Origin of the sequence: Imhoffiella purpurea (genome assembly GCF_000585215.1) — a bacterium.
GTDB classification, from domain to species: domain Bacteria; phylum Pseudomonadota; class Gammaproteobacteria; order Chromatiales; family Chromatiaceae; genus Imhoffiella; species Imhoffiella purpurea.
Genome location: NZ_AONC01000014.1, coordinates 1 through 57,671, shown reverse-complemented (window position 1 = coordinate 57,671; position 57,671 = coordinate 1). Strand labels below are relative to the sequence as shown.

Annotated in this window: 37 protein-coding genes (1 of these 37 running past the window's edge); 16 read left to right on the top strand and 21 right to left on the bottom strand. The window is 65.0% G+C overall.

Annotated elements, in window-relative coordinates; all coding sequences use genetic code 11:
• From D779_RS05225 to D779_RS05205, 5 genes are all read right to left on the bottom strand, one after another.
• On the bottom strand, nucleotides 1-723 hold the 5' portion of the coding sequence (locus D779_RS05225) for a thioesterase II family protein (protein ID WP_043750499.1). It extends 9 nt beyond the left edge of the window; the window shows 723 of its 732 coding nt (coding positions 1-723); the start codon lies at nucleotides 721-723; its stop codon lies beyond the left edge, outside the window.
• Nucleotides 720-1,859: a prohibitin family protein gene (locus tag D779_RS05220; RefSeq protein WP_081763338.1), complete on the bottom strand. Its 1,140-nt coding sequence runs from the start codon at nucleotides 1,857-1,859 to the stop codon at nucleotides 720-722. The genes D779_RS05225 and D779_RS05220 overlap by 4 nt, the downstream gene beginning before the upstream one ends.
• A complete protein-coding gene (locus D779_RS05215) occupies nucleotides 1,847-3,571 on the bottom strand; it encodes an ATP-binding cassette domain-containing protein (RefSeq protein ID WP_043750497.1) in 1,725 nt (574 codons plus the stop codon). Before D779_RS05215 ends, D779_RS05220 begins: the two co-directional genes overlap by 13 nt.
• A gap of 137 nt (nucleotides 3,572-3,708) precedes the next feature.
• The gene (locus D779_RS05210) at nucleotides 3,709-3,921 is read right to left on the bottom strand and encodes a hypothetical protein (RefSeq protein ID WP_043750496.1); all 213 of its coding nucleotides are present in this window, start codon (nucleotides 3,919-3,921) and stop codon (nucleotides 3,709-3,711) included.
• Nucleotides 3,922-3,932: 11 nt separating this feature from the next.
• Nucleotides 3,933-4,427 carry a DUF697 domain-containing protein gene (locus tag D779_RS05205; RefSeq protein WP_269747369.1) on the bottom strand — a complete coding sequence of 165 codons (495 nt, stop codon included), beginning with the start codon at nucleotides 4,425-4,427 and terminating at the stop codon, nucleotides 3,933-3,935.
• Between the two features lie 388 nt (nucleotides 4,428-4,815).
• On the opposite strand from D779_RS05205, the gene D779_RS22095 reads away from it, so the two are divergent.
• Together D779_RS22095 and D779_RS05195 are read left to right on the top strand one after the other, a co-directional pair.
• The gene (locus D779_RS22095) at nucleotides 4,816-5,880 is read left to right on the top strand and encodes a hypothetical protein (RefSeq protein WP_043750494.1); all 1,065 of its coding nucleotides are present in this window, start codon (nucleotides 4,816-4,818) and stop codon (nucleotides 5,878-5,880) included.
• 187 nt (nucleotides 5,881-6,067) lie between these two features.
• A complete protein-coding gene (locus D779_RS05195) occupies nucleotides 6,068-9,166 on the top strand; it encodes a serine hydrolase (protein ID WP_043750491.1) in 3,099 nt (1,032 codons plus the stop codon).
• Here D779_RS05195 and D779_RS05190 read toward each other — a convergent pair.
• Nucleotides 9,121-10,230, bottom strand: coding sequence for a DNA-binding protein (locus D779_RS05190; RefSeq protein ID WP_043750488.1), 1,110 nt, complete (start codon nucleotides 10,228-10,230; stop codon nucleotides 9,121-9,123). The two genes, D779_RS05195 and D779_RS05190, sit on opposite strands and share 46 nt — an antisense overlap.
• A gap of 180 nt (nucleotides 10,231-10,410) precedes the next feature.
• On the opposite strand from D779_RS05190, the gene D779_RS05185 reads away from it, so the two are divergent.
• Nucleotides 10,411-11,424 carry a site-specific integrase gene (locus D779_RS05185; protein WP_052347852.1) on the top strand — a complete coding sequence of 338 codons (1,014 nt, stop codon included), beginning with the start codon at nucleotides 10,411-10,413 and terminating at the stop codon, nucleotides 11,422-11,424.
• Between the two features lie 53 nt (nucleotides 11,425-11,477).
• Here the strand turns inward: D779_RS05185 and D779_RS05180 are convergent, their stop codons facing one another.
• Nucleotides 11,478-11,696, bottom strand: a complete 219-nt coding sequence (locus D779_RS05180) for an AbrB/MazE/SpoVT family DNA-binding domain-containing protein (protein ID WP_043750485.1) — start codon at nucleotides 11,694-11,696, stop codon at nucleotides 11,478-11,480.
• Between the two features lie 94 nt (nucleotides 11,697-11,790).
• On the opposite strand from D779_RS05180, the gene D779_RS21530 reads away from it, so the two are divergent.
• Nucleotides 11,791-12,075 (top strand): type II toxin-antitoxin system TacA family antitoxin, encoded by a 285-nt coding sequence (locus D779_RS21530; protein ID WP_081763335.1) that lies wholly within the window; start codon nucleotides 11,791-11,793, stop codon nucleotides 12,073-12,075.
• Between the two features lie 164 nt (nucleotides 12,076-12,239).
• Here the strand turns inward: D779_RS21530 and D779_RS05170 are convergent, their stop codons facing one another.
• From D779_RS05170 to D779_RS05150, 5 genes are all read right to left on the bottom strand, one after another.
• On the bottom strand, nucleotides 12,240-13,487 hold the full coding sequence (locus D779_RS05170; RefSeq protein ID WP_198295669.1) for a phenylacetate--CoA ligase family protein: 1,248 nt from the start codon (nucleotides 13,485-13,487) through the stop codon (nucleotides 12,240-12,242).
• 40 nt (nucleotides 13,488-13,527) lie between these two features.
• Nucleotides 13,528-14,124 carry an indolepyruvate oxidoreductase subunit beta gene (locus tag D779_RS05165; RefSeq protein ID WP_198295668.1) on the bottom strand — a complete coding sequence of 199 codons (597 nt, stop codon included), beginning with the start codon at nucleotides 14,122-14,124 and terminating at the stop codon, nucleotides 13,528-13,530.
• Nucleotides 14,121-15,953, bottom strand: coding sequence for an indolepyruvate ferredoxin oxidoreductase subunit alpha (gene iorA / locus D779_RS05160; protein WP_043750474.1), 1,833 nt, complete (start codon nucleotides 15,951-15,953; stop codon nucleotides 14,121-14,123). Before iorA ends, D779_RS05165 begins: the two co-directional genes overlap by 4 nt.
• 321 nt (nucleotides 15,954-16,274) lie before the next feature.
• Nucleotides 16,275-17,447, bottom strand: coding sequence for an ATP-binding response regulator (locus D779_RS05155; protein WP_232424070.1), 1,173 nt, complete (start codon nucleotides 17,445-17,447; stop codon nucleotides 16,275-16,277).
• A gap of 87 nt (nucleotides 17,448-17,534) precedes the next feature.
• The gene (locus D779_RS05150) at nucleotides 17,535-20,885 is read right to left on the bottom strand and encodes a hybrid sensor histidine kinase/response regulator (protein ID WP_081763334.1); all 3,351 of its coding nucleotides are present in this window, start codon (nucleotides 20,883-20,885) and stop codon (nucleotides 17,535-17,537) included.
• Nucleotides 20,886-21,101: 216 nt separating this feature from the next.
• Between D779_RS05150 and D779_RS05145 the strand changes: the two genes are divergently transcribed.
• Entirely contained in the window at nucleotides 21,102-22,535 is a 1,434-nt protein-coding gene (locus tag D779_RS05145) for an NfeD family protein (protein ID WP_043750468.1), read from the top strand.
• A 13-nt stretch (nucleotides 22,536-22,548) separates the two neighbouring features.
• The gene (locus D779_RS05140; protein ID WP_043750465.1) at nucleotides 22,549-23,307 is read left to right on the top strand and encodes a slipin family protein; all 759 of its coding nucleotides are present in this window, start codon (nucleotides 22,549-22,551) and stop codon (nucleotides 23,305-23,307) included.
• A gap of 15 nt (nucleotides 23,308-23,322) precedes the next feature.
• Here D779_RS05140 and D779_RS05135 read toward each other — a convergent pair whose 3' ends face one another.
• Nucleotides 23,323-24,165, bottom strand: coding sequence for an MBL fold metallo-hydrolase (locus D779_RS05135; RefSeq protein ID WP_043750462.1), 843 nt, complete (start codon nucleotides 24,163-24,165; stop codon nucleotides 23,323-23,325).
• 671 nt (nucleotides 24,166-24,836) lie between these two features.
• Between D779_RS05135 and D779_RS20945 the strand changes: the two genes are divergently transcribed.
• A complete protein-coding gene (locus D779_RS20945; RefSeq protein WP_052347851.1) occupies nucleotides 24,837-25,937 on the top strand; it encodes a histidine kinase in 1,101 nt (366 codons plus the stop codon).
• Nucleotides 25,938-25,953: 16 nt separating this feature from the next.
• On the opposite strand, the gene D779_RS20940 is transcribed toward D779_RS20945, so the two are convergent.
• Both D779_RS20940 and D779_RS05120 read right to left on the bottom strand, forming a co-directional pair.
• Complete coding sequence (locus D779_RS20940) at nucleotides 25,954-29,964, bottom strand: PAS domain S-box protein (protein WP_198295667.1); 4,011 nt, start codon at nucleotides 29,962-29,964, stop codon at nucleotides 25,954-25,956.
• Between the two features lie 110 nt (nucleotides 29,965-30,074).
• Complete coding sequence (locus D779_RS05120) at nucleotides 30,075-30,614, bottom strand: chemotaxis protein CheD (protein WP_232424069.1); 540 nt, start codon at nucleotides 30,612-30,614, stop codon at nucleotides 30,075-30,077.
• Between the two features lie 438 nt (nucleotides 30,615-31,052).
• On the opposite strand from D779_RS05120, the gene D779_RS22090 reads away from it, so the two are divergent.
• Genes D779_RS22090 through D779_RS05105 form a run of 3 tightly spaced genes read left to right on the top strand, consistent with a single transcriptional unit; the run spans nucleotide 31,053 to nucleotide 36,542 of the window.
• On the top strand, nucleotides 31,053-31,910 hold the full coding sequence (locus D779_RS22090) for a transporter substrate-binding domain-containing protein (RefSeq protein ID WP_043750460.1): 858 nt from the start codon (nucleotides 31,053-31,055) through the stop codon (nucleotides 31,908-31,910).
• Nucleotides 31,903-35,046, top strand: coding sequence for a PAS domain S-box protein (locus D779_RS20935; protein WP_052347848.1), 3,144 nt, complete (start codon nucleotides 31,903-31,905; stop codon nucleotides 35,044-35,046). The genes D779_RS22090 and D779_RS20935 overlap by 8 nt, the downstream gene beginning before the upstream one ends.
• Entirely contained in the window at nucleotides 35,043-36,542 is a 1,500-nt protein-coding gene (locus tag D779_RS05105) for a sensor histidine kinase (protein ID WP_198295666.1), read from the top strand. Before D779_RS20935 ends, D779_RS05105 begins: the two co-directional genes overlap by 4 nt.
• Nucleotides 36,543-36,581: 39 nt before the next feature.
• On the opposite strand, the gene D779_RS20930 is transcribed toward D779_RS05105, so the two are convergent.
• Nucleotides 36,582-40,214: a response regulator gene (locus D779_RS20930; protein WP_081763330.1), complete on the bottom strand. Its 3,633-nt coding sequence runs from the start codon at nucleotides 40,212-40,214 to the stop codon at nucleotides 36,582-36,584.
• A 22-nt stretch (nucleotides 40,215-40,236) separates the two neighbouring features.
• Nucleotides 40,237-41,364 carry a response regulator gene (locus D779_RS05095; RefSeq protein ID WP_081763329.1) on the bottom strand — a complete coding sequence of 376 codons (1,128 nt, stop codon included), beginning with the start codon at nucleotides 41,362-41,364 and terminating at the stop codon, nucleotides 40,237-40,239.
• 686 nt (nucleotides 41,365-42,050) lie between these two features.
• Between D779_RS05095 and D779_RS05085 the strand changes: the two genes are divergently transcribed.
• From D779_RS05085 to D779_RS05075, 3 genes are read left to right on the top strand one after another with little or no spacing between them, the layout of a single operon-like run.
• Nucleotides 42,051-43,337: an efflux RND transporter periplasmic adaptor subunit gene (locus D779_RS05085; RefSeq protein WP_043750566.1), complete on the top strand. Its 1,287-nt coding sequence runs from the start codon at nucleotides 42,051-42,053 to the stop codon at nucleotides 43,335-43,337.
• 4 nt (nucleotides 43,338-43,341) lie between these two features.
• Nucleotides 43,342-46,701: an efflux RND transporter permease subunit gene (locus tag D779_RS05080; protein WP_043750452.1), complete on the top strand. Its 3,360-nt coding sequence runs from the start codon at nucleotides 43,342-43,344 to the stop codon at nucleotides 46,699-46,701.
• On the top strand, nucleotides 46,698-47,054 hold the full coding sequence (locus D779_RS05075) for a copper-binding protein (protein ID WP_043750449.1): 357 nt from the start codon (nucleotides 46,698-46,700) through the stop codon (nucleotides 47,052-47,054). The genes D779_RS05080 and D779_RS05075 overlap by 4 nt, the downstream gene beginning before the upstream one ends.
• 60 nt (nucleotides 47,055-47,114) lie before the next feature.
• Here D779_RS05075 and D779_RS05070 read toward each other — a convergent pair whose 3' ends face one another.
• From D779_RS05070 to D779_RS05055, 4 genes are all read right to left on the bottom strand, one after another.
• Nucleotides 47,115-47,795 carry a hypothetical protein gene (locus D779_RS05070; protein ID WP_043750563.1) on the bottom strand — a complete coding sequence of 227 codons (681 nt, stop codon included), beginning with the start codon at nucleotides 47,793-47,795 and terminating at the stop codon, nucleotides 47,115-47,117.
• Between the two features lie 176 nt (nucleotides 47,796-47,971).
• Nucleotides 47,972-49,462 carry a substrate-binding domain-containing protein gene (locus D779_RS05065; RefSeq protein ID WP_232424068.1) on the bottom strand — a complete coding sequence of 497 codons (1,491 nt, stop codon included), beginning with the start codon at nucleotides 49,460-49,462 and terminating at the stop codon, nucleotides 47,972-47,974.
• Between the two features lie 26 nt (nucleotides 49,463-49,488).
• Nucleotides 49,489-51,270, bottom strand: a complete 1,782-nt coding sequence (locus tag D779_RS05060; RefSeq protein ID WP_043750444.1) for a substrate-binding and VWA domain-containing protein — start codon at nucleotides 51,268-51,270, stop codon at nucleotides 49,489-49,491.
• A gap of 100 nt (nucleotides 51,271-51,370) precedes the next feature.
• Entirely contained in the window at nucleotides 51,371-53,086 is a 1,716-nt protein-coding gene (locus tag D779_RS05055) for a methyl-accepting chemotaxis protein (protein ID WP_052347846.1), read from the bottom strand.
• Between the two features lie 497 nt (nucleotides 53,087-53,583).
• Between D779_RS05055 and D779_RS05050 the strand changes: the two genes are divergently transcribed.
• From D779_RS05050 to D779_RS05040, 3 genes are all read left to right on the top strand, one after another.
• Nucleotides 53,584-54,537: an acetylxylan esterase gene (locus D779_RS05050; RefSeq protein ID WP_043750441.1), complete on the top strand. Its 954-nt coding sequence runs from the start codon at nucleotides 53,584-53,586 to the stop codon at nucleotides 54,535-54,537.
• Nucleotides 54,538-54,658: 121 nt separating this feature from the next.
• Complete coding sequence (locus tag D779_RS05045) at nucleotides 54,659-55,387, top strand: esterase family protein (protein ID WP_043750438.1); 729 nt, start codon at nucleotides 54,659-54,661, stop codon at nucleotides 55,385-55,387.
• A gap of 192 nt (nucleotides 55,388-55,579) precedes the next feature.
• Complete coding sequence (locus D779_RS05040) at nucleotides 55,580-57,103, top strand: carboxypeptidase-like regulatory domain-containing protein (protein ID WP_157726320.1); 1,524 nt, start codon at nucleotides 55,580-55,582, stop codon at nucleotides 57,101-57,103.
• The last annotated feature ends 568 nt before the right edge of the window (nucleotides 57,104-57,671 follow it).

Below are 57,671 nucleotides of genomic sequence, written 5' to 3'. Positions count from 1 at the left end.
TTTCGCGACGACCGCCGATCCATCCAGCACCTTGCGCATACCTTTCTCGACGGCGTTAAGCACGGCCAGCGGCTTGTCGCGTATGAAGAAATGCCCATCGTCGATCAGGATCTGATCGAAGCTCGCATCCGTAGCCTGCCGCCATTCGCTCATCGCCGAGGGGCTCGCGATCGGATCCTGGCAGCCGGACAGGACCACCAGTGGCACGGGCAGGGTTCTGCCCTCCTCGGGAGGCGAATAGGTTTCGACCAAACGGAAATCCGCCCTCAGCACCGGCAGGAAGGTCTCCCAGAGTTCGGGATGCTGGTCGAAGGGGAATCGGTGCGGATCGTAGGTCCGCAGTTGCTCGCGCATGCCGGCCTCGTCGAGGCGGTGCAATGGATGGGGGCGTTCGCGCCACGCGGGCAAGGTGGCCGAGACGAAGAGACAGACCGGCAGGGATCGGCCCTCCAGGAAACGGCGCCGCGCGAGCGCGTAGGCGACGCATCCGCCGAGCGAATGTCCGAACAGGGCGTAGGGGCGTCGCAGCGCGTCCGGCAGGGTCGCCTCGAGCCAGTCGAGCATGGGATCCATCTCACGAAACGGTGTCTCGTTGAATCGCGTCTCGCGTCCCGGGGGACAGACGGCATGCATACGGACACCCATCCGGGAGGCCTCCTTCTCCCAGGGCCGGAACACATTGGCGCCCCCTCCGGCATAGGGCAGACAAATCAAGTCGATCATGGCTGCTCGATCGGTACACCTCGGGATTGAGTCGGCGGGCTCTTCTGGGACGGAATATCACCGGTCCGATCCGCCGGCTCCGTGGGAGTGGCCGGAGGATTCCCGGTCTCGAGATCGGAACCATCGGGATTCGAGACCGGCTGGCTGGGATCTGGGGTCTCTCGCGTCTCCGGCAGGGACGGATCCGGGATCTTCCCATCGAAGACATCGGGAACCGCCGCCGGAACTGACGCCATCTCCGCTGGGAGTTCGGTCCTGGTGTCGAGAATCAGGGGCAGACCGTTCGCCGAGTTGCCGATGACCACCACCTTGGTGTTCTTGGACTCGGCCAGCTTGAGCGTCGCCTCGATCCCCCTCCAGCGCAGATAGCTCTCGGAGATGGCCGGCGTGACGATCTCCTGGAAGCGACGGATACCCTGGGCCTCGATGGCCTTGCGGTCGCTCTCGTACTTTTCGCGCTTGGCGCGAAAGGCATATTCCTGGACCTTCTGTGCCTGTTCGAGCTTCTGCTCGATCGCGGCACGCAACTGAGGCGGCAGCTTGACGCGCTTGATCAGGACATCCTCGAGATTGATGAGGTTGTCGTCGTCGGCCTCGGTCGCCCGGTGCGATCCGATCCCGTTCGGATGGTTCTGAGACACGATATCCCGGTAGATCTCGTCCTGAACCGAGCCGCGCTCGACGCTGAACAGCTTGTCCGCGTCGTGCCGCGCGATGACCTCCCGGGCCACCGATCCGACGACGGGAATCAGGAGCGTGTTCAGATAGTTCGGTCCGATGTTCTCGTTGAGCTCGACGATCCCGGCCCGTTGCGCGCGCCAGCGGAAGGTCAGGGTGATCTCCAGATGCAGGCCGTCGCGCGACACCACCTCGTAGGCCTGGTCGCTCGACTGCAGCCTGACGTCATAGGTGTAGAACTTGTCCCAAGGCAGGATGATGTGCAGACCTTCGGACATGGGGCCGAGCGATCGGCGCTCGCCCCCCCAGAACAGACGGTGCCAGACGATGCTCGCGTGTCCGACCGGCGTCGTGAAGACCATCCGATTCCAGAGGATGATGACGGCGAAGACCATGACCAGGACGGCAAAGGCCATCCCGTTGGTCAGACGTCGTCTTCGCTTGCTCACTGTCGCCATGCTTCGCCGTCCTCGGTGATGCGTCCTTCGGCCATGTGCAGTCGGCGGTCGCAGCAGTCGAAATAGCTGTCGTCGTGCGTGACCGCCAGTATCGTCAGACCTTCCGCCTTCAGACGTGGCAGGATCTCATGATAGAAGCGTCGGCGTGTCGCGGGATCCTGATCCGCCGCCCATTCGTCGAGCACCAGGATCTGGCGCTGCTCGGCGAGCGCCAGGGCCAGCCCCACGCGTTTCTTCTGGCCGGTCGAGAGCGCATTGGCGTCGATGAAGCCGAGATCGTCGCCGAGCTTGTGCCGAATGTCGAACTCGACCAGCCACTGCTCCAGGCGTTCGAGACCGGCATCGTCCAGGCCATAGGGATGCTGGAAGACATGGAAATCGGAGAAGACGCTCGCGAAGAGATTGCGGTAGGACTGCGGGGGATAGTGCGCCAGACGTTCGCCATTGAGCCGCATGGCGCCCTCGTGACGCGGATAGAGACCCGTGATGATCCGCAGCAGCGTCGTCTTTCCGGAGCCGTTGCCGCCGGTCACGAAGAGGATCTCGCCCTTTTGCAATTGCAGATCGATGTCGCGGATCGAAAAACCGTTCTCGCCGGCATGCGAATAGGACAGGGATTCGAGCCTCAGCTCCTGGAAGGCGGGAACGCGGCCATTGGAGCGATCGGAGTCGTGCCGATCGGCGAGCGCCTCGACCCGGTCCTGGAAGGCACCGATCTCGGCGAGCGCGAAGCGCGCCGTGGTGACCTGCTGAAAGGTCTGGACGACGCTGCTGATCGGCCCCAGCAGGAAGATGACCGCGACGACGATGCGAGAGATATCGGTCTGCTCCACCCCGGTGATGAGTGGCAGGACGAAGACGACGGCGCCGGCCATCAGATAGGAGGCCGAGTTGCCGGTCGCCAGCATGGATGCGAAATGGGCCGCCGCGTTGCTGCGGCATATGGCCAGTTCCTCGGAGCGCTCGATCATGTCGTTCTGGAACGCCGAGCGCTTGTCGGGATTGAGGCGGAGTTCCTTCTTGCCCCGCACCAGCCCTTCGGCCAGGTCGCGAAAGGCCTCCTCGGAGCGGACGGCCAGCGACAGATCCTCGTCGAGACGGCTCCGGCTCGCCAGAAAGCCCATCACCGTCACGGCGACCACGACGGTGGTCAGGGCCGCGGCCATCGGCGAGAGGATCACCAGGTATCCAAACATGAACACCAGGAGGACGACGCCCTCGACGCCGGCGACGATGGGGACGAGCGTCTGGGACAGGGTTCCGTAGTGGGCGCCGATCCCATCAATGACGCTCCGCAGACCGAGCGCCTGGACGTCTTCGAGCGAGAGGCGCAGGACGTTTCGGGTCGTCGACAGACGACGCTCGTGCAGGGCGAGTTCGATCGCCTGGGTCGCCTCGCGGATCAGGTAGTTCTGGGACCAGCGATAGATGACGAGCAGGGCCAGGAAGCCAAAGGCGATCAGGTCCGAATAGCCGTGGTATTCGACCTCGCGCGCCTCGGCATTGAGCAGCAGCAGAACGGCGGTCCCGCAGACCGCAGACAGCAGCGCGACCAGGGAGAGATTGAGGATACCGCCATCGTCCAGTCCGCCGATCAGACCCCGCCAGACCCCGGGACGCCGCCTCTTGGCGCGCGTCCCCACCTCGCCGAAGAGTGCGAGCAGGCGGTCACCGAGTGAGGCCGAGCCTTCGGCCCTATCTTCCCGGCGCATGCCGCGGACCAGCCGTTGCGCTGAATTCGATCATGGGGACGGATCCCGAAGGGTTCGTCGGCCGATCGGCCGTCGACCATGGGCTGGAGAGATGGACGCTCGGCGATCGCGTGGTCACCACCGAGGCGATCCGGCGCCTATCGCTTGCGGGCTTGACGAGGGGGCATCGGCGACTTGGCACTTCCCTGCATATCCTTCGGGCTCGTGAGCAATACCACCAATGCCATCACGATCGGGGAGATCATCAGCGACAGCAGAAAGGTTCCGGAGAAGCCAATGATCCGATCCCGGCCCAAGACACCGACATAGACGCAGAAGGCGACATAGAGGATGACCAGGATCAGATACATGGGCCGGACGGCTACTTGGACTTAGCGGAGTCGAACTCCTTCTTGAGATCGTCCTTGACGGCATCGACGCTGAAATCGCCGATCGAGCCACCGCCCTCGAAGTGGCGGACGAAGATCTTGCCGATCGCATAGGTCGCGGCGGCGGCGAAGGCGGCCAGACCGGCGCTGCCGAGCAGGGTGCCCGACATGGGGATCACCTTCAGCGAAGAGCCCAGCAGGCTGGCGCTGATCGCGGCCGGGGCCAGGGTGCCGAGCAAGGCCGAGATCAGGCCCTTCAGGGTCTCCTTGTCCGCGTCCTCGCCGTAGGCGGCGGCCAGGCGGCGCACCATCTCGACCTGGACCGCACCGATGGCGAGCAGATCGAGATAGGGAACGGGCACGACAGCCGCCGCGGCAGACCAGCTCACCGAGGACGAAATGATCTTGGATACGCGGTCTTGATGACTGACATTCTCTGGCGTTTCAGCCTGGACATCTTCTTGTGTCGGATTCGCGGCGGCAACCATGGGAGGAACCTCCATGCGGAATGACGTGGGATGAGTGAGTCGAGACGTGTGCAGCCCGAGTATAGCATGGGATTTTTCATGGCCATGTTCGCCCTCGCGGATAGCCTCGCGACCCGACCGAAGGCATTCGCCGCATCCTGCGGCTGGCACCCCTGGCCTTCATGATCTACAGTCAGCCTGAACGCAATCTCATTCGAGACGCGATTCGATCGGCCTACCCGCCGCGATCGGCGGATAACGCCTTCACATATCGACCAGCCCCCTGTCATAAGAGGCAGGTATGAGGGACTCTCCCAAAAGAAGGAGAGCAGGTCGTACCCCTGCCAATACCACCAGACGGCAAGTCGACGCCTGTCGATCGGCCTCTGGCCGTACCCTGAACAGGCGCATGATCAAGCCCGTCGGCAGGAAGCTTCTCGGTCATCTCCAGCGTGTGGCAAGGCCCGCGGTTCTCGCGTTGGTCGCGCTCCCCTCGCCCTCTGGAATCTTCGCCAAGGAGACCAAGGAACCGCATGGCTTCGACTGGGCCGTCTCCGTCGAGACCGACCTGGATCTGGCCCTCAACCAGGCGGCCACGAACGACGGCGATATCGAGCTGTTCGTCCTGGGGCAGTGGTATTTTCCCAATCGCACGAAGCTCTACGCCCTCTACGGCAACGAGGTCGACTACAACGAGACCCCCGACGGATCCCAGTTCAGTCCCCCGAGCCATGTCCTCTACGAGCTCTACGCCGAATACGATTCGGCCAGCATCGCGCTGCGCATGGGCAAGATCGAACCGTCCTTCGGCAACAGCTGGACCCAGGCGAAGGGGGTGGCGGCATCCTATCTCTCCGAGGACTTCGAACTCACGGAGTGCCTTGGCGCGGCCCTGACCCGCAAGACCGGGCGATCCTCATTGAGTCTGTCGCTGTTCCTGGCCGCCGACAACGTCTTTCCCGCCGATGCCGTCTGCAAATTGGGCAAGAACGTCTCCTTCGACGCGGTCGGATCCTATCCAACCGGCAATCTGAGCAATCTTTCACTGCAATGGAATCGCACGATTCCGAAAGGCAGCCTGCATCTAGGGGCAAGATATCTGCCCGGCGTGGATGCATCGGAGGAGGATGAAGCCGGAGGCGTTGCCGGTCTATTGCGGCGGTTCGGCGATGCCTGGTCATTCTATGCCGAAATCGCCGCCTTCGACGGCTATCAAGGCACGAGCCAGCGCGCCCAATACGGTGTCCTCAATACCGCCTATCGGCAAGGGAATCTCACCTATTCACTGACCTATGCCTATCGCCGTCTGTCACAGAGCGGCAATACGTCGCTGGTATCGCTCGGCCTCGACCTCGATTGGCACCGCGGAATCAAGCTGCAGACCGGGATATCCATGGTCGCGACCTCCGGGAGGCCCGAAGGCTACCTCTCATTCGACCTCATCATTCCATTGCGCCTGCCAAAGTATGGCTAACGCAGGCGCCGATCATAAGTCCGACAAAGCGCCGATGGTCCGCACAGCGGACCCTACCGCTGCGGGCTCTTGTAGGGTCCGCTATGCGGACCGTCTGCGGAATGATCGGGGTTGTGATCAAAGCCCGGCCCGCATATCCAAGGCATTCGACGGTCAATCTCCACCACCGCGAGAGAGCAGATTCACTATGAACGGACATCATGACAGACGCGACGCGCTCGGAACGGCCTTGGCATTGGCGATGTGCAGCGGTGCCGCCGGGGCTCAGGACGCCGACACCTTCTCCAGCTACCTGGACATCGCGCAGGACGCGCTCGTCGGACAGCACGGGTTCTACGGCGTGACCTCGGCGATCGAGTTCGGGGACGGGACCCGCTGGAGCCATGCGACCGGGACGACGGGGCCGGCCAGCGCATCCCAGGGCGGGCGGGCGCTGACGGTAAACGACCGCTTCCACATCGGCAGTCAGACCAAGACCTATACCGGAACCGTGGTGCTCCAATACGTCGGCGAGGGCGTCGTCGGTCTCGACGACACGCTGCAGGAATGGTACGAGCGCCAGCCCGAGGCCACGAGCGCGCTCGGCGTGATGACGCAGCAGCAGCGCGAGACCTTCACCGTTCGCGACCTCATCTCCATGCGTAGCGGCATCCCGGAATATCTGTCGGGCGAGGATCCGAACCATCCGGGCACGACCATCCTGACGACCTGGAACGATCGGAATGGCGACTACGACCTGACCCGCGCGCAACTGGTCGCCGCGGCGCTCGCCGAGGGATCGACCATGACGCCAGGGGATCAGAGCACCTTCGAGTACTCCAACACCAACTTCACCCTGGCTGGAATCATCGCCGAGGCCGCCAGCTGCGAGGCGGGAGACTGCAAGAGCATCGAGGAACTCATCACCGAGCGCGTGATCGAGCCACTTGGCCTGACCGACACCCTCTACCCCACGGGCACCGAATGGGGATCGGACCAGCACACGAACGGGACCTGGAACGATTACGGCGACCTGACCGATTTCACCTTCACGACGCCCTCGGTGCCCAACTCGGCCGGCGCCATGATCTCGAACGTCCAGGATCAGCTGGATTGGCTGATCGAGCTGACGACGAACCGTGACGGCATCCTGGACCCGGAGGTCTTCGCCGAGCGTCTGCGCAACACCCACATCATGAACGGCGACGTCGGCATCATCGAGGCCGGCTACGGCTTCGCCATCTATGGTCAGCACAGCACCGAGACCGGCGTCTTCATGCTGGGCCACGGCGGCGAGCTGAGCGGCTACCAGACCCTGATGTTCCACTTCCCCGGCGACCCGAGCACCACGGAGGACGACCTCTTCATCGTCTCCGACGTCAACACCTTCCTGAGCTTTCCCGCCGATCGCCAGTTCACGCCCGCCGACATCAACGACTACTACTACGACCTGCAGGAGACGGTCGCCATCCTCGACGCCTTTCTGAGCGACCCGAACGGCTGCACCACCTCGGACGCAGGCACCAGCTGCCGAGGCACCACGGTCTCCGATCAGCTGCGCGACATGACGCGGTCCTTCACCGTCGAACCCTCGGGATACCGCTGGGTGAACGCGGACATCGGCTTCGACGCGCCCGTGCCCACCTATGTCTTCTACGGGCACGACACGACGGCCACCCGCATGACCGACGGCAGGATCCTGATCGAGGACCAGGGCATACTCAAGGGCTATGGCAACGACCTGACCCTGATCCGGCTCGAAGGAAGCGCAAACACCGTCCGCGTCAACGGCGAGATCGAAACCATCGGGGCCAATGCGGTCGCGATCGACGCCAGCAGCCCGTCCAACGATCGCATCAGCATCGGCACCGGCGGCACGCTGAGCGGCGATATCCTCATCACCCGGGGATCCGATCGGCTCCAGGTCGAGGGCGTGGTCACGGGCGATGTCTCCACGGGCGTCGATTCGCGCGTCTTGGGCAACGGACGAATCAACGGCCTCGTCTCGGGCTCCGGCACCATCACCCCCGGCGACCGCACCCAGGTCGGAACCCTGACCGTCACCCGCTACGAGGCCGCCGACGGGACCCTGGAGATCGATGTCGACGGCGCCGCGAGCCGCGCGGACAGACTCGCGGTCGTCGAGCAAACCGCGACCACGGAGGACTACGCGGTCGCGGACACGGGCGTTGCGATCCTCGACGCGGGAACGCTGCGCTTGCGGGGGACCGCGCCCGAGGGAGACGTCCAGCTCCCCATCCTCACGGCCGCCAACGGCATCAGCGGCCGCTTCGCCAGCATCGAAGGCCCCGGCGGCATGCTCGTGGTACCGGGCCGTACCGCCGTGGACGTCCTCAATTCCGCCAGCGGAGTGACCCTGGCGAGCACCAGCCCGGCCGTCTTCGACGGATCCGCCGAAACGGCCTATCGAGGCTCGCTCGCCGTCATGGACGGCGTGTTCGGCTTCGCGAGGACCCGTCTCGCGGACCATTCCGACCAGATATCCGGATTCGTCACCGCGCTCGGAGACGACTACGCGTTCGACGACACGGATAGCGTGTCCGGCTATGACGTCTGGATCGGCGGGATGCAGGCGGGCCTCGGCGGTCCGCTCGGCGACCGGGGCATCTGGGCGCTGTCGCTGGCCAAGACCTCCGAGCGCGCCAAGATCGACGACACGCGTCTGGAACAGCGGCTCGACACCTCCATGATCGGCATCGCGGCCGGGCTCGATCTGGGTGTCGTGGACCTGACGCTGGGCGCGAACTATGGCTTCGGCGACATCGACTATCTGCGCGATCTCGGGGCTGCGACGGCGAAGGGCGAGACCGACCACGAGCGCTGGAGCCTGGGACTGGAGGTGTCGCGCGACCAGGTCATCCGGGGCTGGAACTGGACCTGGCTCGCCAATCTCACCTACATGCGGGGCAGCGAGGCGTCGTTCACCGAGACCAGCGGACAAGGCGGGATCCCGGCGCGGTTCGGCGGACGCGATTACGAACGCCTGCGCCTCGGCATCGGCGCTATGGCCTATGTCGAACCCAGCCTCCAGCGACTGGCGCCCAGCGTCAGCCTCGACCTGTTCCAGCATCTGGATCTGGACGACTCGGATATCGCCTACTGGTACGACGCCAGCGGGCACGGAACATTGCGGGGACGTTCGGCGGACAGCCCCGAGGCCAGATTGACGGCCGGCCTCTCCTACCGACTGAGCAAGAACGCGATGATCCAGGCCAAGGTCTACGTGAGCGGCGGCGACGACTACTCCAATGTCGGCTTCACGTCCGGGGTCGACTTCGTCTTCTGAGTCGCATCCGGTCCATCGTTGGCATCCTTGTCCTGGGTCTTCACAGCCTCTCGCTCGCCCAGGCGCGCCATGGCCTGCTGGAAGAAGCGTTCGATCTCGGACCGATCCGATCTGAGCGCCGAGACCTGGTCCCGCAGGATCCGGTTCTCGGCGTCCAGCCGCTCGGACTGGAGACGCAGCCCATGCGAGGTCTCCGCCAACTCGGCCAATTCGCGCTCCTTGGCTCCGAGCGTCTCGCGCCATGCCGCGATCTCTTCCCGATCGCGGGCACTCTCGGCCTCCAGACGCTCGATTCGACGCGACAGATCGGCCGACTGGGCTAGAGCATGCTCGCGGGACTCGGTCTCCGTCCTCAGCCGTGATTCGAGTTCCGACCGCTCCCGCTCGGCCCGTTCGAGCAGCAGATCCTGGCGGACCTTCGCATCCCGCGTCTCGGCGAGCGTCCTGGTCAGCGTCTCCTTCTCGGCGTTCGCCGCCTTGAGCGCCTGACGCGCGGCGTCGATCTCCTTCAGCCAGGCGGCCTGGTCGCGCTCCCTCCCCTCGCGCTCGACCTCCAGTAGTTCGCCGAGCTGATCCCTTCGAGCCACCAGCCGGGCGGATTCCTCTTCGAGGGACTGGATACGCTGCGACCGCTCCTCCAGAGTCAGCTCCTGCTCGGCAATCCGCGCCACCTGTCGCGCCGCCAGCGCCCGCTGCTCATCGGCCAGCCGCTCGCGGCGCTCCAGTTCCTCGCGCAGCTCATTCAATTCCCGGCGCAAGCCTTCCTTCTCCGTTTCCAGAGTGCCGATCCGCTCCTCGAAACCGGCCCGCTCCGACTGCCATTGCCGCCCCGCCTCGACGACCGCCTGCGACCAGATCGCATTCACCGGCTCGACCAGGGACTCGGGCAGGCGCGGCTCGCACAGCCGCGCGCCGACCTCGCCCCAGAAGTCGTCCAGCGCAGCCAGTATCGTCTGCTGCGCCCCCTGGCCGATCGCGGCACGGACGCGATCGGCGGTCGGTCGCTCGCCCTTCTGCAACAGCTTGAACGCCGCTTCTTTCGTCAGGATTCGCGTGGTGCTCATGGTCGATGATCCCGAAATAGATAAAAACACTAAAATATGGTGATTAATATATCAGTGTTTTTCGCTGATATGGGAATATTTAGTTTCGATAACACCCATTCTCGTAACTTATCTGTATATTGAGTCCCTGTTTCGGCACAATCTCCTTGGCGGCGGGCGAATCACAGGAACGGGGGCAGGATGAGATCGAAAGAAGGTGGCGTCAGCGAAACCCAAGGCGCACTGCTCGGATTGGAGGACGAAACATCCGAGCTGGAGCATCACCAAGGGACGCTGAACGCGGATGACAGGGAGATGCTGGGGCGCTATTTCGCCGCCCGTCACGCGGACTCGACCGTGCGCGCCTATCGCTCGGATTGGGCGATCTTCACCGCCTGGTGCGCGACCCGGGATCTCGCATCACTGCCGGCCAGCGCGGAGACCATCTCGGCCTTTCTGGCTAGCGAAGCGGAATCGGGCCGCCGAATCAGCACCTTGCACCGGCGCGTGGCGGCCATCCGGCTGGCGCACCGGCTGTGCGGACATGAGCCCAAGACGGATTCGGAGCTGGTTCGCGGAACCCTGAAAGGCATCGCACGCACCCACGGATCGGCACCGAGACAGAAGGCCCCCGCCCTCTCCGATCAGCTGCGTACCATGGTCGACAGCCTGGATTGCACTCGGCTACAAGGACTCCGAGATAGGGCGATCCTGACGCTCGGCTTCGCCGGGGCCTTTCGGCGCTCGGAACTGGCGGCACTGAGGATCGAGGACCTGGAAGAGGTCGCGGGAGGATTCCGGGTGCATGTGCGCCGCTCGAAGACGGACGCGGAGGGATTGGGACAGGTGGTGCCCGTGATTCGCGGCCGGGACTATTGCCCGGTGCGCGCCGTTCAGGACTGGCTAAGGACCGCCGGGATCCGGGAGGGCCATGTCTATCGGCGGCTCTATCGGGGAGACCGAGTCGGTGAGGCGCCCCTGAGCGCCCACAGCATCGCCGCCGTGGTCAAACGCTGCGCCGAGGCCGTCGGACTGGATCCGGCCGAGTATGCGGGACACAGCCTGAGATCGGGATTCATGACCTCGGCGGCGCTCTCCAAGGCCAGTCTGTTCAAGATGATGGAGGTCTCGCGGCACAAGGATCCCAAGACCGTGATGATCTATGTCCGCCGCAGCGCCGAGTTCGAGGATCACGCAGGGGATGGGCTATTGTAGGAGGTACCGCAGCGCTAACAGCACGATGTTGGTGTCGAGAACGACCCTGCGCATCACCGCCGTGCCCAGGCGACCGCATCCTTGACATCCTGCTCGGTAATTCCGAGCTTCTCCAGCTTCTCACGCACGGCGTGGACCTTCTGGACCCGTACTGGCGTCAGGACGATTCGGCCAGCCTCGACGGTCACGTCGAAATACTCCGCGGCATCCACGCCGGATACGGCCGCCTTGGGCAGCGTGATCTGGTTCTTTGACGTGAGCTTGGCGAGCATGGGAGTCTCCTGGAAATACCAAGGAAAACATATTTCCTTACATCATTCCGGACAAGCATGCTAGCCCAAAAACCATGTGGCAGAGAAAGCGAGGATGCCAAGAGAATCGACTCGAACGGCCCGCCTCGAGGCGCGAGTGTCTCCCGAGGTCCTGGCCGTGCTCCGCCACGCGGCGGAGCTTCAAGGACGCAGCCTCAGTGACTTTGTCGTGTCCGTGGCCCAAGACGCCGCCCATCGTGCCATCAAGGAGGCCAGCGTTATCCATCTGTCCGACCAGGATCAGCGCCAATTTGCGGAGTTGCTGCTGAATCCCCCGGAACCGACGGATGCCCTGAAACGCGCGGTGGAGGCCCATCAACGTCTGATTGGGCCTGTATGAAGAAGCCGGAGTTTGAGATCGCCCCCCTTGAGAAATCAGTTCAAGGCCTTTGAGTCCAATCCCCTTCAGCTCATCGCCCCTGTCGATACCTTCCGGAAACTGCTTACCGGATACTAGACTGCCGAGGCGACGGAGGCACGCGCCTCCGCCGGACTCGACCCGAATCAGTAGCGATTGTCGAACACCCTGGGCGTCTTCTTCTCGCTGCGCGGCAGATCGCCGATGGCGACCGCCTTGGGGACCACGCTGAGGCCGATCTTCTCGCGGCAGAGACGGCGCACCTCGGCCTCGACGCCTTCGAGATGCGCGCCCGGTAGGGTCTCGAAGAAGACGGTCATGACGTCCTTGCCCTCGAGATGGTCGATCATGATCTGGAACTCGCTGCTCGCCCCCTCGACCTTGTGCAGGATCTCGTCGATCAGGGCCGGGAAGACGATGACGCCCTTGACCTTCACCATGTCGTCGGTGCGCCCGAGGATGTCGCCGATGCGCGGGAAGGGCGAGCCGCAGGAGCACTCGCCCGGGATGAGGCGGGTCAGGTCGTGGGTGCGGTAGCGGATGAGGGGCGCGCCCTGCTTGCGCAATGTGGTGATGACCAGCTCGCCGACCTCGCCCTCGGGGACCGGCTTGCCGGTGTGCTGGTCGATGACCTCGAAATAGAGGAAGTCGTCCCAGTAGTGCATGCCGCACTCGTGGTCGCAGGAGATGCCGATGCCAGGGCCGTAGATCTCGGTCAGGCCGTAGATGTCGTAGAGCTGCACCCCGAGCTCGCTGGCGATGCGCTGACGCATCTTGTCGCTCCAGCGCTCCGAGCCGATGATGCCCTTGCGCAGATGGATGCGGTCGCCGATGCCGCGCCGGTCGATCTCCTCGGCCAGCAGCAGCGCATAGGACGAGGTCGCGCAGAGCACCGTGCTCTTGAGATCCGTCATCATCTTGAACTGGCGGTCGGTGTTGCCCGGACCGATGGGGATGACCATGGCACCAACCCGCTCGGCGCCGGCCTGGAAGCCGACCCCGGCCGTCCAGAGCCCGTATCCCGGGGTCACATGCACGCGGTCGGTGTTGGTGACGCCGGCCATGGTAAAGCAGCGGGCGAACATCTCGGCCCAGTCCGTCACGTCCTGCTGGGTGTAGGGGATGATGACCGGGGTGCCCGTGGTGCCCGACGAGGAATGGATGCGCACCACCTCCTCGTCCGGGACCGCCTGCAGACCGAGCGGATAGGCGTCGCGCAGATCGGCCTTCTCGCTGAAGGGCAGCTGCTCGAAGTCCTCCCAGCTGCGGATCCCGGCGAGATCGATGCCGGCGAATTTGTCGCGGTAGAAGGGGCTGCGCTCGGTGATGGAATGGAGCAGGCCCTGGATGGCGTCGAGCTGGGCCGGTTTCTTGAAAGTGGATTCTTCGCTCACGTGGATGTTCTCGGTCTCGCGTGGATGTCTGTGCCGGATCTCAGGCCGAGGCGCTGCGGGCGCCGGCGTGCAGGGCACGGATGTTCATGTCGACGAAGCGCTCGCGCACCGATTCGCGGATGGCGGTCTCGAACTGATCGAGACTGAAACCGAGGGCGCCGAGCCCCGCCGCCGCGCCGAGCAGCGCCACGTTGAGCACCTTCAGCGAGCCGATCTCGGCACAGATGGAGGCGCCGTCGATCACGGCCAGACGCGCGCCGCAGCCATCGAGCCGCTCCAGCATCGCCTGTCCGCTGTAGGCCGCGCTGGCCGGAGAGATAGCGACCGGCGCGACCGGCTGCGCATTGGTGACAACGGTGCCCCCCGGGCGCAGGAAGGCCAGGCTGCGCACCGCCTCTCCGGGCTCGAAACCGATCAGCACGTCCGCCATGCCCGGCGCCATCAGCGGCGAGGCGATGGGGGCGTCCGAGACCCGCACGTGGCTGACCACGGATCCGCCGCGCTGGGCCATGCCGATGGTCTCGGAGGTGCGGACCCGCAGCCCCGCGTCCATGGCCGCGCGCGCCACCAGCTTGGAGGCCAGCACGGTGCCCTGTCCGCCGACGCCGGCGATGATGATGTTGGTCTGCATGCTCATGCCCTCCCCTCCGTCGGTTCGACCCGCTCGATGGCATCGAAGGGGCACATCTGGGCGCAGAGATCGCAGCCGTAGCAGAGGTCGTCGTCGATCCGCATCTTGCCGTCCACCCGGCTGATGGCCGGACAGCCCAGACGGGTGATGCAGAGCTGACACTTGCAGGCGTCCTCGTTGACGACGTAGCGGGGACCGGACGAGGCGACATGGATGCAGGGCGCCTCGAAGATGAGCGCCGAGACGCCCTCGGCCGTGGCCTCGACCGCGCGCAGCACGGCGGCCTTGGCCGCGTCGTGGTTGAGCGGATCGCAGGACTCGACGTGCTTGACGCCGAGGCCGCGCAGCACGGTCGCGATGTCGATCTGCTGGGCGACCGCCCCCATCATGGTCTCGCCCGTCCCTGGATGCGGCTGCAGCCCGGTCATGGCGGTGGTGGAGTTGTCCAGCACCACCAGCACGATGGGAGTCTGGTTGTAGACGGCGTTGATGACGCCCGGGATGCCGGTATGGAAGAAGGTCGAGTCGCCGATGAAGGCGAAATGCACCGCGTCCGGTTCGACCACATGGAGCCCCTGGGCGACCGTGACGCTCGCGCCCATGCACAGACAGGTGTCCACCATGTCGAGCGGCTTGGCGTTGCCCAGGGTGTAGCAGCCGATGTCGCCGCCGAAGACCGCCTTGCGTTTGCGCATCGCCTCCTTGACCGCCAGGAAGGAGGCGCGGTGCGGACAGCCGGCGCAGAGCACGGGCGGACGCACGGGCGGCTCGGCGCCCTCGCCTGCGCTCGCCGAACAGTCGGCGGCCGGCGCGACCTCCAGCCCGAGGAATCCGGCCAGCGCCCGGGTCACCGAATCGACGCCGTTCTCGCCGGCCTGCTGGACGTGACCGGTGCCCTTGCCCAGCACGGTCACCGGGAGATGGCACTCGCCAGCCAGACGCAGCAGCTCGCGCTCGATGACCGGATCCAGTTCCTCGACCACCAGCACCTGGTCGAGCCCCTCCAGGAACTCGAGCGCGAGCCGGCGCGGGAATGGATGCGGCGTCGCGACCCGCAGCAGCCGGTGCTCGGGGACCGCGTCGCCCAGCGCGGCGAGCGCCTCGGCCACGTAGGCGCTGCTGATCCCCTGGGTGGCGATGCCGATCCGGCCCGACCCACTCACCGCGTTGAAGCGATAGTCCGAGAACTCCTCGGCGATCTGCGGCAGGCGCTGTTCGATCCGCAGATGGCTCTGATAGGCGAGCCGGGGGAAGATGACCCATTTGGGATCCTTGACGAAGCCGTCCGGCGCGGGCGGCGCGCTCAGATCGCCGACCTCGACCGGGGCGTTGCCGTGACAGACGCGGGTGGTCGGACGGAACAGCACCGGGGTTCCGTAGCGCTCGGAGAGCGCGAAGGCGTCGCCGATCATGGCGTAGGCCTCCTCGGGCGAGGCCGGATCGAAGACCGGCAGCTTGGAGAAGAGCCCGAAGGTCCGGGTGTCCTGCTCGGTCTGGGACGAGATGGGACCCGGGTCGTCGGCGACGACGATCACCATGCCGCCTTTGACGCCGACATAGGCCAGGCTCATCAAGGGGTCGGAGGCGACGTTCAGCCCGACCTGCTTCATGGTGACCAGGGTGCGCGCGCCGGCATAGGCCGCGCCGGCCGCCACCTCCAGGGCCACCTTCTCGTTGGTGGACCACTCGACATGGACGCGGCCCGGATTGCGCTGGGCCACGGTTGGAAGGATCTCGCTCGAGGGCGTGCCCGGATAGCCGGTGACCACGCCCACACCCGCGGCGATGGCACCCAGTGCGATCGCCTCGTTACCCATCAGAAACTCTGTTGCCACGCAGCATGCCCCCCAGGGGCTCGAAACGGTAGAACCAAGACCCCAGGAAACGCCGATCGTCGAGCTTCTCCCCCGGGCCACGACTGGCCCGCCATCGTCGCCGTACCTGAACGCATGACGATGGAGCGCCTCGACAATCGCCTTGTCGACGCGCGAGCCGGCCGAATGCCATGGATGCATCCGCCCGGCGCCTCCCGAGTGGAGCCGAGGCCAAAGCGAGCTAGTATATACCCCAGGATCGTCCCGGCGTGGAGTGGTGAAACCGGTCGGCCATATATTCACCAATCGTGCTCGACCGCCAGCCCTATCTCGTTTCCCAGGCTATTGCTGGCGTATCAACCGAACCCTGAACCAGAACTCGCTGCCGATACCCGGCACGCTCTCGCAGCCGACATCGCCGCCGAGCAGTTCGGCGATCTTCTTGACCGTGACCAGACCGAGACCGGATCCGTCGAAGCGCCGAGTCGAGGAGTTGTCGGCCTGCTCGAAGAGGCAGAAGAGACGCGGCTTGACCTCGGGGTCGAACCCGATCCCCGTGTCCTTGACCGTGAAGCGGACCAGGGCACCCTCCTCGTCCGTCTCGTCCACGTGGACGGAAACCTCGACCCGGCCCTCTTCGGTGAACTTGATGGCATTGTCCAGATAGCAGCGCAAGGCCGAGCTGACGAGCGAGGCATCCCCATACAGCTCCTCTGGCATGGGGGGGATCCGGGCCTCGATCCGAAGCCCCTTGAGCCTGGAGGACTCCGAGAAGCCTTCGACGCACTCCAGCGCCAGGGCGCCGATATCGACGGGATGGCGATGCACCGGCATCCGCTCCGAATCCAGCTGGGTCACCTTGAGCACCGCGTCGATCATGGCGGTCAGACGGTTGGCCGCCGCCTGCGCCTTGAAACTCCAGTCGCCGACCTTATCCGCGCTGGGAGACCTCTGTATCAGTTGCAGCAGGCCCGTGATCTGATGCATGGGCGTGAGCATTTCGTGCGACATATTGGTCAGGAAATGGCTCTTGGCCCGATTCGCCACCTCGACCTGCTCCTTGGCGAGCTGAAGATCTCGGGTCCGTTCCTCGACCTTGCGCTCGAGCGAGTCGTTGAGCTGCTGCAAGGCACCCTCCTGCTCCTTCAGGGCCAGTTGCAGGGCCACCCGTGACTCCAGCACGTCCAGGTTCACGGGTTTGTGGATGAAGTCGACCGCACCGCTGCGCAATGCCTCGGTCTCGCTCGCCGAGCTGTGCTCGGCGGTGACGAAGATCACGGGTATTCCCCGGGTCGCCGGATCCTCCTTCAGCGCCGACAGAACCTCGTAGCCGTCCATGACCGGCATCTTGACGTCGAGCAGTATCAGCGAAGGCATCTGCTCATGCGCGATCGCGATCGCCTCCCGTCCCGAGGTGGCCGCCAGAACCTCGTACTGCCGCATCAGCCGCTTGCCCAGTACCAGGATGTTTTCCGGCGCATCATCGACGATGAGAATCCTGTTCAATCCATTCACCTCGCTCGACTCGAAGGAATAGTGCCCCGAATCACCGGCCGGCGGCCGAGGCCGGAATCGGAGCCGAGTCGAATGCCCATGCGTGAGTCAGTCGGCCAGGGATCGACGCAGATCGGCCAGGAGCGGGAGGGCCTGATCGAATTTCAGACCGGCTACGGCCGCCGCCAGCCGCGAGAATCCTTCCTCGGAAAGCATAGACCTCAGTCCGGGGGAGAGCTCATCGAATGTCCCCACGGCAGCCAACCGACGACCGCTCAGCGCCGCCATCAAGGCGTCCAATTCCTCGCCGGTCGGACGCCGGGCCTCCCGATGCGTCGCACTATCCGGCCCCTCGTCATCGATATGAGGCTGAACGCACGCTTTCAAGTCGTTCATGGAGCGCGCAAGCGTCGCCGCAAGCTCGGTACCATCCGCCGCCGACGCCCCTCTGAGCGCCGATTCGTACTCCTTGGCCAAGGCATGAATGCCTTCCGCCCCGATCAATCCGGCACTGCCGGCCAGTTTGTGCAGCCGATCGGCCAATAGCGCGCGCCCGCCATTTTCTTCCGGGGGCATCGAGGGCCCGCCGAGATCCTGGAACTCCATGAAGAAGCGACGGCATGCCGATACGAACAGCGGCCAGTCCCCAGCCATACGATTCTCGACCTCGGGCATGTTCAGGCCGGGGATGTCCGGCCAGTCGTGCCCATCCTCCCGGATCTCGTCGGATGGTGCCAGCGGCAAGGGCGCCGCGCGAGCGATCCCGATATGACGGCGCAATGCCCGCACCATCCGATCGGGTTCGAACGGCTTGGTGATGTAGTCGTTCATTCCGGCATCGAGCGCCTGCTGCCGTTCGCTCGAGAGCGCCCCGGCCGTCAGCGCGATGATCGGCAGCCGTTCGAGCCGCTGGATCCGGCGGATCTCCTTCACCGCGGCAATCCCGTCCATCACGGGCATCTGGACGTCCATCAGCACCGCGTCGACCCGGTGCTCGGGGTCGGACAGCCACTCCACGGACTCCAAACCGTTCACGCAGACCCGAACCCGGGCGCCCTTGCGCTCGAGGACGCGTTGAACGACATCGACATTGAGCGCGTTGTCTTCCACGAGCAAGAGCTCTATCCCGGCCAGCCATTGGATGTCGGAGGAGCCATAGAAGGATCCCTCCAATACGCGATCGCTGGAGCCGCAGCGGCCAGCGACCGCCGCGTTGACCTGATTGAACAGCTCCGAACGATTCACCGGTTTGCGCAGGATCGCGTCGGGCAATTCGGCCAAGGGCGCGGAGCTCAACAGCTCGAGCTCCTGGACGGTGACCATGATGGCGACCGGAACCCGGCTCGGGTCGAGCTGGCGATGCAGTCTATCCAAGGCGCTCAGACCGTCGAGCCCGGGCATCTTCCAATCCACCAGGAGACAATCGACCGGTCTCGCGGAGGCGTCGCGCCTCAGAACCTCGTCCACCAGGGCGAGACCATCCGCGACGGCCTCGGCACGCCAGCCGAACGAGCGCGCCATGCGTACCAATGCCAGACGCTGGCTCTCGTCGTCATCCGCGATGAGGATCTCGAGACCTTCCAGGCAGGAATCCTGCGTGTCGACCTGCCGTTCGTCCGCGATCCTCACCGGAAGCTCGATGCGGAATCGGCTGCCGCGCCCCTCCTCGCTCGCCAGGCACACCGAGCCCCCCATCAGCTCGATCAGCTGATGCACGATGGCCAGCCCGAGACCGCTTCCACCGAAACGACGCGAGGTCGAGTCGTCGGCCTGGACGAAGGGTTCGAACAGATGATTCTGCCGTTCCCGCGGAATGCCGATGCCGGTGTCCGTCACCTCGAGGCAGAGCAGACACTCGGTATCGTCCTGTCTCAGGGCATGCAGGCTCAGCTCGACCTTGCCGGCGGCCGTGAATTTCACCGCATTGTTGAGCAGGTTGAGCAGCACCTGACGCAGTCGGGTCGAATCCCCCAGGACGACCCGCGGGATGTCGTCGCCGATCACCAGATCCAAACACAGCCCCTTCCGTCCGGCCGGCTCGGAGACGATGCCGATGGTCTCGCGACAGAGCCGGCTCACGCTGAATGGAATGCATTCGATGGCGATCTCTCCCGCCTCGATCTTGGAGAGATCGAGTATGTCGTCGACGATCCCGAGCAGGGCCCGGCCGGCCGCCTGGATCTTGACGACGAACTGGCGCTGTTCGCTATCGATGGTCCCGAGCTCGAGCAGATGGCTCAGGCCCAGCACCACGTTCAGCGGGGTGCGGATCTCGTGACTCATGTTGGCCAGGAACCGGGATTTGGCCGCGTTGGCCATCTCCGCCGCCTGGCGGGCCTGCTCGAGCGATCGTGTCAGGGCCATCTGAAGCTCGGATTGGCGCTGCAAGGAGAGGGTCCGCGAATAGAGCCAGGCGATGATGGCGATCAACAGATAGGCGATGGCATGGATGAGGATGAAATACGACCAGGCATCCCTGACGAGATGCTCCATCACCTGATCGACCGGATAGGTCGCTCGCAAGATCACGCCCCGATCCGGTCCCAGACTGGGAATCCGGCGCTCGGAATAGAGAAACACCTCATGGGTCTTGCGGTCGCGAATCAGGGTGCCGGTCGCGAATCCGGGCGGCAACCTCGCCCGCTCCAGGAGCCGGAAATCGCTCGACCAGTCGGATGAACGCGCCGGGGCATATTCATGCTGAAACGCCTTGCCGTCCGGATGGAGCAGATAGCGTCCCTGGGCATCCGTCAGATAGTAGCCGGCCGCCCCGCTGTTCGATCCCAGCCGATCCATGATCCAGCCGAGGTCGTAATTGGCGACCACCACTCCGAAGATCCTGCCTCGCTCGTCGGCGACGGGTATCGAGACGCGAATCGTGGGTCGCGGCGGTTCCTCGATCCGCCCGTGCTCCTGATTCAGGTTGATCTCGGAGACCAGGATACTGCCTGGATCATGCGCGATCGCCTCGCGAACATAGGGACGGTCGCCCTTGCGCTGCAAGGCCGATGGCGGCGTCACGAACGTGACGCCATTCTTGCGCTCGACCCGGATCAGCTCCATCCCTCCGTCCTCGACACCGACGAGACGTGCCTGGAAGACCCTGGGCTCCGCGTTCAGGAAACCGAGATAGATATGTTCCAGCCGCCCCTTCCAGATCTCGAAGGTCTCGCCGTTGACGGGATCGACCCCTCCGTGGAGCAGGACGCGACCGATTCCCGGAATGGGAGGAACCGTCGAGAGAAACCGGGTCATGCGCTTCAGGTGCCCGATCGCCTGATCGAATTCCTCGGCCTTGAAGGTGAGTTGGGTCTCGTGTTCCAGCTCGAAGACCTTGTAGAAGCCCTTCCCGGCTTGATGCAGGGAGTAGAGATAGACGCCGAGCGAGAACAGCATCGCGACGAGAAAGGCCAGCAAGGCCTGCAGGCGGGTGTTCGCCAACCGGATAGCTTCCACCATGGCCTCGAGCCTCCAGAGGGATGGACGTCGTTCTCGGCAAATGCCGCACCTTCGGGGGCGCAGTGACCGCCCTCCTCGAACGATCCAAGCCTAGACCCTTCGACCGGGGAACGCAGCCGCCTTTCGGTTGGGATCGTCTAAGCTCATGGAATCGGGGCCGCCATTCCCGAAGGCCCGATCGCAGGACGAACATCGCCGGCCCGGAGGATCGACTCTGTGAAGACGCGCATCGGATTCTCGCCCCTTCTCCCGCTGCTCTGGGCCGCGGCCCTCGTCCTGGGCGCGATCGGCGCCGCGGCGGACGGCGCGCCCGACTCCCTCGCGCGCAAGGCCCTGGTGCTCGAGGTTCGAGGCGTCATCGGGCCGGCCATGGCCAGCTATGTCGCGGATTCGATCGCCGAGGCGCAGACGCGAGACGCCGAGCTGGTGATCCTTCGGATGGACACGCCGGGCGGGCTCGATCCATCGATGCGCTCCATCATCCAGTCGATCGCCGCCTCGTCCGTTCCTGTGGTCGGGTATGTCGCCCCAACGGGCGCGCGCGCCGCGAGCGCCGGGACCTACATCCTCTATGCCTGCCAGATCGCCGCCATGGCGCCGGGAACGAACCTGGGCGCCGCGACACCGGTACGACTCGGGGGACTGCCCACGCCGAAACCGGCCTCGGAACCGGAGAACGAAGAAGGGGCGCGAGACGGAACCCAGGATGCCGGCTCCGCATCCAGTCCCGAGCCGAGCGACGCCAAGGAACGCAAGCTGATCAACGACGCGGCCGCCTATATCCGCGCGCTGGCGAGCCTGCATGGACGCAATGCCGACTGGGCCGAGCGCGCCGTGCGCGAGGGTGCCAGCCTCTCGGCCGAGGAGGCGCTCGAGGCGCATGTGATCGACCTCATGGCCCCCAGCCTGGAAACACTGCTGCGCGCGATCGACGGCCGCGCGGTTCGGCTCGGAGAGACCCGGGTCGTGCTCGACACCTCGGATCTCGAACCGATCGAGCGTCGGCCAGACTGGAAGACCCGGCTGCTCGCCGTGATCGGACATCCCAACGTGGCCTATATCCTGATGCTGGTCGGCATCTACGGACTCATCTACGAATTCTCCAACCCGGGCGCCGTACTTCCCGGGACCCTCGGGACGCTGAGCCTGCTGCTGGCCCTCTATGCCTTTCAGGTGCTGCCGATCAACTATGCGGGGGTAGGACTCATCATCCTGGGCTTGGCCCTGATGGCGATGGAGCTGATCACGCCCAGCTTCGGCGCACTGGGGCTCGGAGGAATCGCCGCCTTCATCCTCGGCTCATTGATCCTGATCGATTCTGACGCACCGGCCCTCGGGATCTCGCTTCCGCTCGTCCTGGGACTCGCGCTCTTCAGCGCGCTCGTCATTTTCCTGGCCTTGGGCCTGGCATTGCGCGCGCACCGCAGACCGGTCACGACCGGCGCGGAGGAACTGGCCGGCGCCCAGGGCGAAGTCGTAGGAGGATTCCCCGGATCCGGCAGCGTTCGCCTGCACGGCGAGATCTGGAGCGCCAGCAGCGATCGGCCGATCGTGCCCGGCACCCGGATACGCGTGGTCCGCCGTGACGGACTCAGGCTGACGGTCGAGCCGATCCACACATCGCCCACCAAGGCATCGAAGCCGTCGTAACGGAGAGAATCCCATGCTGCTCAATCTCTTGGCGACCCCGCTGATCCTATTGCTGGCGCTGCTCGTCGCGTCCGTCAAGATCCTGCGCGAATACACCCGGGGCGTGGTCTTCACGCTCGGCCGCTTCAGCGGGGTCAAGGGTCCCGGCCTCATCTTCGTGATCCCCGGGATCCAGAGCATGGTGAAGGTCGACCTGCGGGTCCAGGTGATGGACGTGCCGAGCCAGGACGTCATCTCGCGCGACAACGTCTCGGTCAAGGTCAACGCCGTGGTCTACTTCCGGGTCATCGATCCGGAGAAGGCGATCATCCAGGTCGAGGAATACCGGGTCGCGACCAGCCAGCTGGCCCAGACCACGCTCCGCTCGGTCCTCGGACAGCACGAGCTCGACGAGATGCTCGCCGAGCGCGACAAGCTCAACGACGACGTCCGCCGCATCCTCGACGCCCAGACCGACGCCTGGGGCATCAAGGTGGCCAACGTCGAGATCAAGCACGTCGACCTCGACGAGTCCATGATCCGCGCCATCGCCCGCCAGGCCGAGGCCGAGCGCGCCCGCCGCGCCAAGGTGATCCACGCCGAGGGCGAACAGCAGGCGGCCGAGAAGCTGATGCAGGCGGCCGGCATCCTCGCCCGGCAGCCGCAGGCACTGCAGCTGAGATTTCTCGAGACATTGACCGCCGTCGCCGGGGATCGCACCTCGACCATCGTCTTCCCGCTGCCGATCGACCTGCTGGAGCCCTTGCTCAAGGCGCGGGAAACCAAGGATTGAGGGCTGAAGAAACGGTCAGCCGCCAGCGGCCGATTCGGGGAAGCTGTGCACCGTCCCTGCCGGCGATTCTCTGAACTGGGAGGGGAAGCGCTGACGCAGCTGGCAGATGGCGGCCAGTCCGGTGCAATGATTGGGGGCCAGATAGGCGACGCCCAGCTCCGCGAGCGCGTCCGCGGTGAAGTGCAGCCGGTCTTGATCGGCGCGCAGCAGATGCATGCCGCCCAGGACCGCGTGCAGCGGTCGAGACGGCAGCAGGTGCCGAATCCAGTCCAGGGTGTTCACCAGCCCGGAATGCCCGCAGCCGAGCAGGACCACCAGACCCTCGACGGTATCCGCGACCAGCGCCTGATCGTCCGGCAGCCAGTCGGTCCGAGTGCATTCGGGATCGCTGTAGAAGGGTCCGCCCGTGTCCTCGATGTCGTGTCGGCGCGGGATCTCCCCGGTGAGCAGAAGACCTGGGGCGATCCCGACCGGCTCGCGGCTGGCGACGAGACGTCGGCACAGCGGCCTCAGCGTCTCCTCCGCGACCGGCGATCCGATCTCGCGTCCGTTGCGGTTGTACTTGGGCGCCAATGCCTCGGGGTGCAGATAGAGGTCGACGGCCCCGGTCATGTCGAGCGCGTCCAGCAGACCGCCGCTGTGATCGTAATGGCCGTGGCTGAGGACGATGGAGTCGACCCTATCGAGCGCGAGACCCAGACGCTCGACATTGTGCCTCAGCACCATGCCCTGCCCGGTATCGAAGAGCAGGCGGCGGTCGTCGGCCTCGACCAGAAAGGCCGCGCCGTGCTCGCCGAGAAGCCCGGGCGCCCCGGCGGCGTTCTCCACGATCTGGGTGATCCTCAGCTGTCGAATCATGGGGCTGGACCTCGATGCATGCGCCGAAGACGGCTCGGCGGGATAGTCGGGCGACCATCATAGCCGATCCGGCCCGAACCGAGCCCTCACCAGGCGATCAATATGTGACCAGTTCATGATGGCTGGTTGACTGACAGTCGCTTATCGATCCATTTCACAGCTTATCCACAGATCCACTCACCTCGACTGGGGAAAACGACGATTCCGCCGGGGTTGGCTTGCATCCACAGCACCTTAAACACGAGTCACATAAGACGTACGTCAAATGTGGGTCGCACCCAGGGAAAGCCGAACCATCCTCCCGGCTCAGTCGGGGGCGATCAACGCAGCGTTGCGATATCTCTCTTGCCGCGCGGCCGCGGGCGCGGTAAAAAAGGCCCCCTGAGGAGCACGCAGATCCTCGAGCCATCGTCAACATTCGACTGGACGGAACCAATATCTGACATCGCGGATCCTTTCCAGATCAAACGCCTTCGTCGATTTCCACTCATGGCATGATGCCAAGCTCGCGATCTTCTGCGTCTTGTGGGACAGGATTCCCTGGCAGTAGACAACCGAGAAGGAGCTTGACGATGAACCGCCTGGCATATGCGTTTGACCGGACGTCATCATCCACGGAACCAAATCGCAATGACCCTGCCCCATGGCAGGTTCTCGTCGTCGACGACGAAATGGACGTCCACCAGGCGACCGCGCTGGCACTGCGCGGCCTCGAGGTGGAGGCTCGCCCGATCCAGCTGCTCCATGCCCATTCGGCCAGCGAAGCCTACGAGCTCCTGACCCGGAATCGCGATATCGCCGCCGTCCTGCTCGACGTCGTCATGGAATCGGACCAGGCCGGACTCTTCCTGGTCAGAAGGATTCGCGAGGAACTCGGGGACGACGCCATCCGCATCATTCTGAGAACCGGCCAGTCCGGCATGGTGCCCCAGATCGACACCATCCGCGCCTACGATATCAACGACTACAAGACCAAATCGGAACTGACGCGAACCGCCCTCTTCGCCTGTCTCTCGGCGGCCATCCGCTCCTACAGGCAGATCCGCGAGCTCAAGGACGCCAAGCGGGATCTGGAAGAGCAAGGATTGGAGCTGATCCGCTCGCGCACCAAGCTGCGTGCCCTGACGGACCATCGCGAGAGGGTCCGCGAAGAGGAGCGCAAGCACATCGCCCGAGAGCTGCACGACAACATGGGACAGTATCTGACGGCGCTGCGCATCGAGACCAGCATGCTGGAGATGCTGTTTCCGGAGCCCAACCCCGAGGTTTTCAAGCGTTTGCACACGATGCGCGAGCTGATCGATCAAACGATCATGGACACGCGCCGGATGGTTTCGAACCTGAGACCGGCGGCCTTGGACCTGGGGCTCGTCTCCGCGGCCGAATGGCTGATCTCCGATTTCCAGTCCCGCACCGGAATCCGCTGCGGTCTCCAGACTCCCCGGGAGGGAGAGCTGGATCTGGATCAGGAGCTGGCGACGACACTCTTCCGCATCCTTCAGGAATCGCTGACGAACGTGTCCCGCTATGCCGACGCCAAGCATGTGGACATCCGCATCACCCGGTCCAGCGGCCTGCTCCAGCTGGAGGTCCGCGACGATGGGTGCGGATTCGATCCCGCCGCCGTCAGGGAGAAAACGACCTTCGGCCTCATGGGGATCCGCGAGCGGGTGCTCATCTACGGCGGGAGCGCGCGCATCGAGAGCGCGCTCGGCCAGGGTACGCGCTTATGGATCACGCTGCCGCTGATCGAACTGGAGAAATCGCCATGATCGGTCTGTCCACCAGCTATTCGCCAGACCCGCTCTCGCTCTCCCCTTGCGAACGCTCGGGGGCGCGACATGGCAGATCGAGCCTGAAAACCGCCCCGCGCCCGTCTTCGGAATCGCCCACCTCGATGGTTCCGCCGAGCACACCCGTGACCAGGTTGTAGACGATATAGAGTCCGAGCCCGCTCCCGCCCTGGCCCAGCCGGGTGGTGAAGAAGGGGTCGAAGATGCGCGAGCGTTTCTCGGCCGGAATGCCCAGACCATCGTCCCTGTAGATCAATCGGACGGACCCCGGATCCAGGGCGCGCGCACCGATCCGGATATGACCGGATTCGATGCCCTCGAATCCGTGCGTCAGAGAATTGCCGATCAGATTGGTGAGGATCTGCTCCAATGGTCCGGGATAGCTGTCCAGGGTCAGATCGGCGGGGATATCGAGCTCGATACCATGCTCGCATCGTTTCAGGGTCGGGCGCATGGTCGCCAGCGTTTCCTCGACCGTCTGCCGGAGACTGAAGACACGACGGCGCACGCTGGTCTGGTCCACGGCCACCTCCTTGAAATGGGTGACGAGCTCGGCGGCGCGGACCGTATTGCGGTCGAGCAGACGCACCGCCTCCAGCCCGCTCTCGAGAAAATCCAGCAGCTGGGCGCGACGCAGCTCGCCCCTCTCCAGCACATCGCCCAATTCCCTGAGAGAGTCCTCGAGGGTGCTCGAGAGCATGCGTGCGTTTCCAAGCGGCGTATTGAGCTCGTGGGCAACGCCGGCGACCAGGTTGCCGAGCGCGGCCAGCTTCTCGGACTGGACCAATTGGCCCATGACGCGCCGCAAGGCATCCGTCCGCTCCACCACCAGTTCCTCGAGATGTTCGCGGTGCCGCTGCAGTTCGCGTTCGGTCCGCTTGCGCTCGCTGATGTCCATACTCAGCTCGACGATGCCGCGAACCACATCGCGATCCCTGATCGGCGCGAGTACGTTCCTAAAAAAGCGCGCATCCTCGTCCCCGTCCAGCACGAGCTCCTCGTCGACGACCTCCCCGGCCAGGACGCGCCGCTGCCGCGTCTCCCAGCCCTCCCCATAGACCCGTCGGACCCGGCTCGTCTCGGGCGAGTCACCGACGACATCGCCCCAGCGTGCCTTGGAGGAGGAGTTCTGCAAAACGTAGCGGCCGTCGAGATCCATGATGAAGAAATCGAACGGGATGCTTTCGACCGCGGCGCTCAAGCGCGCCTCGCTCTCGCGCAGGGCCTTCTGCGTGCGTTTCTGCTCGGTCATGTCATGGACCAGAGACAGGAGTGCGGATTCCCCGCCGAGCTGGATGATCTCCGCCGACCAGAGGATGTCCCGGGAGGCGCCGCTCCGCGAATGGATGACCGTTTCCGCATCCAGAAAGGAATCGCCTTCCTTGAGCCGTTCGATCATGTCGTCTCGAAACGCCCGATCCCCCCAGATACCGATATCGAGCGTGGTTCGGCCCAGAACCTCCTCGCGTTCGGCACCGATGAGATGCAGGTAGCGCTCGTTGGCGTCGATGATTCGGCCTTCATCGATCGTGGAGATCATGATGGCCGCGGGGTTGGAGCGGAAGGCCTTGGCGAAGCGCTCCTCGCTCTGGCGCAGTGCCTCCTCGGCGCGCTTGCGCTCGGTGATGTCGCGGACATTGGCGAGGATCGCCCGCCGATCGCCGAACTGGATGGATCTGAGCATCACCTCGACCGGGAAGCAGAAGCCGTCCTTGGGCCGCATGGCCGTCAGATCCACATGCAGGGACTCGCCCTCCAAGACCTTCTGCCAATAACCGAACACGACGCTCTCGACATGCTGCGGCCCCCACATATCCTGAATCCGATAGTCCAGGGCCTCCTCCTGCTCCAGGCCGTACATCTCGAGCATGGCCCGATTCACCGAGAGGATTTGACCCTTGGCGTCATGGACGATGATGGCGTCCGTGGCATTGTCGAAGACGGCTCGATAGCGGCTCTCGCTTTCCCCCAGGGTTCGCGTCTGCTCCAGCAGCGCCTGCTTCGCCTCCAGGCGCTGTATGGTGTGAGCGATGATCTCGGCCAGCAGACGCAGGAAGCGGAGGTCGTGCTCGAACCAGGAACGCTCGCCCGTCAGCGAATCGAGCCCGACGAATCCCCTCAGTGTCGATCCCCACATCACGGGGATGCAGATCAAGGAATGCGGACCGGACTCGAGCAGCCCCGGCTTGAACCTGAGCCCATAGTCCGAATTCTCGGCCCTGGCGATGACGATCTCGCCCTGACGCAGACGCGCATAGAAGGGCTCGTAGTCGGCCGCCCGCAACGCCTGCAGGTCTGAGATCTGGGGTTGGATACCAGGTGCGCACCACTCGTGGTTATTGACCGCGACAAGACCATCCGCGCTCAGGGAGAAGAAGAAACAGCGCTCCGCGCACATCAGCCGTCCGAGTCGCTCCAGCATGGCGTCGAAGCGGATATCGAGATCCTCCCACCCCGACTTGATCATCCAGCCCGAGATGTCGGCAAGCGCCTGCTCGGACTCCAGATGATAGCGAAGCCTGGCCTCGGCGGCCTTGCGCTGGGTGATATCCAGGTGATAGACCACGGCGTGGCTGATCTCTCCCGCCGCATTGCGCAGTGGAAAGATGGTCGAATCCAGTTCCAGTGTGGTGGGTGGCTGGGTATGAAGGGGATATCGGCTCTGGAAGCGCAGCGTCTCGCCGTTGCGAAAGACGCGCTCGACCTGTTCCAGCTGGCCATCCGCGCGCATGCGTTCGTCCTCGAACAGGTTGTATCGATGGAATGCCTCCGATGCGTCCTCGCGGCCGAAGAGCGCTATACCAGCCTGATTGGCGCGGACGATTCGGCCCCATGTGTCGAAGATGAGGATGGGTATCGGGCTCTGGACGATGATGCTGTCCAGAAATGCCTCGGACGCCTTGAGCGCTTCATCCGCCTCCTTGCGGTCGCTGATGTCGCGAGCGAAAGCGAATTTGTGGAGATGGCCATCGAGCTCGATCGGATTGGCGACGACCTCGACCGGGAAGGACGTCCCGTCCTTGCGCCGGTGCCGGGTCTCGAATCGCAGGGCACCTTTCACCCGCACCGCCCGTTCGATCTCGGCCAGCTGCTCGGAGGTGATGTAGGGGTCGAACCTATCGACGCGCTCCCCGAGCAACTCTTCACGGGTGTAGCCGAGCGACCGGCAGGCCTCCTCGTTGATATAGACCAGACGCCCCTCGGAATCGAACTGATACACACCGACGACGGCCCGATCGACGGCGCGCAGAGTCAGCGCGTGCGCATGCTCGGCTCGTTTCTCCTCGGTGATATCGATGTGGGTGCCCAGCATGCGCAGCGGCCGGCCCAGACCGTCCCTGCTGACCACGCGAGCGACCGAACGGATCCAGATCGATCGTCCCTCGGCGGCCAAGAATCTAAAATCGGCCCGAATCCGTTCGCGCGTGCCGGAGACGCATTCGTCGAACAAGCCGAGGGCCGCCTCCCGGTCATCGGGATGCAGCCATTGCTGCCAGACATCGGTGCCCACGGCCAGATCCGGAATCTCTCGACCGAGCATGGCCGGGTGAGCCTCGCTGAGAATCGCGATGCCGGTAACCAAATCGAGCTCGAACAGGGCCTGATTCGAGACCTCGAGGGCCAGGGCCAAATGCGCCTCGCTCTCGCTCAGAGTCCGTTCGGTGCGCCGCGGCTCTCCACGCGGACGAATCAAGACCAGGCCGTGTTCCGGACAACCCGAGTCGACCAGTTGGAGCTGGATCTCGGCCTCGACCCTGTCACCGTCGTGGCAGTAAAAGGACGAGGCGAAGCGCATGCGTCGCAACTGGCGCAGACGGGCCCACAGCTCCAGCCACCGATCGCGGGGAAATTCATGGTCGAGGTCCCAAACCCATAGGTCGCGCAGTTCCTCTCGCGTGTAGCCGAGCGACTTGCAGGCGGCCTCGTCGGCATCGAGGAATTGGCCATCTGGCTGGACCCAGAGCAGGAGCATATCCGTACCATGGGATTCGGCAGCTGTGCTCACGCTTGACTCCATCAAGACAAGATACCCGGAAACGGCTCTCATTCGGACGATCGCGCAATCCCGAGCCGACAGCCGTCGAGGTCGGGGCGAGCCGGCCCCCTCAGCTCGACTCAGGCCGCAAGCTGACGTTCAGGCGTCTGGGCGCTACCGAGGGGGCTGTGCTTGAGCCAGGCCAGACCAGTCGTCAGATCGAACACCAGACTGCGATGCCCCTGTCCCCCGAGATGCTCGGCCACGATGGGATGCCCGTAGCGGCGCACGAGATCGCGCCCCACCGCGATATTGCGCTCCTGGACCTGGTTCAGCATCGACCATTTCGCGCCCGGCTCGGGACAGGCGAACATCTGGCCGCCACCGAAGAGCTTGGCCTCGAGATCGCGGGGTTTCACGCCAGCCTTGGCGATCCCGGCCTCCAGCATCTCCATGGCCGAATCGGCATAGCAGCCGTTGCGCTCGACCCTCTTGGGCGAGGACGACTCGGCGATCATGAAGTGACAGAGTCCACCGATACGCAGCCTCGGATGCCAGAGCGTGATGGCGACGCAGGAGCCGAGAATGGTGCGCAGCCGCACCGGCCCGCCACCGAACCAGACGCCACAGGAATGGATGTGGATGTCTCTCATGGTCTGGGTTGTGTTCAGAAGCTGCATGACCGTGACTCCGATGCGGATTTCCTTGACCTTCAGCCTAATGCATATGGGTCGGGCGCAATATCAAGGCTCGCTGCAGATCTCTGTGAGAGCAGGCTTCATTTCGTGTCAGATTTACCTGACAGAGAGCCCGATTCACGGCCCGCATCCTCCTCGATGCGTCCGAGGTTCGACCGGAATTCCAATAGAACCCACCCGGCGCGCGGGTCTTCCAGTGTCATTGGAGCATTGCACTTACAGAACACCGACGGGCCATCTAAGATGGGTATGGAAATACCGATGGCTCGCGGGCTCCGTCAGCGCCACGGACGCCCTCGATTCTCGACCACATGGGCGCGTCAAAATGCAACCCCGGAGAAGAATCGCCTCGCTTCGGATCCTGGCCCTCGGACCGGACCGCCTTGCTGGATTGAGATGCGACCGAACCGAATGGAGACAATGCCGTTTGCACGCACCACCCTTCTCCTGATCGCGGCAGCGGTTCTGCTCGGCATGCTGCTCTGGCCGAGGTCCGGCGACGACTCGTTCGACAGGATCCTGGACGCGGACTCGATCCGCATCGGCTACGCGATCGAACCGCCCTACGCCTTCGTCGATGGCGACGGCGAGGTCATGGGCGAATCGCCCGAGGTCGCCCGGCGCATCCTGTCGCGGCTCGGCATCGAGCGGATTTCCTGGTACCAGATGCAGTTCGACGAGCTGATACCCGCCCTCCAGACGGGACGGATCGACGTCATCGCCGCCGGACTCTTCGTCACACCGGCACGTGCCGAGCGGGTGCTGTTCTCCCGCAAAACCTTTCGGGCGGCTCCGGCTCTGCTCGTCCCCGACACGAACCCCCATGGACTGGCGTCCCTCCTCGATCTGCAGCGCCATCCCGAACTGAAGATCGCCGTCCTGGAGGGTGCCGTCGAGGAGTCATTGCTGGTCGATCTGCATGTGTCCCCATCGCGCCTGATTCGGGTACCGGACGCCCGCACCGGATATGCCGCGGTCGGATCCGGACTGGCCGACGCCATGCTGCTCTCGGCGCCCAGTCTGCGCTGGTGCATCCGCCATGGAACCTGCCCTCATGCGGCCCTGATCCAGATGTCCGAGCGTTCCTCCGAGGCCCGCTGCTATGGCCGGGGCGCATTCGCCTTTCGGCGTTCGGATAGCGGTTTGGCCGAGGCATGGAACGAGGCTGCAAGAACCTATCTCGGCAGCACCGAGCATCTGGATCTGCTGTCAGGCCTCGGATTCGGCCCTGCCGAGTCCCCTGCCACCATCGACACCGAGCCCGATTGCGATGACTGACCATCCGCGAGTCCAGAAGAAGATGACGGACCCTCGGCAACGGGAACGACTCGGCATCGCGCCCTCGCTCATCCTCGCCGTCCTGCTCGCCCTGGGCGTCTGCGCGCTCCTCTTCTGGCACCATGTCGAGCATCGTTCGACGCTGCAGGAAAGCGTCGATGCACTGGACCATCTGCGCCAGGCGCAAACGGAGTTGGCGAAGGGATTTCTGCACTGGAGTCTGGCCGACGATTCCGAATCGCCCTTCGACCGTGCCGGCGGGCTGGCGCTCATGCGCCAGGCGATCGGGGATTTCGAGGATTCGCTCGAACGGCTCTACCCGGATCCCCAGCCCGAGCGCGGGCGCTTTCGTCACGACGCCCAGGCATTTGGACAGGTCCTCGATGAATGGACGCGAGCCGACGCCCCCGACACCCGTCAACTGGTCGAGCTGCGAATCCTCTATGGCGAACTCGAGCGCCAGGCCGACCGACTGGATCGAGAGGCCCGACACCGAATTCGGCTTCTGGCCATCCGCACCGACCGCAACTTCGCCCTGACCCTGGGCGGCTCGGCCCTGGCCTTCCTCTTCACCACCGCCCTGCTGATCCTGGCCCTGCGCCGACAGCGCTCGGCGCTGATCGCCCGCGAGCAGGCGCGCACGGAGCTCGACCGCAGCGAGGGACGTTTCGAGGCCACCTTCGAGCAGGCGGCGATGGGACTGGCCATGGTCAGCCCGGATGGACGCTTCCTGCGGATCAACGAACGCCTGTGCGAAATCCTCGGCTACGACCGGCGCGATCTGCTCGGCAAGACCTTCCAGGAGATCACCCATGCCGAGGACCTGGACACCGATCTCGCTCAGGTCCAGCGCCTGCTCGACGGCAAGATCGATCGATACGGCATGGAGAAACGTTATCTGCGCGGGGATGGCGGCTATCTTTGGGCCAGCCTCACCGTCTCCCTGGTGCGGCAGGCCGATGGAGAGCCGGAATATTTCATCGCCGCGATCGAGGACATGAGCGCGCGCAAATCCATGGAGGAGGCCCTGCGCGAGAGCGAGGGGCGGCTGCGCCTCTTCATCGAGCACGCCCCGTCCGCACTGGCCATGTTCGACCGCGAGATGCGCTATCTCTGCGCCAGCCGCCGCTGGCGCGACGACTTCGGGCTCGGCGAGCAGGACCTCCTGGGACGCTCCCACTACGAGATCTTTCCCGAGATACCGGAGCGCTGGAAGGCGGTCCACCGGCGCGGGATGGCGGGCGAGGTGCTGCATGCCGACGAGGACTGGTTCCGGCGGATGGACGGACGCATCCAATGGCAGCGCTGGGAGGTGCGTCCCTGGTTCGGCGCGGACGGCTCCGTGGGCGGAATCGTGACCTTCGCCGAGGATATCAGCGCCCGCAAGGAGGCCGAGATCGCGCTCAGCGACAGCCGCGAACGACTGCGGACGATCGTGCGCTCCATCCCGGATCTGGTCTGGCTCAAGGACCCCGAAGGCGTCTTCATCATCTGCAACGCCCGTTTCGAGAAGCTCTTCGGCGCCCCCGAGGAGGAGATCGTGGGCAAGACCGACTACGACTTCGTCGACCCGGAGCTGGCGGATTTCTTCCGCGCCAAGGATCTTGCCGCCATCGCCAGCGGCGGCCCCAGCATCAACGAGGAGGAGGTCACCTTCGCCAGCGACGGACACAGCGAGCTGCTGCAGGTCATCAAGACGCCGCTGTACTCCTCGGACGGCAGCCTGATCGGCGTGCTCGGCATCGCCCGCGACATCACCCGGATCATGCGCACCGAGCAAGAACTGGAGCATCACCGCCATCATCTGGAGGAAATGGTCGAGGAACGCACCCGGGAGCTGATCCAGGCCCGTGCCGAGGCCGAGCGTCTGGCCAGCGTCAAAAGCGAATTCCTGGCCAACATGAGCCACGAGATCCGTACCCCGATGAACGCGGTGCTCGGTCTGGCCTATCTGCTGGAGCGCCAGACGCTCCCGGAGGAGGCACGGGAATTCGCCCGCAAGATCCAGCACTCGGGACGAATCCTGCTCGGCATCATCAACGACATCCTGGATTTCTCGAGGATCGAATCGGGACGCATCGAGATCGAGCATGCGCCATTCCGTCTGAGCGAGGTCCTGGACACGCTCGCCACACTCATGACCAGCAGCGCGGAGAGCAAGCACATCGATCTGGCCATCCGCCCTCCGGATGGGCTGGACCCCGTTCTGCTCGGGGACCCATTGCGGCTCGGGCAGATTCTGATCAACCTGACCGGCAACGCCATCAAGTTCACCGAGGAGGGCAGGGTCGAGGTGCGAATCGAGCCTCTCGAACACACGCCGACACGGATCGGTCTGCGGTTCTCGGTCCGGGACACGGGAATTGGTATCGACGCCCAGACCCAAACACGTCTGTTCCAGGCATTCACCCAGGCGGACGCCTCCACGACACGACGCTTCGGCGGCTCTGGACTGGGACTCGCCATCTGTCGCCGTCTGACCGAACTGATGGGATCGTCCCTGGAACTCGACAGCGCGCCGGGGAAAGGCAGTACCTTCTGGCTGGATCTGACCTTCGATCTCGCCGAGCCGGAATCGGAACCTCGCCCGAGCGAGGGGCCGAAACGGCCTCCGGATCCCGAGCGGATCGAGGCTCCGAGCCCCCTCGACCGCGCGGTGTCGGAGGAGGCAAGGGAGGACCGGCAGCCGCCACGGCTTGCCGGTCTGCGGCTGCTGGTCGTCGACGATTGCGAGATCAACCGCGAGGTCGCCCACCAGATCTTCGCCGACGAAGGCGCGGAGGTGCATCTGCTCGCCGACGGACACGAGGCGGTCGACTGGCTCACGGCACACCCGGACGCCGTCGACATGGTGCTGATGGACGTGCACATGCCCCTGATGGACGGACTCACGGCGACCCGCCTCATCCGCAGGCGTCCGAGCCTCCTCCGGATCCCCATCGTCGCCCTGACCGCGGACGCATTGAGCCCGCAGAAGAACGCCGCGCTGGATGCAGGCATGGATGCATTCCTGTCCAAGCCCTTCGATATACCCGAGACGATCGAGCTGATTCGGCGCCTGACCGGATCGGCGCCGGATCCCGAGACTCATGGCATGGATCAGCGGGATCCAAGCAAGGAGCATCGACAAGCGTGACACCATCGACACCCCCAGAACCGGACGATCCGGGCGAAACGCTCGCCGCATTGCAGCCTCATGTCCAGGAGGCCGTCCTCGGGATCCCGGATCTCTATTTCCTGACCGACGCCGCGGGAACCCTGCTCGACTACCGGGCCCGGGTCGAGACGTCGCTCTACGTGCCTCCACTGGTCTTTCTCGGCAAAAGGGTCGCCGACATACTGCCAGCGGACATCGCGAATCGCTTCCAGATGCACCTGGAGTCGGCGCTGACCTCGGACGACCCCATCTTCTTCGAATACGCCTTGCCCTTCGCGGACGGCGAACGCCACTTCGAGGCGCATCTGCGCCGCCTCGGCGAGGGCCGGGGGTGCGTCACCATCGTCCGCGACATCACCGAGCGGGTCGAGACCACGCGCGAGCTGGAGGCGTACCGTCAGCATCTCGAAGAGATGGTCGCCTCGCGCACCGCCGAGCTGGAGGCGGCCAAGACGGCGGCCGAGAGCGCCAACCGGGCCAAGAGCGCATTCCTGTCGAACATGAGCCACGAGATCCGCACGCCCATGAACTCGATCCTGGGGTTCACGCACCTCATCGGACAGGATCCGCTCAATCCCCGTCAGACCGCCCAGCTGGACAGGCTGACCGGCTCGGCCCAGCACCTGCTGCGGATCATCGACGACATCCTCGACCTCGCCAAGATCGAGGCGGACAAGCTCCCCCTTGCAATCGCGGACTTCGAGCCGGCACGCGTCATCGACCATGTCGCCGACCGGGTATCGGGTTCCTTGGCCGCCAAGGGTCTGGACCTGGTGATCGGCCTGGATCGGGTCCCGTCGGTGCTGCGCGGCGATGGCGTCAAACTCGGACAGATCCTGCTCAATCTGGTGGGCAACGCGATCAAGTTCACCCAACGGGGCGAGATAACGATGCTCGGATCGGTCGCCGAGCTCGACGCGGATCCCCTGACGCTGAGGCTCGAAGTGCGGGATACCGGCATCGGCATGAGCGAACACCAGCTATCCTCGCTCTTTCGGCCCTTCGAGCAGGCGGACGCGACTTCCACCCGCCGCTATGGAGGAACCGGACTGGGGCTGACCATCAGCAAGCGGCTCACCGAGCTCATGGGCGGGCGGATCGGTGTCGAGAGCCGACCCGGAGGAGGCAGCCGTTTCTGGGTCGAGATCCCCTTCGCCCCCTCCAGCCAGGACCCGAACCCGCTGGGCATCGACGGCCAGACAGAATCCGTGGAGATCCCGACGCGATTGCAGGAATCCCCGTGCGCCCGCTCCGGCCAGGTGGCGGAAACACCGGAGTGGGAAAGGGTGAGCGCGATCATGGCGCGACTCGAGAGACTCCTCATGGCCAACGACACCGCCGCCAACGACCTCTTTACCGAATCCGCCTCACTGCTGATCGCGGCGCTCGGCGATGACGGCCGGCGCATCGGCCAGCAGATCCAAGATTACGACTACTCGCGCGCGCTCGAATCGCTACTGGAGGTCTGGAAGTAGAGGCTTCGCCGGCCAGGCCCGTTCGCCTGGTGCCCGAAGCTAGAGCAGATCCCGTTGCAGGTCATCGAGCTGGCACAGCGCCTCGTCGAAATCGTAATCATCGATCGCGCGGGAAAGGCGCCCCAGGGCCTGGGAGCAATCGGCCCCGGACAGCATGGGCTTGAGCGACGCTAGATGATCGACTGCATCCGTGTCGTTCTCCTCGAGCAATTGCCGCAGCCGATCGAGAACGGATGCGAGCCCGTCCCGATGCGTTTCCATGCCATTGCCCTCCCATGTCTCGTTCGCCGACAGCTCGGTCAATGCCGGACCGTACCGGTCCAGCCCGGCGATCACCCGATCGAGCGCCTCGAGCGCGTCGGCGAGCGCCGCGCCGATCGCCGCCTCGCCATCCCCGCGCTCGCAGACCGACTCCAGGGACTGGGCCGCCTGTTGCAGATGGGTGGCGCCGATGTTCGCCGCCAGTCCTTTCAGGGAGTGGGCGCAACGCCTGCTGGCATGCGGATCCGCGTCGCTGCGGGATGCCGCGAACTGCGCCGCAAAATCGCGCTGCATCTCCTGGAAGCGAAGAAGCAGCTTGCGGTAGAGCCTGACGTTCTGCTGCACCACGGCCAGCCCGGCGGCTCTGTCGATTCCGGGCAGGTCTGGGATCTCCTCGATACCCAGGGGCTCGGCCCGCGCGCCCTCGGTGCCGACCGGCCCTGTCGCCGAGGCGTCCGCGCACGACGGCCGGATCCATTTGGCCATGGTGGTGAACATCTCGCGCACGTCGATGGGCTTGCCGATATGGTCGTTCATGCCGGCATTCAACGCCCGCTCCCGATCGCCCTTCATGACGTTCGCGGTCATGGCGATCACCGGAAGCCTCTCATACCCCAGCGCCCGGATCTCGCGGGTCGCCATATAACCGTCCATGATCGGCATTTGGCAGTCCATGAGAACGCCATCGTAAGGTGGCTGGTGCTCGATCATGGCCAACGCCTCCTGTCCGTTCCCCGCGACCTCGACTTGGATGCCATGCTCGGCCAGCAGGTCGATCGCCAGCTCCTGGTTGATTTCGTTGTCCTCCACCAGAAGCACCCTGGCCCCGCGCAGCCGCTCGACGGCCTCCATGGTCTCCTCCTGGCGTCCGGTGGCACGCGCCCTTTGCGCGTTCTCGTGACCGAGAGCCAGCATGATGGCGTCCAGCAGGGTCGATGGGGTGACCGGCTTGGTCAGGAAGCCGGACACCCGCAGTCCCTCGGATGCCTGCTGCGCCTTCTCCCGCCCGTAGGCCGTCACCATGATCACGGTGGGCGGATGCAGAATGGCCCGATTGTCCTGAAGCGCCCGAACGGTCGCGATCCCGTCCATCCCGTCCATGCGCCAGTCGAGCAGCAGCAGATCGTAGGGCGACGGCCCTTCGGCCCTTTCCAGCAGCGGGATCGCAGCCTCTCCCGCAGACGCCTGCTCGACCTGAAAGCCCATCGTCCGGAGCATCTCTCCCAGGATCTGCCGCGACGTGGCGTTGTCGTCGACCACCAGGATCCGCATCGGAAGCAGATCGCGCGCCGCCTGGGTCGGCGCCGGCTGCTCCTCGTCGGCGCGTTTGCCGAAGCGGGCGGTGAGTCGAAAGGTGCTGCCCCGACCGAGGTTGCTCTCGACCTGGAGCTCCCCGCCCATCATCTCGGTCAAGATCTTGGAAATCACCAGCCCCAGACCCGTACCCCCGTACTCGCGGGTAGTGGACATATCGGCCTGGGTGAAGGGACGAAAGAGCAGCGCCAGCTGCTCCTCCGACATGCCGATCCCGCTGTCCCGCACCCAGAATCCGAACAGCGCCTCGGTCTCCGAGCCTTCGAGCAGTTCGGCACCGACCACGATCTCGCCGCCGGGCTCGGTGAATTTCACGGCATTGTTGCCGAGATTGACCAGGATCTGGCCAAGACGCAGCGGATCCCCGATCAGGGCGGTCGGCACCTCGGGATCCAGGTCGAACATCAGCTCGACGCCCTTCTCCTCCGCCTTGAGCCCGACGATGTTGGCGAGATGGTCCATGACGTCCTCGAGCCTGAAGTCGATCCGCTCCAGATCGAGCCGTCCGGCCTCGATCTTGGAGAAGTCGAGGATGTCGTTGATGATGCCGAGCAGGGACTCGGCCGAGCGATGGACCTTCTCGATGTAGTTGCGCTGCTTGAGATCCAGATCGGTCTGCAGGGCGAGGTGCGACATGCCGATGATGGCGTTCATCGGGGTGCGGATCTCGTGGCTCATGTTGGCGAGAAAGGCGCTCTTGGCGCGATCGGCCGCCTCGGCGTTGTCCCTGGCCTGGACCAGTTCGGTCTCGGCCTCCTTGCGTCGGGTGATGTCCTCGACGAAGGAGATGAACCACTCCTGTCCCATGGCGTGATGCAGATAGACGGTGATGGCCGCGGGATAGGACGAGCCGTCCTTGCGCCGATTGCGGGTCTCGAGACGCACGCTGCCCGCTCCATCACGCAGGTCGGCGGCGATCTGACGTAGCACTGACGTTTCGAGCTCCGGTGTGATATCGCCGATCTCCAGCTCGAGCAATGCGCCGCCGGCATAGCCGAGCTGACGACAGAGCTCGGCGTTGGCGAAGAGGAATCGCCCGGTCTCGGCGCTGTTCCAGCAAATGCCGATCCCGGCCCGATCCATCGCCGTCTCCGTGTGGGCGAGACGATCGTTGGTCCGCTGCAAGGCAGCCGTGCGCTCGGCGACCCGCGATTCGAGCTCTCGCCGATAGCGGTCGAGCTCGGCCTCGGCCTCGGCGTACTCCCGCGTGCGCGAGGCCACGGCGCGCCTCAGCGAGAAGACCCAGATCCCGAGCAGCGCGAGCGCGACCCCCAGCAGCGCGGTCGCCTGGACGGCATAGTAGCTGTAGCGCCGGTAATCGGCGGGCGTGTCCAGCCACTTGAGTCTCAATGCCTCGAGTTCCGCCTCGGAGATGGCCGCCATGCCCTTCGCCACCAGACGCAGCGTGGCCGCGTCGCCCTTGCGCACGGCCCGGTGGAACTGTCCCCGATAGAACTCGAACGCCTTCACCAGCCGCCGATGCGCGTCCAGGCGGTACAGATAGTAGTTGGCCGGATACTCGTCGAGGCAGAAGACCTTGATGTCCTGGGACAGGGCCGCCTGGATCAGCTGCGTATAGTCGTCGTAGCGGGCCAGGGTGTCGATGCCCTCGTCCTGGAGCCGTTCGATGCAGGCGTCCCCCTTCATGACGCCCACCCGAAATCCCTTCAGCGACTGAGAATCGACGACGCCCCCGATCGAGACGTCCCTGTAGATGGCGACCGGCAAGGTGGCGTAGGGCTCGGAGAAATCGTAGAGCGGACGGCGCTGGGGGGTCTCGAAGATGTTCTCGATCACGTCGGCGTCGCCGCGCAATAGGACGCGCTGGGCCTCTTCCCACTTGATCGCCTTCAGCTCGACCTGGATCCCGGTCTTGCGCTCCCAGAGCCGCCACAGGTCGACGATGAAACCGGTGGGCTTTCCGTTCGCGTCGAGAAAGAGATAGGGGGGATAGTTCTCGTCCCCGACGACGCGCAGGATGCGATCCTCGTCCTGCGCCGCCGGATTCGGGGAAAAAGCGGTCAGCAGGACGCCGATCAGGGCATGGACCAGGATGCGAGGCAATCGTCCGTGATCCGGTCCTGGGTCTGGTTTCATTGCTGGCCTCCCTCGCCTCGGATCAGTGTCTCGTGGAGATCCCCGGGCTCTTGCCCTTGTTGCTCAGCGACTCGGCAACGACCCCGGATCGACCGCCCCGTCTCAGGGTGCCGACCTCTGCCTCGGCATATCGATCCCGGATGGACAGGATCTCCGGCAGGAGATCCAGAAAGCGCGGAACCAGTGTCGGATCGAAATGGGTGCCCGAATCCCGGCGCAGCTGTTCGATCGATTCCTCGACCGTCCAGGCGCGCTTGTAGGGGCGTACCGAGGTGAGTGCGTCGAAGACGTCGGCGATGGCGACGATACGCCCCACCCGAGGGATGGCCTCGCCCGCCAGACCTTGCGGATATCCGGAACCGTCCCATTTCTCATGGTGCGTCAGCGCCACGACACGGGCCATCTCCAGAAGCTCGGAGCCACCGGTCTCGCCGAGGATGTCGGCGCCGATCCGACAATGGGTGCGCATGATCTCCCATTCGGCCGACGTCAGCTTGCCGGGCTTCTGGAGAATGCTGTCCGGTATGCCGATCTTGCCGATATCGTGCATCGGCGCGGCATTCAAGAGCAGCTCCGCCTGGTGATCGCTCATGCCGACGGAGCGTCCGAGGATCTTGGAATAGAGGCTCATGCGGATGACATGCAGCCCGGTTTCGTTGTCCTTGTATTCGGCCGCCCGGCCGAGCCGCTGGATGATCTGCAGGCGGGTCTCCTGAAGCTGGGCGGTCCGCTCCATGACCTTGCGCTCCAGCACCCGGTTCTGATCGTGCAGCGCGAGCTGGGCGCGCACGCGCGCCTGGACGACGGGGGGGCTGATCGGCTTGGTGATGTAGTCGACGGCGCCCAGACCGAACCCGCGGATCTCGTCCTCGGTGCCGATCCGGGCCGTGACGAAGACGATGGGGATATGGCGTGTCGTGAAATCTTCCTTGAGCAGACGACACACCTCGTAGCCGTCCATTCCCGGCATCATGACGTCGAGCAGGATGATATCCGGCGGGGCGCCGGTACGGACGATGTCGAGCGCCTTCTCACCGCGCGTCGCCGCCTTGACGAGGTATTGCTCCTTGAGAGCGCTCACCAGCAGATCGATGTTGGCTGGCTCGTCGTCGACGATCAAGACCGTCTGATCGCGCCATTTGTCGGCCATGACAGTCACTCCCGCTGTTCAGGCTGGATCATATTCTGTGATCGCCATCAGATCATGTGACCAATGCTGCAGAGTCGAACGGCCGATGGTCGTGCTCTCGTGGATACTCGCCCAAACCGAGAAATTATCCTCCGGCTCTGGAACCGATACATGAGTATGGATCTCTCAGGTGTCAATAGAGAGGTATTCCTGCGACCTATTCTCACTCCCACACCCATGCCGATGAAGCGCCGACGTGCCTCGACCACCATGATCGCGGCCCTCCTCCTGCTCGTTCTGCAGGCTCAGGTCTGGGCTTCCGCGATGCTGGAGTGCCGGCACGGGTCTGGAGCGACCGGGCAGACGACGGCGATCTGCACGCATCATCGGCAAGCGGACGGCACCTCGCGGGGGATCGCACATTCGCCTCACCTCGACTGCCACAGGTGCGCCCTGCACTGCCTGGTCACGATCGCCGTTCCTCTTGCATCGACCGTATCGATCCCGGATCGTTTCGGCCAGCCGATGCCGGCCGTCGCGTCGAGACGGCATTTCTATCGCTTCGTCCCCACTCTCCCCGAACGACCTCCGCGCGTCTGAGGTCCTTGCGACCGACCCAGCCGGCGGCGACCCCCCGTGTCGTCGCCGATCATGACGATCGTCCGCGCGGCGCCCTCCGTGCCGCGCGGGCTCCGCAGGAGACCAGCATGTCCACCCATTCGACGACCCGCCGCCACGCGGCGGGCCTCGCCGGGGCCGCCGCCTTGGCGCTCATCGTCGCCGCCCTGACCGGCTGCGACGGACCCAAGCCCGAGCCCGGCCCGACCGATCAGGATAACCAGGCACCCGCCCGGGAGACGGCGCTGGAACACGCCGCCAAACACCAGGATCCCACCTACATCTGTCCCATGCATCCGCAGATCCGGCAGGACCACCCGGGAACCTGCCCCATCTGCGGCATGGATCTGATCGAGAAGCGCGTGACGCCCAAGGCCGCCGCGCCCGAGACCGAGCCCCATCCCGAAGTCGCCGTCAGCGGCCTCATGCAGCAGCGTCTGGCGGTGCGCACCGCCGAGGTGGAACGCGGCCCCCTCGCCCGCGAGGTGCGGGCCGTGGGCCGCGTCGCCTACGACGAGACCCGGCTCGCGCACGTGCATCCGCGCGCGGCGGGCTGGATCGAGGGGCTGAGCCTGCGCGCCGAGGGCGAGCCGGTCCGCAAGGACCAGAAACTGGCCGACCTCTACGCGCCCGACATCCTCTCGGCGCAGGTGGACTTTCTCATCGCGCTGGAGCGGGGCGGATCGAACGCCCCCCGGGTCGCGCCGGACAAGGCCCGCAACATCCTGCGCCTGCTGGGCGTCCCCGAGCCGGTGATCCGCGACATCGAGCGCAGCCGCGAGACCCGCAACACCATCCCCGTCCTGGCGCCCGCGGACGGCATCGTCACCCGGATGGAGGCCCGCGAGGGTATGTACGTGACCCCCTCGAGCGAGATGTTCACCATCGCCGCCCTCTCGGAAGTCTGGGTCATGGTCGACGTCTTCGAGCACCAGCTGGCCTGGGTCCGCCCCGGCATGCGGGCCGAGATGCGGGTGCCGGCCTATCCCGGCCGGACCTGGACGGGCAAGGTCGAGTATCTCTATCCGGATCTGGATCCCCAGACCCGCACCCTGCGGGTGCGCCTGGTCTTCTCCAACCCTGGGCTCGAACTCAAGCCCAACATGTTCGCCGACGTCCTCATCGCGGGCGATCCCAAGCCGGATGCCATCACCATCCCGCGCGAGGCGCTCATCGTCACCGGCCAGCGCGAGAGCGTGGTCAAGGCGCTCGGCGAGGGCCGCTTCCAGCCGGTCGACGTGGCGACCGGGATGGAGTCCGAGGGGCGGGTCGAGGTCCTCTCGGGACTGGAGCCGGGCGATGCCATCGTCGTCTCGGGCCAGTTCCTGATCGACTCCGAGTCCAGCCTCCAGGCCAGTTTCCGACGGATGCGGTGAGCCCATGGACAAGGTCATCGACTGGTCGATCCGCAACCGCTTCCTGGTCCTGCTCGCCACCCTGGTCCTGACGCTCTGGGGCATCTCGGCGGTCCGTCAGACCCCGCTCGACGCCATCCCGGACCTCTCGGACGTGCAGGTCATCATCCGCACCGGCTTCCCGGGCCAGTCGCCCCGGGTGGTCGAGGATCAGGTCACCTACCCCATCACCACCACCATGCTCTCGGTTCCCGGGGCGCAGACGGTCCGGGGGTATTCCTTCTTCGGCGACTCCTACGTCTACGTCATCTTCGAGGACGGCACCGACCTCTACTGGGCGCGCTCGCGGGTGCTGGAATACCTGAACCAGGCCGCCTCGCGCCTGCCCGAGGGCGTGAACCCGAGGCTGGGTCCGGACGCCACCGGGGTCGGCTGGGTCTTCAGCTACGCCCTGGTCGACCGCAGCGGCCGGCACGACCTGGCCGAGCTGCGCAGCCTCCAGGACTGGTTCCTCAAGTTCGAGCTGCAGACGGTCCCGGGCGTCGCCGAGGTCGCCTCGGTCGGCGGCATGGTGCGCCAGTACCAGGTGGTGGCCGACCCCGAGAAGCTGCGCGCCTACGGCATCCCGCTCTCCAGGCTGTCGAGCGCCATCCGCGACGCCAACCAGGAGGTCGGCGGCTCGGTCGTGGAGCTGGCCGAGGCCGAGTACATGATCCGCAGCCGGGGCTATCTGCAGTCGGTCGCCGACATCGAGACCATCCCCATCGCGGTGACGCCCGAGGGCACCCCCGTGCTGCTGCGCGACCTGGCCCGGGTCCAGATCGGTCCCGAGATGAGGCGTGCGGTCGCCGACCTCGACGGCGAGGGCGAGATCGCCGGAGGCATCGTGGTGATGCGCTACGGCGAGAACGCCCTCGCCACCATCTCGGCGGTCAAGGCCCGGCTGAAGGATCTGGCCCAGGGCCTGCCCGAGGGCGTCGAGATCGTCCCCACCTACGACCGCTCCGAGCTGATCCTGCGCGCGGTGGACAACCTCGAGGACAAGCTGCTGGAGGAGTTCGTCGTCGTCGCCCTGGTGTGCCTGGTCTTCCTCTTCCATCTGCGTTCGGGCCTGGTCGCCATCGTCACCCTGCCGCTCGGGGTGCTGGCCGCCTTCATCGTCATGCGCCACCAGGGCATCAACGCCAACATCATGTCCCTGGGCGGGATCGCCATCGCCATCGGGGCCATGGTGGATGCCGCCATCGTCATGATCGAGAACGCCCACAAGCACCTGGAGCGCTACCGCCACGCCCATGGCGAATCACCGCGCGGCGAGGCCCACTGGCGGGTCGTGGGCGCGGCGGCGGCCGAGGTGGGGCCGGCGCTCTTCTTCTCGCTGCTCATCATCACCCTGAGCTTCCTCCCCGTGTTCGCGCTGGAGGCCCAGGAGGGACGCATGTTCGCGCCGCTGGCCTACACCAAGACCTATGCCATGGCCGCCGCGGCCGGGCTCTCGGTGACCCTGGTGCCCGTGCTCATGGGCTATTTCATCCGCGGACGCATCCCGAGCGAGGACCGCAACCCGCTGAACCGGGCGCTGATCTGGATCTATCGTCCGCTGCTGCGCGGGGTGCTGGCGGCACCGCGCGCGACCATCCTGGTCTCGATCCTGATCCTGGCCAGTCTGTTGGTGCCGCTCCAGGGCGTCGGCGGTCTGCTCGAACCCCTGAAGTGGCCCTTCCAGGCAGTCGCCCTGGTACACAAGGACGCAGGGGCCTCCTCCATCACCCGTATCGAGGATTGGCAGACGGGAATGTCGGACGCCTGGCGCGGCCTGACCCGCGATCTGCCCGGACTGCGCCATCTGGGGACGGGGCTCGGCTCGGAGTTCATGCCCGAGCTCGACGAGGGCGACCTCATGTACATGCCGACCACCTTGCCCGGTCTCTCGATCGGCAAGGCCCAGCAGCTGCTGCAGCAGACCGACCGTCTGATCGCCTCCATCCCCGAGGTGAAGCGGGTCTTCGGCAAGATCGGCCGGGCCGACACGGCCACCGATCCGGCGCCCCTGACCATGATCGAGACGGTCATCCAGCTCGAGCCGCGCTCCGAATGGCGGCCCGGCCTGACCCTGGAGGGGCTGATCGAGGAGCTGGACGCGACCCTGGACATCCCGGGCGTCACCAACGCCTGGGTGATGCCGATCAAGACCCGCATCGACATGCTCGCCACCGGCATCAAGACCCCGGTCGGGATCAAGGTGGCCGGACCGAACCTGGACGCGATCGAGCGCATCGGCCGCGACATCGAGCGCGCGCTGCGCGACCTGCCCGGCACCGCCTCGGCCTTCTCCGAGCGGGTCGCCGGCGGGCGCTACATCGAGATCCGGCCCGACCGGGTCGCGGCGGCGCGGGTCGGGCTCAACATCTCGGACATCAACGCGCTGGTCGCCGCCGCCGTCGGCGGGGTCAACGTCACCCAGACCGTCGAGGGTCTGGAGCGCTATCCGGTCAATCTGCGCTTCCCGCGCGAGGAGCGCGACGATCTCCTCAAGCTGCGCGCGCTGCCGGTCGTGACCCCGACCGGTGCCCAGGTCCCGCTGAGCCAGATCGCCGCGGTCGAGATCGTCGACGGCCCGCCCATGCTCAAGAGCGAGAATGCCCGGCTCAACGGCTGGACCTTCGTCGACATCCGGGGCGTCGATATCGGCACCTATGTCGCCGCCGCCCAGGCCCGGGTCCGCGACCGGGTCGAGCTCCCGCCCGGCTATTCCATCACCTGGTCCGGTCAGTACGAATACATGCTGCGGGTGAAGGAGCGTCTGACCCAGGTGGTCCCCTTCACGCTGCTCATCATCTTCGTGCTGCTCTATCTGGTGTTCCGCCGGCTCGGCCAGGTGTGGCTGGTGATGCTCTCGCTGCCCTTCGCCCTGGTCGGCGGATTCTGGCTGATCGCGGTGCTGGGGTATCACCTCTCGGTCGCGGTGGCGGTCGGATTCATCGCCTTGGCCGGGGTGGCGACCGAATTCGGCGTGGTGATGCTGGTCTATCTCGACAACGCCCTGAACGAACGGCGCGCGCGGAACGCACTGCACGACACCCGGGATCTGGAGGCCGCCATCATGGAGGGCGCGGTGCTGCGTGTGCGGCCCAAGGCGATGACGGTCGCGGTCATCATCGCCGGCCTGCTGCCCATCATGATCGGACATGGAACCGGATCGGAGGTGATGCGACGCATCGCCGCGCCCATGGTCGGCGGAATGCTGACCGCCCCCCTACTCAGCCTCTTCGTCATCCCGGCCATCTATCTGGTCTGGCAGCGCAGGGGCCTGAGCAAGACGGCCGAGGGCCGACCGCCCGAGGCCGACGACTCCAACGACACGACCGAACGAGGAAACGGATGAAAACGCTGATCGCATTGACGACCGTACTGACAATGACCGCCTTCCAGGCCGGTGCCCAGACCATGGACCATCAGACGATGAACCATGAGGCCATGGGATCCATGGCACAGTCCGAACAGAGCGCCGTCACCATGGGAAAAGGGGTGATCAATTCGGTGGACACCGCCAAGGGCGAGGTCAACATCACCCACGAGCCGATCCCGGCCCTGAGCTGGCCGGCCATGACCATGGATCTGCCGGTGACCGATGGGGTCGATCTGAGCGGGGTGAGTCCCGGAGACAAGGTGAACTTCGGGATCGTTCTGGGTAGCGACGACGTCTACCGGATCACCGAGCTGACGCCGCAGAAATAGCCCGATCCCTGCCGGGCGCGCCATGCCCCGGAGCGGGATATGGTGCCGCCCGATCGGAGTTCAGGTTCCGGATCCGATGCCGGCCGCCTGCTTGAAATAGCGCTCGAGCTCGATGCCGTAGTCGATGGCGCGATTGAGTTCGGCCGTATATTTCTCGACCGCACCGGCCGAGGTCGCCAGCGCGGCCTGGTGGGCCGTGGCATCGACCGCACCGGATGCCTGCTGGGTGTAGGACTGGACCCGGCCGCCGGTGTCGAGCTGGAAGGGACCGGTGAGCTGGCGCGGATCGACCTGCTTCAGCACGGCATAGTGCCGGTTCAGCTCGGCGATCTTGGTGATCAGCTCCTGCTTGACCTCGAGGTAGCGCGAGAGATATTCGGTGAAGGTCGCATAGGCGTTGAGATTGCCGATGTTCGCCGGATCCGTCAGATACTCGGGCGTCCACTGGATGGAGAGGACGTTGTAGTAGTTCTGGAAGTCGAAGAGATTCACGTCCTTGTCCGAGCGCGCCAGTGCCTGATAGGCATTATCGAGCGCCTCCTTCACCCAGCGCTCGCGGTCGGCCCAGTCCTTGCGGTTGCCGTCCATGTCGCTGGCGTCGAACTCGGTCCCGCCGAAGGAGAAGGCGCCCAGCTGCTTGAGATAGTCGCCGAAGCTGGCGGCCTGGGCGCCGGGCGCGATCGCCGCCAGTGCGACGAATCCAGTGGCCACCCATGTGTTGAGAAGTCGTTCGTATCCCATGCAATCCTCCTGCACGACCGTAGGGCGCAATAGCGCAGCGTATTGCGCCGAATGAGACGTCGCATGGCGCAATACGCTGCGCTATTGCGCCCTACCCATCCGGAAGCGTTCGGCCTCGCGTTGGGCCTCGTACCTCGGCCCAACCTACGAAATACCCATCAGGAAGCGTTCAGCCCTCAGAGATTCGGCCCGACCGGATCGCCCAGCTGCTCATAGGCACGGATCAGGGCCATGATGACCTCGCCGCTCTGGGCCGGGATCAGGATCTGGGACGCCTTGATGAGATCGGGCACCAGACCGTTCTCCTCGACGAACTCGCCCAGCACCTCGCTCATCTCTTGGTTGGAGATTTGGGTGCTCACGGGTCTGAATCCTTCCTTCTGCAGCGCCAGTAGCTGGATGTCGCGGGTCAGCAGATACTCCTCGAAGCGCCGCGCGGCCTCGACCTGCTCGCGCGAATTCCCGTGACGCAAGGTGTAATAGGGATGATCCGAGACCAGGTTGTACTTGGGATAGCGGATGATCGGCTTGGCACCATTGGGATCGTTGACCCGGCGGATGAAGGCCAGCTTGACCCCCAGGTTCTCGTAGACGTAGATGGACGAGAGCGGCTGACCGCCGTATCCAGCCTGCATCAGCGGCTCGGCCAGCTTGCCCGTGCTGTCCTTGGTCTGGTCGGACATGTACTTGATAAAGGCCAGATAGGCCTGGAAGTCCGGGTTCTTCAGATCCTCGAGACGGATCCTGTAGCGTCCGCGGTCCTTGGCGAAGAACTCGTAGGCCATGGCGACGAGCGCGACGGCGCCGCTGTTCGAGTCCTGCGGACGGGTGAAGCCGAACTGGAAGTTGCGTCCGTTGGGGTCGATGGCCTCGCCGGCCAGCTCGCGGGAGAAGATCTCGGCGATGGTGTCGAAGCTCATCGATTTCTGGATGCGACGGTCGATCGCCTCCTGGACCGGTGCCCAGGTGACGAAGACCATGGGACTGCGGGCGATCGAGGCGTCGGTCTCGAAGAGCTTGCCACCGGTGAAGGCGTCCTCCACGACGCTGCGGAAGATGCTGGATGCGGGCGCCCAGACCTGATACTCGTTGCGTCCGCCCTGCATGGTCCTACCCTCGGCGATGAGGGTCGCGGACTCGGTCGAGCCGATCTTGTCGATGACCAAACGGATGGGCTTGCCGTCGAGGCTGTTCTGCGCCGGATCGGCCATGAAGCGCCGCGCGGCCTCCTCGAGCCAGTCCTTCTTCTCGGATCCGGCGGCGACCTTGACCTCGATGACCGCCCGGTCCTCGGGCACCGGATAGAGGATTCGCTGGAGCCCGGTCTTGGACGCCCCGATCTCGACGGGCTTAACCTTGACCGCCTGATTTCGGACCGTATTGTCGATCGACTCCTGGCCGTCCCTGGGCAGCACCGCTGGCGCCGGACTCTCGGGCGTGCTCGGCAGCTGCTGCTCCGGCGACTCCTTGACCGGAGCCTCCGCAGACTGGCCCCCCGGCTTGGCCTGGACCTTGGAAAGGTCGACGTTGAGGTCGCCGAAGTTGAAGAGCTTCTCGGCCGCCGTGGCGGAACCCATCGCCCCCGGACCGGCGAGGATCAGAAGACCGCAGAGCAGCAGGTGCCGCAGACCGGATCGGAAGACGGGCTCGCACTCGAATGCACGCATGATGTTCACCCCAGCCGCCCGGCGCATCAGAGCAGCTCGCTGAAGCGCTTGAAGATGTCGCGGATCTCGGCCGAATCGCCGCGCCGGGTTTCGCCCCCGGCCGCCGCGCCGATGGCCTTCAGCGAACTGTCGTCCGCCTCGCCCCCGAAGGCGATGCCGAAGACCGGGATCTTGCAGGCCGAGTCGCCCAGATATCCGCCTCGGCCGTCCGACTGGGTATAGCCGATCTTCCCGATCAGGTCCTTGTCCGAGATCTTGGAGGCATTGTCGACACCGTCGGTCAGGACCACCATGACCCGGATCGAGCGGTCGGACGGATCCTGCTTGACGGCCTGGCAGAGATCGTCCCAAGCGGTCTCGATCGCCGAGCGCATGGCGGTGCCGCCGGCGGGGCGCACCTTGGACAGCGCATCGGCCAGCTTCTGCTTTCCGGCCGCATCCATCCGGATCGGCTGCCCCTTGGGCGTCAGGTCGGAATACCGGACCCTGTAGTCGTAGAAGAGCAGCGAGAGCCGGTCCTTGTCCTGCAGTGACTGGGCGAGCAGATTGGCGCTCTCGACCGCCATGTCCATGCGCGAGCGCTCCTGCCCGCGCTCCTTGTCGAACAGACGCGCATCCATGCTCCCGGAGCGGTCGATGACCAGCACCACGTGCGAGCTGTTCTTGATGGCGCGAAAGGCGTCGCGGATGGCCTTGATGACCTGTCCACCCGGGGTCGCCAGGAAACGGTGCACGCTATCGAAGGGCTCGACCCCGTTGTCCGCGTTCCAGACCAGACCGTAGATGCCGGGATCGATGTCCAGCGGCACGCTCGGCCGGAAGCCGTACTGCAGCGCCTTGGCCTGGCTCTGGGGCGACATCAGGAAGGAGAAGTAGCGCTTGGCCCCCTCCTCCTCGTCCGCGTCGACCCAGTCGCGCTCGACGATGGCGAAGGGGTGATTGGTGGCGAAGGTCCCTTCCTTTGGATAGATGGCCTCCAGGCGGGGATACCCGAGACCCTGTTCGCGGATGGCATTGTTGGCCTGGATGACGTCGCTCTCGTAGACGACCACGGCGTCGGCGTACTGGGGACCGCCGTCGCGCATCTTCTCGGCATAGAAACCGGTCGAGCGTCCGTAGTGGATGACGCTCTCGTGGACCTTGCGCACGAAGTCGCGCACCTTGGGATCCTCGACCTTGGCAAGCGACAGCCTGGGCACCGGACGCCCGGCCTCGCTCTCGGCACCCGCGTAGAACTGGGCGACCAGGGCCGACAGACCGCTATTGGAGCTTTCGGGACTGGTCTGGCCGTAGCGGAAGCCGCCCTCGCTGGAGCGCGCGAAGATGTCCGACCAGCCGATCTGGTCCTTGGGACCAAGACTCTGGAGTACCGGCTCCCAGGCCGCGATCACCACGGGCGAGGACACCAGGAATCCCTCGGCCTTGAGCAGGTCCTTGCCCTGTTCCTGGGAGTATTCGTAGTTGATCAGATTGACGTAGAGATCCGAGGCCGGGCTGGTGGCATGGACCTCGTCCGGTCCAGCCTTGCCGTTCGCGATCTCGTTGACGCTGTCGCCCGAGCCCTTGGGGATGGACTCGACGCAGATGCGCTTGCCGGAAGCGGTCTTCTCGCCCGCTTGATTGAAGGTGGGGGTCAGGTCCCGGATCCATGCCTTCTTCTCCGAGCCGTAGGTGAAGCGCACCACGACCTGATCCTCGGATGGGGAACAAGCGGTATCCGCTCCAGCCGCGTGCGACTCCGTGCCGATCGAAACCAATGCAATCGTCGAGACGATGGCGACCCCGAGTCGCGAGAGTCCATGAAGCATGAGACCTCCGGGAGGCATGGATGGACGAGGGCGAGCAGATATACGGAAACCGCGACTGGCGAGTATTGCAGACCAATGAGACGGTTTCGTTACACCCCGCTCAGGCGGTTTGCGGCTGGAGGGAAGAGGCGGGCATCAAGACCTGAGGGTCGCGGTGCCGCCTGACTCCGTCCCCGTGATCGTGTCCCTTGAACTGACTGGCGCGCGCCTTGAGTTCGTCCGTGAGCCGGACCAGCAGTTCGCTGGCGGTCTCGAGCTGATTCACGCTCGCACTCCGCTGATGTGCGGCATCGGTGATCGCGACGATACGATGGCTGATTTCGTTGGCAACGGCGCTCTGCTCCTCGGCCGCACCGGCGATCTGGCCCATGGCTCCCGAAATGCCGGCCACCGCCTCGGTGATGGCATCCAACGCATGCTCGGCCTCGCCGGCCGCCGACAGAGCCAGCGCAGAGCTCTGCTCGCTCTTCTCCATCTCCATGCCCGCCTGACGCGAGCGCTGCTGCAGCTGCACGATCGATGCCTCGATCTCCTGAGCGGAGACCTGGGTGCGTTTGGCGAGGGTACGAACCTCGGTGGCGACCACGGCGAATCCGCGCCCCTGCTCGCCCGCGCGCGCCGCCTCGATGGCGGCATTGAGCGCGAGCAGGTTGGTCTGCTCGGTGACGCCCCGGATGACGTGGAGGATCTTCTCGATGCCGGTCATGTCCTGCCCCAGCGAACGGATCGTCTCTCCGGCGGTACCGACCTGCTCGGCCAGCGTCGACATGGCGCCGATGGTCTCCCCGACCGCGCCCCGGCCGCGCTCCGCGAGATCCTTGGCACGCTGGGCGGCGGCCGCAGCGTCTGCGGTATTGCGCGCGACCTCCCCGGACGAGGCCGTCATCTGCTCCATCGCCGTCGCCACCTGTTCGGTATCGCCAAGCTGCCGATTCACACCGGCTCGGGATTGGCTCAGGGTGGCGGACATCTGACCGGTGGCCGCCGACAGGGTCAGGGTCGAATCCCCGATCTGCTCGACCAGGCCACGCAGCCCATCGACCATCCGGTCGAAGTCGCGCGCGATCTCGCCGATCTCGTTACGCGCATCCAGGTGGGTCCGGATGGAGAGGTCGGAGTGCTCGAGAATCCGGTTCACGGAGGTACGCAGCCGTCCCAGCTGTCCGACGATCGAGCCGTAGAAGGACCAGCCCAGAACGACGATCAGCAGCACCGCCACCAGGGCGATACCGACGAAGGTCGTGACGGAATGGGAGTAGAGATGATGCGCCCTGTCCCGCTCCTGCTCCGCGACCCGCAGCTGCAGGCTCACCAGTTCGTTGAGCTTGGCACCGATGGGATCGATCAGGGCGGAGAGCGGCCCGTCGAACATATCCAGCATGCCGCCGATGTTGCCCTGCTCGTCCCCCAGCCGCACCTGCAGCCTCTCGATGGCCGCATCCGCCGGCCCGAAGAGCGCCTGGGCCTCCTCGACCAGACCCGCTTCCTCCGGGGTCAGTCGCGTCTGCAGATAGGCCTGCCAATTCTGCTGGATCCGGTCCTTGGCCCGCTCGACCTGCTCCAGGGACTGCTCCGCGGTGAATTCGCCGGCGTTGGCCTTGTTGACCGCGCCGACGATCTGCACGGCATAGTCGTCCGTGATCCATTTCAGCTGCTGCAGGGGCACGATCCTGTCCTCGTAGATCCGATCCACCCCCTCGTTCACCTGCCGAAGAAGATCCAGTGAAACGAACCCGATGAGCAGCATGGCGAGGCTCGGAATCAGCGCCAGGAGAACCAGCTTGGTCTTGATTTTCGCGTGATGGATCAATTTCATGGTCTTGACGCCTGTAATACGCTGTATTTCTTTCTAAATGACTGGCGAAGAAGAATGCCGTGGCGCGCAGATGCCTGGAGCGCAACCCTCGGAACGAAGGATCGCCACCCTGCCGAGGAGACAGCGGAGGGGCCTGATTGACGCACGCGCATTGCTGAAGGCCCATGGCCCGGCGAAAGCGCAAGCTGGAAACGGAAGCCAACTGCCGATCGAGCCGCCAACGCATACCGGCCCAGGGGTGCGAATTCGCTTCCCATTCTGATCGATCGGGATGACATCTCGGTGACCGACATGGGACTTTGCCAAGTCGGTCTCATTCGAATCCCGTCTCCGCTCGGACACAGGATCGACGAAGCAGGATCAAGGGTGTGTCGATCGGAATTGGGGCGAGATTCTCTTCCTGGAGGAGCGCGTTCGGCGATATGTTCGGAACGAGCCATGAATGTTCGTCATCTGCATGAGCGACACTGGACGGAACCGAACGGCACTCAGACCCCATGACATTCGAGCATACCTACCCCTTCGATCCCAGCTACGGCTACAGCCTGGAACGGCTCCTGAGCGTCGAGCCTCCGGAAGAACCGGCCGATTTCGAGCCATTCTGGCGCGATCGTTTAGACAGGGCGCTCGCGATCGATCCCGAACCGCACATCCGCGACTCGACCCTGAAACATCCGCGTTTCCACGTGCACGACCTGGAATACGCATCGACCGATGGATTCCCGATCCGCGGCTGGCTCCTGACGCCACGCATCGGAACTCCCAGACGGGGCCTGATGCTGGGACACGGATACGGCGGCATCGACGGCCCGCCCCTGGATCTTCCGCTGGAAGACGCGGTCTATCTCGTACCCTGCTTTCGCGGCATCGGGCTCAGCCGGCGAACGCCCATCTCCGAGAACCCGATCTGGCACGTCCTGCACGACATCCATCGGCGCGACCGCTACATCCTCGGCGGCTGCGTGGACGACATCTGGACCGGCGTCTCCGCCCTGCTCCGTCTCCAACCGAATCTGGCCGGACATCTCGGCTATCTCGGCATCAGCTTCGGCGGCGGTCTCGGCGCCATGGCCCTGGCCTGGGACCCGCGTCTCGCCCGCGGCCATCTCAACGTCCCCAGCTTCGGCCATCAGCCATTGCGGCTGACCCTGCCGACCATCGGCAGCGGCGCGGCCGTCCAGCGCTTCGCCGAAGAGCACGGCGGAATGCCGGATTCGCTCCGCTATTTCGACGCGGCGCTCGCCGCACGCCACATCCGGCAGCCGATGCACATCGCCGCCGCCCTGTTCGACCCGGCGGTCGCGCCGCCCGGCCAGTTCGCCGTCTACAACGCCATCCCCGGCGAGAAGCATCTGTTCGTGCTGGAGGCCGGCCACTTCGACCATCCCGGCCGGGAACTCCAGGAACGGGCGCTACTGGAGGAACTCGGGGACTTTCTCGCACCTCTGTGACCCACGAGGAACCTGCGGGAATCCGGTAAACCCAGGATCAGGCAAGCCCCTGTTTTCACGCGAATGAAATGATCCGCGGCTAGCATTCCAGCGGGCTCAACCTACCGTCTGGATAGCGTCGATGAACCGTGAATATCACCGCTGGTACAGTCACCGTCTCGGACGGGACATGGAGCTGCTCGTCTTCGGTCATGCCGGGGCCAAGGTACTGGTCTTCCCGACCCGGGACGGGCGCTTCTACGAGTACGAGAACCTTCGGCTCGTGGAATCCGTGCGCCACAAGCTCGAGGCGGGACAGCTCCAGCTCTATTGCGTGGACAGCCTCGACTGGGAATCGCTCTACTGCTTCTGGTGCAACCCGGCGGACCGAATCCGGCGCCACAACGCCTTCGAGGACTACATCCTCAACGAGGTGCTGCCGCTGATGGCGATGAAGAACCCCCATCCCTGCACCATCGCCCACGGCTGCAGTCTCGGCGCCTTCCATGCGGTCAACATCGCCTTCCGCCATCCGCATCTGTTCCGCAAGGTCGCCGCCTTCTCGGGACGCTACGACCTGACGCTGAACGTGGAGCATTTCCGCGATCTTTTCAGCGGACACCGGGACGAGCAGATCTATTTCCACACGCCGGCCCAGTATCTGCCCAACCTCGGCTGTCCCGAGCGGCTCGGGGCACTGCGCCGCATGGACATCGTGCTGACGATCGGAAAGGAGGATCCCTTCCTCGACAACAACCGCTATCTCAGCCGCTCGCTCTGGGACAAGGGCGTCCGGCATGCCCTGCACGAATGGGATGGACGAGCACATCAGGGATATCACTGGCGCCGGATGGCCCCTCTGTATCTCTGAAGCGTCGCCCGATCGAACCCGGGTTCGCGGCGAGCCGTTGCCGGAGACCCTGTCCCGTCTCATCCGATATTGAGTCGGGTTTTCCTGATTGGTTAGGATCCATGCGCCAAGGACATTCAGCGCGGCCGATGTCCGCCGGCGCCGAATTCGTCCCCTTGGATGTCCGCCACGAAGGAGCGACAGGAGAGTCCCATGATGAACCCCGAATATGCCAGCGCCCAACGCTGGGGATCCTGCTTGCTGGTGCCGACGCTGTGCCTCGCCACCAGTCTGGCCCACGCAGACGTCGAGCCGAACGACGGCTGTCTATCGGCCGATCGCGTCGAGCTCTCGTCCATGCCCGCCACACTGAACGGAACCCTGGAGGCGCCCGGGTCGGGAAGGGGCGACATCGACTTCTACCTGATCTCGGCCACACCCGAAACGCCGCTCCGGATCGAGCTGGAAGGCGATTCGGAGGGCACGGATGCCGTCGGGGATCCGATGCTGGCCTATCTTGGCCTTGGATGCGAGCTGCTGGCCTCGAACGACGACTATTTCAGCCTCATGTCCCGACTTCCGCTCTATGTTCCCGCGTCCGGAACCTTCGTGATCGCCGTGACGGGCAGCGGGGACATGACCTTGACCGGGGATCACCGGCAATCCGGCGGCTATCGTCTCAGCTTCTCCACCTACAGCAGATCGATCGGCTCGATCAGCGGACTCTACCTGGATGCCATAACCGGCAGATACACGCCACAAGGATCGGTCCAGCTCCTGCGCTGCACGGATGGAGATGATCCCGAAAGCTGCACCGCACCCGTCGCGAGCCAAGGGGGCAACGGCGGTGCATACAGCTTCAGCGCAGAATGGAACGGGATGCCGATAGAACCCGGATACTTTCGCGTCAGGGCCAGCTTCCTGGACGAACCCGTCTGGTCCGAGATCTTCTGGGTGGCCGAGAACCAGCACTATCGGGTTCCGACGCTCTATTACGAGGAGCCGCTGGGCATCGGAACCATCGAGGGACGTCTGGTCGACGCCATGACCGGCGTCGGACTCTCCGGGGAGGAATATCCCTTCGCATCCGTCCGGCTGCGGCAGTTTCCGTGCATCGAGTCCTGCTATTCGGTCGATGTAGCTCCGGACAGTGCCGGCCATTTTCGCTTCGACGAAACGACCGAGCCATACCTGAGGCCCGGCGAATACCGCATCACGGCGTCCGCCTCGGACTATGAGACCCAGCAACTGCCCACGATCCACTCCGGGGCCGAGGGCGAAAAGCGATCCATCGGCGAGATCGCGCTCGACCCCAAGCCGGTGAGGATCTCCGTCACCAGCCCCTGCGACAGCGACTCGATCGACGGCGGAATCTGCCGCTATCGCGTCAGTCTGGAAAATCGCTCGCCCGAGCGGGTGCGCGGCTCCATCTGGAGCATCGCCTCCGGCTATCTCCCCGGCGGCACGCTATCCTCCACCGAATTCCAGGCCGGAGACCCCGTGCCGATCTCGCTGCGGGCCGGCGAATCGAGGGCCTTCCAGTTCGAATTCCCGATCCCCTCGACCTTGCGCGGAGACAGCACCATCTGCTCCACCACCTATTTCGGCGAGGGATACGGCAATCAGCCCTATTTCAATCCATCGGTCAACGTCTCGTCCTGTCTCACCAAGACGGGTGAATCGGAATATTCGGTCCTGTCGAAGAAGGAGAGCCGGGCGCTGATCGAGGGTCGCTGACCGGCACCGATCCCAGAACCGGGCCATGGATGGCCGAGCCCAATAGGCCGGCGTCTCTGTGGCCCGTTCGATCCCGGCGGCAATACGGCTGATGCCGTACCGGCCCCATAGGCTGATGAACGGCGACTGAATGCCTTCCGTGTCAGGGAGCTGAAGTCCTGGAGCCCTTCGATGACGGCGACGCCCCAATCGGTTTCGCCGACCGGACGCCGGGAGGCCGTCCGATGTACCGTAACAGTCCGAAGCTAAGGTGGGCGACGGCCCGTCAAGGGGCCTGACCCGATTCTTCGCGGAGGAAACGGCGCCCGTGTTCAAAGACAAGCTGAATCTCAGCTTCATCCTGCTCTTGCTGTTGACAGCCGGAAGCGCAGTCACAACCAGGCACTGCCGTTCCTGCTGGCCACGACCTTCAACATCGGCGGCAACGACGTCGCCCTGCTGAGCGCAATGATCTTCATGGCCCTGCGATCGGCCCTATAAATAAAACGGGTAATCCCCCGGCTTTGCCGGGGTGACAGTAGCAGTTTGACATTTCCGGGAGTCCATCGGGGACACTCCGCAGCGTGAG

Excerpts from the sequence above, each read along its gene's own strand:
- D779_RS05040 (WP_157726320.1), top strand. The coding sequence starts at position 55,580 with ATGATGAACCCCGAATATGCCAGCGCCCAACGCTGGGGATCCTGCTTG.
- D779_RS05165 (WP_198295668.1), bottom strand. The coding sequence starts at position 14,124 with ATGAGCATGCAGACCAACATCATCATCGCCGGCGTCGGCGGACAGGGC.
- D779_RS05055 (WP_052347846.1), bottom strand. The coding sequence starts at position 53,086 with ATGAAATTGATCCATCACGCGAAAATCAAGACCAAGCTGGTTCTCCTG.
- D779_RS05205 (WP_269747369.1), bottom strand. The coding sequence starts at position 4,427 with ATGGTTGCCGCCGCGAATCCGACACAAGAAGATGTCCAGGCTGAAACG.
- D779_RS22095 (WP_043750494.1), top strand. The coding sequence starts at position 4,816 with ATGATCAAGCCCGTCGGCAGGAAGCTTCTCGGTCATCTCCAGCGTGTG.
- D779_RS05215 (WP_043750497.1), bottom strand. The coding sequence starts at position 3,571 with ATGCGCCGGGAAGATAGGGCCGAAGGCTCGGCCTCACTCGGTGACCGC.
- D779_RS05120 (WP_232424069.1), bottom strand. The coding sequence starts at position 30,614 with ATGCAGCTTCTGAACACAACCCAGACCATGAGAGACATCCACATCCAT.
- D779_RS05190 (WP_043750488.1), bottom strand. The coding sequence starts at position 10,230 with ATGAGCACCACGCGAATCCTGACGAAAGAAGCGGCGTTCAAGCTGTTG.
- D779_RS20935 (WP_052347848.1), top strand. The coding sequence starts at position 31,903 with ATGACTGACCATCCGCGAGTCCAGAAGAAGATGACGGACCCTCGGCAA.
- D779_RS20945 (WP_052347851.1), top strand. The coding sequence starts at position 24,837 with ATGGACGTCCACCAGGCGACCGCGCTGGCACTGCGCGGCCTCGAGGTG.
- D779_RS05195 (WP_043750491.1), top strand. The coding sequence starts at position 6,068 with ATGAACGGACATCATGACAGACGCGACGCGCTCGGAACGGCCTTGGCA.
- D779_RS05185 (WP_052347852.1), top strand. The coding sequence starts at position 10,411 with ATGAGATCGAAAGAAGGTGGCGTCAGCGAAACCCAAGGCGCACTGCTC.
- D779_RS05050 (WP_043750441.1), top strand. The coding sequence starts at position 53,584 with ATGACATTCGAGCATACCTACCCCTTCGATCCCAGCTACGGCTACAGC.
- D779_RS05080 (WP_043750452.1), top strand. The coding sequence starts at position 43,342 with ATGGACAAGGTCATCGACTGGTCGATCCGCAACCGCTTCCTGGTCCTG.
- D779_RS22090 (WP_043750460.1), top strand. The coding sequence starts at position 31,053 with ATGCCGTTTGCACGCACCACCCTTCTCCTGATCGCGGCAGCGGTTCTG.
- D779_RS05095 (WP_081763329.1), bottom strand. The coding sequence starts at position 41,364 with ATGGCCGACAAATGGCGCGATCAGACGGTCTTGATCGTCGACGACGAG.
- D779_RS05075 (WP_043750449.1), top strand. The coding sequence starts at position 46,698 with ATGAAAACGCTGATCGCATTGACGACCGTACTGACAATGACCGCCTTC.
- D779_RS05210 (WP_043750496.1), bottom strand. The coding sequence starts at position 3,921 with ATGTATCTGATCCTGGTCATCCTCTATGTCGCCTTCTGCGTCTATGTC.
- D779_RS05045 (WP_043750438.1), top strand. The coding sequence starts at position 54,659 with ATGAACCGTGAATATCACCGCTGGTACAGTCACCGTCTCGGACGGGAC.
- D779_RS05180 (WP_043750485.1), bottom strand. The coding sequence starts at position 11,696 with ATGCTCGCCAAGCTCACGTCAAAGAACCAGATCACGCTGCCCAAGGCG.
- D779_RS05070 (WP_043750563.1), bottom strand. The coding sequence starts at position 47,795 with ATGGGATACGAACGACTTCTCAACACATGGGTGGCCACTGGATTCGTC.
- D779_RS05065 (WP_232424068.1), bottom strand. The coding sequence starts at position 49,462 with ATGCGTGCATTCGAGTGCGAGCCCGTCTTCCGATCCGGTCTGCGGCAC.
- D779_RS05140 (WP_043750465.1), top strand. The coding sequence starts at position 22,549 with ATGCTGCTCAATCTCTTGGCGACCCCGCTGATCCTATTGCTGGCGCTG.
- D779_RS05150 (WP_081763334.1), bottom strand. The coding sequence starts at position 20,885 with ATGGTGGAAGCTATCCGGTTGGCGAACACCCGCCTGCAGGCCTTGCTG.
- D779_RS05085 (WP_043750566.1), top strand. The coding sequence starts at position 42,051 with ATGTCCACCCATTCGACGACCCGCCGCCACGCGGCGGGCCTCGCCGGG.
- D779_RS05220 (WP_081763338.1), bottom strand. The coding sequence starts at position 1,859 with ATGGCGACAGTGAGCAAGCGAAGACGACGTCTGACCAACGGGATGGCC.
- D779_RS20930 (WP_081763330.1), bottom strand. The coding sequence starts at position 40,214 with ATGAAACCAGACCCAGGACCGGATCACGGACGATTGCCTCGCATCCTG.
- D779_RS21530 (WP_081763335.1), top strand. The coding sequence starts at position 11,791 with ATGCCAAGAGAATCGACTCGAACGGCCCGCCTCGAGGCGCGAGTGTCT.
- D779_RS05060 (WP_043750444.1), bottom strand. The coding sequence starts at position 51,270 with ATGCTTCATGGACTCTCGCGACTCGGGGTCGCCATCGTCTCGACGATT.
- D779_RS05135 (WP_043750462.1), bottom strand. The coding sequence starts at position 24,165 with ATGATTCGACAGCTGAGGATCACCCAGATCGTGGAGAACGCCGCCGGG.